We start from the raw sequence: 54880 nt of genomic DNA on the forward strand, positions 1-54880 counted from the left end.
GGCACGCGAACGTGGCGTAACCTTTTGAAATCAGATGCTTCTGTTGATCTTGTGCATTTTACAATCCTGCGCCCACCTGACAAGCAAGACGGGGTGCCGGTGAATGAACTCAGCCTGATCCCCTTTCCCACGCAGGACCTGTTCATCGAGAAAATCGACGAATTTGACCTGATCATCTTTGATCGTTACCGGCTGCGCGGCATCCTTCCGGGGATCTATCTGGAAAGCGTGCGTCACTATGTCGAAGACGGGGGCGCGGTGCTGGTGGCGGCGGGGCCAGAGTTTTCGGGGGCCGAAAGCCTGTCGCGTTCACCTTTGGGGGATGTGCTGCCCGCGCGCCCAACTGGCCGCGTGGTTGAGGGCGTGGTGCAGCCTGAACTGAGCGAAATTGGCCTGCGCCACCCGGTGACACAGGCACTTGATGGGGCCGGCAACTGGGGACCGTGGCTGCGCCATCAGGACCTGGATGTGACCGGTGGGCAGGTGGTGATGCAGTCGCCCGAAGGGGCCGCGCTTTTGGCGCTGGACCGTGTGGGCGACGGGCGTGTTGCGCTGTTGGGATCCGATCAGGTCTGGCTTTGGGCGCGCGGATATCAAGGCGGCGGGCCGCAATTGGAACTCCTGCGCCGTTTGGCCCATTGGATGATGGGCGAACCTGAGCTTGAGGAAGAGGCGCTGCGGGCGGTGGCGAAAAACGGGCAGGTTGTGATCACCCGCCAAACGCTTGCGCCAAGCGTTGGCGACCTCATGGTGATCGGCCCCGATGGGGGGAGGTTCCCGATTGAAATGCAGCCGGACGGCCCGGGCCGTTTCACCGCCACTTTGCCCAATGGTCCCGCTGGGGTGTACCGTTTTTCGCAAGACGATCAATCGGTTGTGGCCGTATTGGGCGAGGCGGCCCCGCTTGAATTTGCCGCCCCCTTGGCCGACCCCGTGCCCCTGACGCCGTTTGTCACGGAAACTGGTGGGCGGGTCTGGCGCATTGAGGATGGCATGCCACGATTGCGCCCGGTGCGGGTGGATCAGGTCGCGGCGGGGCGCGGTTGGATCGGTTATACCCCGCGCGGCGCCTATTTCAGCCGCGATCTACGCGTGGCCCCCGCCTTGCCGCGTTGGGTCTGGCTGTTGATTGCAGCAGGGGGCATGTTGGCGGCGTGGCTGTGGGAAGGGCGCGCGCGGACCGCTCAGCGTGCGGGCAGCGGCAGCACAAACATCTGATCAGACCATCCATCCCGGTTGCAGCGCGCGCGAATATGCAGCTCTGTCACACCGTCTGGCACGTTGATATTGCCAAGCGACCGGGTGAAAGGTTGTTCATTTACATGGGGATGCGCCAGAACACGCAGGCCGAGTGAGGTGCCGTCAGGCGTGAACACTTCCCACCCATCCGCATAGTGATCCCAGCCTGTGTCCGGGTGGCTAAGGGTGACCGACAGGCTGTTGCCGTTAAGCGTTGCCTCCTCAATCACGGGGAAATCCGCCCAAGCGGGCAGGGCAAACCCAAGACAGGCGATCAGCGGGAGACAGATCCTCATTCCAGGTCTCCTTGCAGCAAAATAGTGCGGGAGTGTGATGCAAATTCACGCCGCCACAACACCAAAATTGTGACCAATGTGGCCGCGATCAACGTGCCGGGGCCAATCATCCACGCCAGCGCCGCCATCGCAAAATAGACTGACCGCAGCCCGTGGTTATAGCTGCGCGCGGCGGTGATATTCAGCTCGCCTGCCTTTTGTGCGCGTGGCACGGCGGCGGGGTGATCGGGGTCATTGGGAACCGAGGCCATCATCACCGCTGAATAGCCAAACAAGCGATGCGACCACATGAATTTCAAAAACGCGTCGGTCAGAAACAACAATGCCAACAGGATCTTAACCTCCCACACCAAAGTGGGGGCATTGGTTTGGGTCAGGTTTTGCGCAACGCCCTGAAGCTCTTCTGTTTTGCCCAAAAGCGCCAGCCCGCCGCCGATGGCAATCATCGTGGCGGATGCGAAAAACGTGGTGCCTTGTCGCAATGTGCCCAAAATGGCGCTGTCAAAAATACGTGGCTGACGGGTGATCATCTGGATCATCCAATCGCGTCGATACTGCGCCATCAGGGACGACACCGATGGGGTGGTCGAGGATGAGTTTTCAATGCGCCAGCCGATCAAAACCCATGAGGTCAGGATCAGGGCGACGGCGAAACCATCCAGGGGTGAAAACAGGGCGATGCGATCAGCGAAAGTCATACCAATTGCATAGTCTGTTCTTCTATGCTTGCCAAATCAGTAAATTGGTTATAATTTATTACCAATCCAGATAGCGAGGCTTTCTCAATGCAAATGCCCAAGCCAAGTGAACAGATTTTGGCCCGTAAATCCCAGATTGTGGCGCGCCTTCAGGCGGTGCTGCCAAAAGGGGCGGTGATCCATGACCCAATCCAGACCCGCGTTTATGAATGTGATGCCCTCACGGCCTATAAATGCCCGCCGCTTTGCGCGGTTTTGCCGGCGAGTACGGCCGAGGTGTCGGCGGTGATGAAGGTCTGTTTTGAAGAGGGCGTGCCCGTTGTGCCACGCGGGGCGGGGACCTCGCTTGCGGGCGGGGCTTTGCCCACGGCAGATTCGGTCATACTTGGCGTGGCGCGGCTTACGGATGTGATTGATGCGGATTACGACAACCGATTTATCCAAGTGCAAACCGGGCGCACCAACCTGTCGGTGACTGGCGCTGTGGAAGAAGAGGGTTTTTTCTACGCGCCTGATCCCTCCAGCCAATTGGCCTGTGCGATTGCGGGGAATATCGCGATGAATTCCGGCGGCGCGCATTGCCTGAAATACGGCGTGACCACCAACAACCTGATGGGCGTGACCATGGTGATGGCCGACGGCGAAGTGGTTGAAATTGGCGGCGCGCATCTGGACGCGGGCGGGCTGGATCTGTTGGGGCTGATCTGCGGCTCTGAAGGGCAATTGGGCATCGTGACCGAGGCCACGTTGCGCATTCTGGCCAAACCCGAAGGCGCGCGGCCGGTGCTTGTAGGCTTTGACAGCAATGAGGTTGCAGGCGCCTGCGTGTCGGACATCATCAAGGCCGGTATCCTGCCGGTTGCGATCGAGTTTATGGACCGGCCGGTCATTCGCGCCACCGAAGATTTCGCCAAAGCGGGATACCCGGACTGTGAGGCGCTGTTGATCATCGAGGTTGAAGGATCGGACGCTGAGATCGACGATCAGCTTGCGCGCATCATCAAAATTGCCAAGACCCACAACCCGGTTGAACTGCGCGAAAGCACCTCGGCCGCCGAAAGCGCCGCGATCTGGTTGGGGCGTAAATCGGCCTTTGGTGCCATGGGGCAGATCAATGATTACATGTGCTTAGATGGGACAATCCCGGTCAGCGAGCTTCCTTTCGTGTTAAGGCGCATTGGAGAGATGAGCGCGGAATACGGCCTTGGTGTCGGCAATGTGTTTCATGCAGGGGACGGCAATATGCACCCGCTCATCCTGTTTGACGCCAACAAACCCGGCGATCTTGAGAAATGCGAAGCTTTGGGGGCGGATATCCTCACCCTTTGTGTCGAAGTTGGCGGGTGCCTGACCGGCGAACACGGTGTGGGCGTTGAAAAACGCGATTTGATGCGCAGGCAATACACGGATGAAGATTTGGAAATCCAACTTGCGGTCAAGGATGTGTTTGACCCGAAATGGATTCTGAACCCAGCCAAAGTGTTTCCTTTGTCGACCACTGAAACGCGGCGCGGATGAGGGGCTTTGCCCCTCGCGCTTTGCGCTCACCCCAAGGTATTTGAGGCAAGAAAATGATGACACCCACACGAGAAGCGGAACTGGCCGATCTGATTTCCGCCGCGGCAGAGCCTTTGCATATTCAGGGCGGGGGGACGCGTGATATTGGCAGCCCGGTTGAGGGGCTGACACTGTCCACCGCCGGCCTCTCAGGGGTGAGTTTGTATGAACCCGGCGCGCTGACGTTGGTCGCGGGCGCGGGTACACCGGTCGCCGAAATCAACGAGATGTTGGCCAATGAAGGTCAGCGTTTGGCGTTTGAACCGATGGATCACCGCGCGCTTTTGGGCAGTTCCGGCACGCCAACCATTGGCGGTATCATGGCCACCAACACCTCTGGTCCGCGCCGTATTCAGGTGGGGGCGGCGCGTGATTTCTGTCTTGGTGTGCGGTTTGTGGACGGCCAAGGCCAGATCCTGAAAAACGGCGGGCGCGTCATGAAAAACGTGACGGGCTATGACCTTGTAAAGCTGATGTGCGGCAGTTGGGGCACCTTGGGTGTGATGAGCGAGGTCAGCCTAAAGGTCCTGTCGATCCCAGAAACCGAGGCCACGTTGATTTGCCAAGGTCAGAGCGCCGGCCAAGCCGTTGCCAGCCTGTCCGCCGCTTTGGGATCGCCTTTTGACGTGACAGGGGCGGGGGTTGTGAACGGCGAAACACGCGTGCGCATTGAAGGGCTGGAAGGCTCGGTTGCGTACCGTGCGGGGGCGTTGCAAGACAGTGTTCTGCCGGGGTTTGAAGTGGTGACGGGCGCGGTCTCAGCCGCGAAATGGGCGGAACTGCGCGATGTCACCCCTTTTGCGGGGCGCGAAGGCGCGGTCTGGCGCATCTCACTTAAACCCTCAGACGGCCCGGAACTGGTGGCGGCTTTGGCACCGCTGGCACCTGAGGCGCTGTATGATTGGGGCGGCGGCTTGGTCTGGCTCATGTTGCCGGACACGGCATCCGAGGATGCGCACGCCGCTGTAATTCGCGCGGAAGTCAGCAAGTTGGGCGGTCACGCGACGCTTATTCGCGGCGCTGATCAGGCGCGCAAAATGGCACCCGCTTTCCCGCCAGAGCCCAAACCAATTGCCGCCCTCACCCAAGGGCTGCGCGCCAAATTTGATCCGCGCGGGGTGTTTAACCCCGGCTTGATGGGGGCCTGAATATGCAGACCAATTTCACCGACGAACAGATGAAAGACCCGGCGATCAAACGCGCCAATGAGATCCTAAGATCTTGTGTTCATTGTGGCTTTTGCACCGCCACTTGCCCCAGTTATCAGGTTTTGGGCGATGAGCTCGACAGCCCTCGTGGCCGGATTTATCTGATCAAAGATATGCTTGAGGCCGGGCGTGCCGCGGATAAAAAAACCGTAGAGCATGTGGACAAATGCCTGTCCTGTCTGGCCTGTATGTCGACCTGTCCGTCGGGGGTGCATTACATGCATCTTATCGACCACGCGCGCGCCCATATCGAGGCGACGTATAAGCGCCCGCTGTTTGATCGCCTGTTGCGCTGGGCGCTTGCCAATATCATCCCCTATCCAGGTCGTTTTCGCCTTGCGATGAACGCTGCGCGGCTGGGGCGGCCTTTGCGCAAATTCATGCCGGACCCGCGCCTGACCGCGATGCTGGAAATGGCGCCGCCGAAGCTGCCCAAACCCAGCAAGAACGACCAGCCACAAGTGTTCCCGGCCAAAGGCGCGCGCAAAAAACGCGTGGCGATGCTGACGGGCTGTGCGCAAAAGGCGCTGGACACCGACATTAATGATGCCACCATCCGCCTGCTCACCCGATTGGGGTGCGAGGTTGTGGTGGCCAAAGGCATGGGGTGCTGTGGTGCGCTGACCCATCACATGGGCAAAGTCGACGCAAGCCACGCGCAAGCGGCGGCGAACATCAACGCGTGGATGGGTGAGGCGCGCGGCGAGGGGTTGGATGCGATTGTGATCAACACCTCTGGCTGCGGCACCACGGTCAAGGATTACGGCCATATGTTTGCGCAGGACCCATTGGCCGAAGACGCCGCCAAAGTGGCCGAACTGGCGATGGATGTGAGCGAGCTGTTAATCACCCTTGAGATCCCGGAAACCAAGATGAACAAGCGCGTTGCCTATCACGCTGCGTGTTCCTTGCAACACGGGCAACAGATCAAAACACACCCCAAAACTCTTCTGAAACGGGCCGGGTTTGAGGTGGTGGAACCTGCTGCCGCCCATCTGTGTTGTGGGTCTGCGGGCACCTATAATCTGATGCAGCCTGAAATCTCGGCAGAGTTAAAACGGCGTAAAGTCAGAACCTTAGAGGCAAAAGCGCCAGAGATCATCGCCGCGGGCAACATCGGCTGTATGATGCAGATCGGGTCGGGCACCGGGGTGCCTGTGGTGCATACGGTAGAGCTTTTGGATTGGGCGACCGGTGGGCCGCAGCCGCGCAAGCTTTCTGAGACTTCGGGGAAATTAATCGCCAATTAACCACGCCTTAACAGTTTTTCGTTTTCCTGAACCCGATTTGCCCCTAATGTCGAAGGACAAGAGGGCAAAAAGCCCCGGTTTGAGGCAGAGATATGAAGAAACTGATCGCGTTGCTCGCGATGGTCCTGTGGTTTGCAGGCCCATTGGGGGCCTCCGACCCGTCCCCATTACGTAAAATGATGACCGCTGATGATAATCGCGGCTGGGAAGGCGTGGGCCGCCTAAATATGAGCGGTGAAAGCTTTTGCACCGGGGCGTTGATTGCCGAAAATCTGGTGCTGACGGCCGGGCATTGCCTGTTTGATAAGGCCACGGGCCGCGAATATGACCCCACCGAAATCGAATTTTTGGCCGGCTGGCGCAATGGTCGTGCCTCGGCTTATCGCGGGGTGCGGCGCGCCGTTGTGCACCCGAATTTTGAGTTCAAAGACCTCAACAAAGCCGCGCGCGTGGTGAATGATCTGGCGCTTTTAGAATTGGATCAGCCGATCCGAAAATCATCGGTCAAACCGTTTGAAACCTTCCACCGCCCCCGAAAAGGGGCCGAAGTGGGGGTGGTGTCTTATGCCCATGACCGCGCCGAAAGCCCGGCGCTTCAGGAAATGTGTCAGGTGCTAGCGCGCCAATCGGGCGTCTTGGTGATGTCCTGCGAAGTGGATTACGGATCCTCGGGTGCGCCTGTTTTTGTTGTGGAAAATGGCACCGCGCGGATTGTTTCGGTGATCTCCGCCAAGGCCACGGTGCGCGATATGCCGGTGTCTTTGGGCACCAATCTTGAGGCCCCCTTGGCCGAAATGCGCGCTATTTTAGCAAGTTCGGATGGGGTGTTTAACGCGATCCAGCCCACCGCGCGCCGCATTCAAATTGAACCCAACCCGGATGGCGGTGCGAAATTCGTTCGGCCCTAAAGGGACTGATGAAACACGTAAATATCTTGGCCGTGCTGTTGTCCGCCGTTTGTTCTTTGGTGGCACCGGCATCCGCTGAAGCAAACATCCCCTATTGCGACCCGACCGAGAAATACGCACCGCATGGCATCGTCCTGAAAATGGCTGATGCCTATTATCGCGCCTGCCGTCCGCGTGGGGGCGGAGGGGACCTTCCTTGGCATCAATTCCTCCTGGGATTAACCCCGCATCGGTCCCTGAGCTGCTCGCTCGATTTACCTCATCCGATATTCGGGTAATGGAAAGGGTGGACGGCAGCGATCGCCTAAAAAGCGCATTCCCGCTTAATCCCATAGAGGGAACAAGGATCTTTGGTGGTGTTCCTTATGAAAGCCATGAATATGTAACCAAAAAATCCGGTGATATGCCTGCGGGTGGTGTCTATATTTATCGTCCAAGTGAGAATGATGACATCCCGTTCCACTGGGTGAGTTGTAGCGGTTGGGAACGCGCCAAAGGAAGGGCCCTTTTCTGCACTGTCAATATTCGGAACGATGATATTGTGGCCTCTCTGACCTTCATAAGCGGCGAGGTGCACGGCACCGCTTTTGTCGATCACTTCGCGGCGTTCGCCAAAGATATTGAACGCGTGATTGAGGCCGCGGATGTGACCGACCGGCTTGATGAAATGAAGACATTCCTTGATATCGTGGAATAATGGGTGGGGGATCATCCTTTGATGGGCTTGAACCCGAAAATATCCTTCCTAAATCTATGAGACGGGCGCCGATTGTTGGGCCCGTAACATGCCTGTCCCAATGGGGAAGGCGCTTACATATGTCGCTTTTAGAAAGGACACCCAAATGCGTAATTTTGACCTGACACCACTGAACCGGGCCACCGTTGGCTTTGACCAAATCGCTGATCTGATGGATCGCGTTTTGACAAATGATGGCAGTCACGACAGCTATCCCCCTTACAACATTGAGAAAATTGACGATGATGCCTGGCGCATCTCGGTTGCTGTTGCGGGCTTTTCGGAAGATGAGTTGAATGTTGAGGTGAAGCAGAACGCCTTGCATATCACCGCGAAAAAGACGCCGGATGATGAAAAACGCACTTATCTGCACCGTGGCATTGCCACCCGTGCCTTTGAACGCCGGTTCCATTTGGCCGACCATGTGCGCGTCACAGGTGCCAGCCATGCCCACGGTATGTTGCATATTGATCTGACCCGCGAAGTGCCTGAGGCGCTGAAACCGCGCCGGATTGAGATCAATGGCACCAAAGCCGTTGAAAGCAACGCGGTTGAGGTGTGATCCCCCGCTAGCACTGTGAATGCCGAATAATGAATGGGCGTGGAGCGTGATCTCCGCGCCCATTTTGTTGTGCTGTTTGTTTACGCGGGCGTTCCAGCGGCTTTGGGCGTGCGCTCTTGATGCAACAAATAAAAGCTCGCCCCAAGAATGATCGCCGTGCCAAGCCACATGGATCCGGTCGGCAAAAAACCAAAGGCGACAAAGCCTAGGATCACGTTGAATGGTAGCTTTAAGTGATCAAACGGTTGCAAAAACGCAGTATCCGCCATGGAATAGGCCTGCACCAACACATGCTGCGCAAGCGCGGTCAAAAGACCCGCACCAATGACCAGCCATATCGCGTTTGTGGGCAGGGTAAACCCGGATCCAAGCGCCAGCCCCGCGTTGATGGGGGTGAGCAGAAGCAGCAGGTAAATGGTCACCGTTTCGGTGCGGTCGCGGTGGGTCAAAAACTTGGTCACAACCGAGCTTGCCGCCCACAGGGCCGCCGCCCCCACTGGCAAAAGTGCGGTGATCTGAAAGCGATCTGACCAGGGTTCCAGAATAATCGCGCCGCCCAGAATGCCCAATAGAACAGCCCCCCAGCGGTGCAACGACACCTCTTCGCGCAGGAAAACACCTGCCCCAAAGGTGACGAAAAATGGTGACAGCATGATCAGCGCAATCGCCTGCCAAATCGGCACATGGGCCAGCCCCATGGTCCAAAGCTGCACGCCGCCTGCGGCCAGTGCCACCCGCAACACATGCAGGCCGATCTGGTCGGTTTTCAACGCGCCGCGATGGCGCAAAATCCAGGGAAGGTAAAACCCTAAGGCAATGAAATATTGCCAAAACGTCACATTGGGGGCTGCGGCCCCGTTAAGCATCGTGGCACCCTGAAGCGCCGTGTTGACCAGTGCAAATGTGGCACCGGCCAAAACCATCAGCCCTGCGGCTTTGATGGGGGTTGGGATCGTCTGGATCATGGCGTTGTCCTTTCTCGTTCACGCTCGTGACCCAAGGCAGAAGGACAGGGGCAGGGGCCACGCCAAAGGCGGACCCGCAGACCCAATATCCATTCTCTTTCATCCGGACTTTCAGGCGCAAACACTCCATTACCGTCGGCTCTGGAATTGAACCAGATCTGCTGACCCAAGTGTTTTTCAAAAAACTCGAGGCGCTCGCGGGCTTGGGGATCTTGGTTTTATGGCCGCGTTTTCAACCTTATCCCGTTTGAAAACGAGACAGGTTGATCGGTGACCCAAAACCCCCTTACCGCCGGTGGGGAATTTCACCCCGCCCTGAGAATGTTGCCACCAAATGGCAGCGCGGCGACCCTAGGCGGGAAGGGGGGATGTGGTCAAGGCCATAAAAAAGGGGCGCCAAAGCCCCCCTTTTTCGCTGTTTATCTGTGCCGCTTAGACCGACATGCAGATGTATTTCATCTCAAGGTAATCTTCGATCCCGTGGCGCGACCCTTCGCGGCCCAGACCCGATTGCTTGACCCCACCAAAGGGGGCAACCTCGGTTGAAATGATGCCGGTGTTTACGCCAACGATGCCATATTCCAGCTCTTCTGCGACCTTGTAAACGCGGCTTAAGTCCTTGGCATAGAAGTAAGAAGCCAGCCCAAAGATGGTGTCATTGGCCTGTGCAATCACATCGTCCACGTCTTTGAATTTGAACAAAGGCGCCAGCGGCCCAAAGGTCTCATCCTCGGCAAAGGCCATCTCGCGGGTGGCGCCTTTTACGATGGTCGGTTCAAAGAAAAGCCCGCCCAATGCGTGTTCCTTGCCGCCCAAAATCACTTCGGCGCCCTTGGATGTGGCGTCCGCAATATGGTCGCGCACCTTTTGCACGGCGGCCTCTGAAATCAACGGGCCAAGGGCGATGCCCTCGTTCAACCCGTCCCCAACAGGAAGCGCCGCCACAGCGGTTTTCAGCTTCTCGGCGAAGGCATCATAGACGCCCTCTTGCACGTAAATCCGGTTGGCGCAGACGCAGGTTTGGCCATTGTTGCGGAATTTACAGGCGATCGCGCCGATCACGGCCTCATCCAGATCCGCGTCGTCAAACACGATGAACGGCGCGTTGCCGCCCAGCTCCATCGAGCATTTCATGACCTGATCCGCGGCTTGTTTCATCAAGATGCGACCCACGCCGGTTGACCCGGTAAAGGTCAGCTTGCGCACCGCGTGGTTTTCGCAGAACTCTTTGCCAATGTCCGACGCGCGCGAGGACGGCACCACGTTAAAGACACCCGCCGGGATGCCCGCACGTTCCGCCAGAACCGCCAAAGCGAGTGCCGACAGCGGGGTCAATTCCGCAGGGCGCGCCACAAACCCACAGCCTGCCGCAATCGCCGGGCCGCATTTGCGGGTGATCATCGCGTTGGGGAAATTCCATGGGGTAATGGACGCCGCCACACCGATCGGCTGCTTGATCACCATCAGGCGTTTGTCGGGCTGATGGCCGGGAATGGTCTCGCCGTAGATGCGCTTGGCTTCTTCTGCGAACCACTCGATGAACGAGGCGCCATAAGCGATCTCGCCCATCGCTTCGGCCAAAGGTTTGCCCATCTCAGCCGTCAGAATGGTGGCCAAATCGCCTTGGTTTTCCATCATCAATTCAAACCAGCGGCGCAGGATATTGGCGCGTTCCTTGGCGGTGCGCTTGGCCCATTTGCGGCCTTCACTGTCAGCGGCGGCAATGGCGCGGGCCACTTCCACACGGCTGAGGTCCGCGACGGTGGCAATCACGCTGCCTTGCGCGGGGTTGATCACGTCAAACGTGGCCCCATCATCGGCCGAAATCCATTCGCCGTTCACATAGGCGCGGGTTTCCACCAGCGACGGATCTTTCAACAGGCTTTTCAGCTCGCTTGCATTGGCGGTCATTTTGATCTCCCATAACACATGTGATCTGGATGGCGCATCCTGCGGTTCAAGTCCAGTCGCTCACACGTTACATAAAATAGGGCCTCTCCCATGGATCTCGACATAGCCTATGCAAATTCGGATTTCATCCCGAATGGTGCGGATTACCCAAAAAAATGGAAGAAACTGGCCGCCAACCACCGCGCCACGCACAAGATCCTTCGGTTGGATCAGGACTATGGCGAAGAATCTGCGAACAGGTATGATTTCTTTCTGCCAGAGGATGCGCCAAAGGGGGTGATGATCTTTGTGCACGGCGGCTATTGGATGGCGTTTGGGCGCAAGGATTTCTCCCATCTGGCCGCAGGGGCACTGGCGCAGGGCTGGGCCGTGGCGATGCCGTCTTACACTTTGGCCCCCAATGCGCGGATTTCGCAGATCACAACCGAGGTCGCCACCGCGATTGATGTGATTGCGCGCGAGGTGCCGGGGCCAATCCTGCTTGCGGGCCATTCAGCAGGCGGGCATTTGGTGGCCCGGATGAATTGCACCGATGTGCCGCTGGCCTGCGCGAACCGCGTGCAGCACATCTTGTCAATCTCGCCTGTGGGGGATTTGCGCCCGCTGATGCAAACCTCAATGAACGAGACATTGCAACTGGACGCGGCAGAGGCGGCGGCCGAAAGCCCGACCCTGAACCCAAAGACCCGTGGGGTGACCACCACCGTTTGGGTCGGGGCAAATGAACGCCCCGCCTTTCTCGATCAAGCGCAAGCTTTGGCGATGGCCTGGGACGAGGCCGATTTGGTCATTGCCCCAGACCGCCATCATTTTGATGTGATTGATGATCTTATCGCGCCTGACAGCTCGATGATCATCCGCCTTGTGTCACCTTAGCCACCAAATCCAGAAAGCCCCTTAACATCAATGCTTTCCAGCACTGGGATCATCACATCCGCGCTTGCCCCCTTGGCTTGGATCAGGATCCGATTGTCGACGATGCCCGACAGTTCACCGTCTTGATTAAGGTATTTCATCCGGCCCACACGCTCTAGTTTCATTCCCATCAATCCGGCACTGCCCAGCATTCCAGCCAGCGCACCAACCATCGGATTGTCCGCCATCAAGGTGATCGTAAACCGCTGATCGCCCATAGAATAACTCGCCTCGGCCCCCGCGCCGCCACCCATCATGGCCAGCCCTGCGGTCATCTCGGTCGAGACTTCGCGTGTCCACCCCTCAGGCGCGCCCGGCAGAAAGGTGGTCAAGGATGCGGTGTTCTGCGCCTTGATCAATTGCCGGGCAAAGTCCAGCTCCTCCATCGCGTATTTCAGATCCCCATCCTGATAGGCCTGCAACGCGCTTTCCAGCGTGTCTGTGACATCATCCGCCAGCACAGCCGATGGCAACCCCAAGGCCGCCACACAGATCAACATTCGGGTGGTTTCGGAAAATCTATTCATCTCAATCTTCATATTGGTCAATCTCCATATTGTTCAAAAAACGTTCTTAATCAGTCTCTTGGGCGAAGGAGTCAGCCCATGTGGGTAAGGTGTCCCCCTCAGCGGCACTCGCAGAATAGACCCCGCGCGCAATGGCCCGCGCAAGACAGGTTGCGGCGGCGTGCCCCAACCGAAGCGCGTCAAATCCGGGGTCGGGCAGGGGAATTGCCCCCGTGGCCGCCGCAAAAATCAGATCGCCATCAAAGGGCGTGTGGCTGGGGTGAATGGCCCGCGCCATGCCGTCATGGGCGGCGGTGGCCAAGCGTTTGGCCTGCGCCTGAGTGAGGTCCGCATCCGTTGCGATGATCGCGATGGTGGTGTTCTCGCCCAAAGCGGCCTCGGGGCGTGGCTCATGGCACGGGTCATGTTGCCCCATGCCGCGCGCGCCAAACTCGCCGCCCTCATCCAGACCCATCTCCCAAGGGGCGGCCCAAAACTCAGGCCCGTCACCCATTGTGACCGCGCCCAAGGCGTTCACGGCAACCAAGGCGCCAACCGTAATGCCACAGTCCAGAACCAAAGACGCGGACCCAAGCCCACCCTTTAATCTGTCCACCGTCGCCCCGGTGCCGGCCCCAAAACTGCCCAGCAAGAAATCCGCAGACGCGTTGCCCAACGCCGCGCGCCCCAAACCCTTATACGGGTTCTCGTCCCAGGCCTTATCGCCCCCATTCAGTAAATCAAACAGGATCGCACCGGGCACAATTGGCACGCGCTGATCGCCAACCTGAAATCCCCGGCCATCAGCCCGCAAGGCATCCGTCACACCGGACGCCGCATCCAAACCAAAAGCGGACCCCCCCGACAAGACCAACGCATCGACCTGCTGCACCAGCTTGTCCGGCGACAAAAGATCCGTTTCTCGCGTGCCGGGCGCCCCCCCCATCACATGAACCGCCGCCGTAAAAGGCGCATCCGAAACCAAGACCGTCGCCCCGGTTTTCACATGGTGATCCTCGGCATTGCCAACCCGCAATCCCGCCACATCGGTGATCAAATTCCGCGTGCCCGGTCTCATGCTGTTATCCTTTTCCTTGGCTCAAATATCCTGGGGTGAATGCCGCAGGCAGAGGGGCAACGCCCCTGGCCCCGCTAAATACAACGCCCGCCGTCCACTTCCATTGCCACACCCGTGACCATGCTGGCCTCATCCGAACACAGAAAACACGCCGCATCCCCCATGTCTTCCGGGGTGGAAAATCGACCAATCGGGATGGTTGCCAAAAACTTAGCGCGCATCTCGGGCGTGTCTTCGCCCATAAAGCTCGACAACAGCGGCGTGTCGCCCGCCACCGGGCAAATCGCATTTGTGCGCACCCCAAACGGGGCCAGCTCCACCGCCATGGTTTTGGTCGCCGTAATCATCCAACCCTTTGACGCATTGTACCAATTCAGGTTGGGGCGTGGGCTAAGCCCGGCGGTGGAGGCGACGTTTAAAATTGCACCAGTCCCCGCCGCTTTCATGCCCGGTACAAAATGGCGCGCGGTCAAATAGACCGATTTTGCATTCACGGCGAGCACCCGGTCGAACTCCTCCTCCGTGACCTCCTCCATCGGTTTGGGCAAATGGGTGATGCCGGCGTTGTTGACGAAAATATCAACCTTGCTCCACAAGTCCTGCGCCGCTTTGGCCATCGCCGCCACGCTGTCATTTGCCGCGACATCCACGCGGTGCGCGACCCCGCCGACCTCCTCCGCGACCTCTTTCGCCAGATCGATATTCAAATCCGCGACCATCACTTCGGCGCCCTCGCTTGCAAATTTGCGCACGATCCCCGCGCCAAATCCAGAGGCCCCGCCGGTGACAATTGCCGTTTTTCCTTCCAGTCTCATCGTAAGACCTCCGCAGATGTTTCATCCAGAGCTTGCGCCCCATTCTGTCTCGTTTCAAGTGCCGCTCGCACAGCCGTTGCCCTCACCTGCGTGGCACCTGCCATGTGATGTTGTTCAGCCCAACAAATCGACCAAACCGCACAAGTTCTGCGTCCAACTTGGCCCACCGCGCAGCCCCCCAGCGCACCCCGGGTTCTGCCCAAAATCCGGTGACATCCAGCTCTCCTTTGGTGCGATCCGCCTTCAGCTCTAAGCGCCCGACAAAGCGCGATCCTTCCAGCAACGGATAGACGTAATAGCCCCAGATTCGCTTGGCTTTAGGCACAAACATCTCGTTGCGATAAGCAAAGCCAAACAGTTTTTCCAATCGGATCCGGTCGCGGATTAAGGGGTCAAACGGGTTCAGAATGCGCAGCCGGCTGGTGGCGGCAGGGGCCGATTTCAGCCGCGTTTCAATGTCAGGATGGGCCACCCCGGCATAGGACGATCCATCGGCGCAGGTGACTTCGACCGGGACCAAATCCCCCGATTGCGCGATCCAATTCTTCGCCTCTTTTGCGCGCATCACATCCCAAAATCGCTGCACTTCCCCTTGGGTGCCAAAGCTGATCCGGTCCATCGCGGCCTTGCCCAGCCACGCCAATGCGCGTGCGTCATCGCTGCGGGAATGGGGCGGGAACACACGCTCTGCCAGATCGTAAAACTTCACAAAATTTTCGCGGTGACAAGTGGCCAAATCCCCCGCATACCACAGCTGATCCAACGCCTTTTTATGCGGTGGACGCGCCCACATCTCACGCGTTTTTGCTTTGGTATCAAAGGCGTGGGTGGACAATGCACCCTCTGCGCGGATGCGATCGACAATTTGCGCAATCTGCGCCTTGGCAAGGCCAGACTTGCTCCATTCGCTGCGCGCGTAATAGGCCCCCAGCCGGTCAAATTGTGGCCCCCAATGGGGCAGCACATCCGCCGCGATCAGGCTGGCGTCATGGGTGAAATGTTCAAACACATCACGCGCGCGCAAATGATCCCACACCGCCCCCTCGCGGTAATTCTGATTGCGCGACCAAAGGATGTGATTATGCGCGCGGGTCACATTACGGATCGTGTCGATTTGCACAAATCCAAGCCGGTCGATGATCCCCATCAGATCACAGGCCCCGGTGGGCGCATCCGCCAGCCCGTTGGTCCAGACCCACAGCCGCCGGGCATCCGCGTTGGACAGCTTTAAGGGGGCATTACCCATGTTTGGCCGCCACGGTTTTCAACACGGAAAATCCATAAAGCGCCTCAAACCCCTTTTCGCGCCCGTGGCCCGATTTTCCAACCCCGCCGAACGGCAGCTCAACCCCGCCGCCCGCACCGTAATTGTTGATGAACACTTGACCCGCGCGAAGACGTTTCGCCAGCCGCATTTGCCGCGCGCCATTTTCGGACCAGACACTTGCGACAAGACCAAAATCGGTGCCATTGGCAATCGCGACGGCCTCTTCTTCGGTGTCAAAGGGGATGATCACCTGCACCGGGCCAAAAATCTCATTCTGCGCCAAGGGATGCTCGGGCGGTACGTCGGAAAAAAGGGTCGGCGCCACGAAATGCCCACCCTCAGGGGCGTCATTTATGATCGTTCCATGCCCCGCCACAGTCAGGTCCTTACCCTGAGCGAGAAACCCGGTGACAATCTCTTTTTGTCGCGCGGAAATCAGCGGCCCGACATTCAAATCGGCATCCGCTGGCCCCACGCGCAAATCGCCGTAAGCCTTGCCCATGCGCGCCACAACCTGATCGTAAACGCCGCGCTGCACCAAGACGCGCGACGACGCCGAACAGGTCTGGCCCGCGTTCTGAATGCAGGCCCCGACAAGGAACGGCAGGGCCGCGTCCAGATCCGCGTCGTCAAACACCAATTGCGGGGATTTTCCGCCAAGCTCCAGCGTCACCGGCACCACATTCTGTGCCGCCGCCGCTTGCACCAAACCACCCACGGGCACCGATCCGGTGAAACTGATATGCTGCACGCCGGGGTGCGCTGATAGGGCCGCGCCAGCCTCGGCCCCAAGCCCGGGAACCACGTTTAACGCACCTGCGGGAAGGCCGGCGTCCTCGGCCAATCGCGCAAAGGCGAGCGCTGTCAAACAGGCCTCTTCGGCGGGTTTCAAAACACACGCATTGCCCATCGCCAACGCCGCCCCGACCGAGCGACCGATGATTTGCATCGGGTAATTCCACGGCACAATATGGCCCGTCACGCCGTGCGGTTCGCGCAGGGTGTAAACGGTGTAACCATCCAGATAAGGGATTGTTTCGCCGTGGATTTTATCCGCCGCCCCACCGTAAAACTCCAGATATCGCGCAAGCGCAATTGCGTCATTTCGCGCCTGCGAGAGCGGCTTGCCGACGTCTGCGGCCTCAAGGGCGGCCAACTCGTCCACGCGGGTTAAAACCAGCTGGCCAATGCGGGTCAGAATGCGCCCGCGTTCCAGCGCAGAGGTCCGCCCCCAGTCGCCCGCAAGGGCCCCGTCGGCGGCGTGAACCGCGGCGTCAATATCCGCCGCCGACCCCCGCGCAATCTCGCAGATCACGTCACCGGTTGAAGGGTTCTCAAGCGGCAATTTCCCCCCCTCGGCCTGTCGCCACACGCCGCCCACGAAAATCTCGGTTGGGTCAAACCATAAACTGTCCATCTTGGGCCTCCTGCCACGCTGAGGGGATGACCGGGGCCGCCCCGATCAGCGAGTTTGTGTAAGGGTGTTGAGGTGCCGAAAACACATCGCGCGTGTCGCCCTGTTCGACGATTTCACCCGCGCGCATCACCAGCACCCGATCGGTGATCCCGCGCACCACGCCAAGGTCATGGCTGATGAAAAGATAGGCCAGCCCGCGCCGCGCCTGAAGATCCGCCAAGAGATCAAGGATTTGCGCACGAACCGAGACATCAAGGGCGGAAACGGCCTCGTCCAGCACCAACAATTCCGGCTCAAGGATCAACGCGCGGGCAATGGCGATGCGCTGACGTTGCCCGCCGGAAAACTCATGCGGATAGCGGTGCATCGTATCGGCGTCCAAGCCCACATCGTCCAAAACGGCGCGCACACGGTTGCGCCAATCATCGGGCCGCCCGGTCAAGTGAAAGGGTTCCGCCACCAATCGCTCCACCGTCCAGCGGGGATTGAAACTGCCGTAAGGGTCTTGGAACACGACCTGCAATCCGGCGCGCCGTTTGGGCGCCATTTTCGGCGTGACAGGCTGGCCGTTCAACAGGATTTCCCCGCCTTGCAGCGGTTCTAATCCTAAAATCGCGCGGGTCAGTGTGGATTTTCCACAGCCACTTTCCCCAACCAAACCAAGGCTTTCGCCTTTCTTAAGGGTGAAACTCACCCCGCCCACGGCGCGAAACTTTGGCGCGGGTCCAAAGAGTGACGTGCGGGGCAAGGCATAATCGCGCACCGCTTCTGTAACCTGTAAAAGAGGCGCATCCGTCACCTTATCCGTGCGCTCAGGGTGGTGTTTTGACGCGTTGAAAAGTGCCCGCGTATAGGGGTGGGCCATGCCGCGAAACAGCGCCTCGGTTGGGCCTTGTTCGACAATTTCGCCCGATTTCATCACCGCCACATGGTCCGCCATGCCCGCGACCACGGCAAGATCATGGGTGATCAGCAAAAGCCCCATTTGCGCCTCAGCCACCAGCTCTTTCAACAGATCAAGGATCTGCGCTTGGGTGGTCACATCCAGCGCAGTTGTCGGTTCATCGGCGATCAAAAGATCCGGGTGCAGCGCGACGGCCAGCGCGATACAGACCCGTTGTCTCTGCCCGCCTGACAGCTCATGCGGGTAACGATCCAGCGGAAACTTGTCCTGCGGAAGGCCAACGCGGGTCAGCTTTTGTGCGGCGATTTCCATCGCCCCGGCGCGCGCGGCCTGACCATGAATGATCAGCGTTTCCGCGACCTGCTCGCCGATGGTTTTTACCGGGTTCAGGGCGCTCATCGGTTCTTGAAAAATCATCGACATGCGGTTGCCGCGCAGGGCGCACATCGCTTTGTCATCACCGTGGGGCAGGGGCGCGCCGTCGATGTCCATCTCGCCCGCGACCTTTGCGCCGCGGGGCAATAGATCCATCAAGGCAAGCGCCGTCATCGACTTGCCCGACCCGCTTTCGCCGACCAGACCAACCACCTGACCGGGGGCAATCTCAAGATCCACATCCCGCAGGATTTGGCTGCCATGGATCGACAAAGACAGGTTGCGAATGGAAATCATGCGCGCGTCCTTCTGATCCGGGGATCGAGCAAATCGCGCAGCCCGTCGCCCATCAGATTGAGCCCCAAAACCATCATCACAATCGCCAGCCCCGGCGTGATGGCAAGGCGCGGCGTGGTGTAAATCATGGTCTGTGCGTCCGCCAACATGCGCCCCCAGCTTGGGGTTGGGGGTTGGGCGCCCAGCCCCACATAACTTAGCCCCGCTTCGGCCAGAATGCCGAGTGAGAACTGAATAGTTCCCTGCACAATCAACAGGTTGGCGATGTTCGGCAAGATGTGTTCGGCGCTGATCCGGGTGATGGATTTGCCAGACACGCGGGCGGCCATGATAAAATCAAGGGTCCAGATGCTCATCGCACCGCCACGGGCAACACGGGCAAAAACGGGGATGTTAAAGATGCCAATCGCAAGGATCGCGTTGGTGGCCGACGGGCCGAATGTGGCGGTGATCAGGATCGCAATCACCAGCGAGGGGAAGGCGAAGATAAGGTCATTTCCGCGCATAATCAGCTCGTCCAGCCATGATCCACGTCGGGCGGCGGCGGCCAGCCCTAATGGGACGCCGATGCAAATCCCAATGCCCACCGCAATCACTGCCACCGCAATCGAAGTACGCGCACCGACCATCAGCATGGACAGCATATCGCGGCCAAAATGATCCGTGCCCAGCCAAAACTCCACACTCGGCGGACGCAGTTTGGACGCGATATTCAGGACCTCCACATCATACGGCGTCCAGAGAAAGGACAGAAGGGCAGCGGTAAGGAAAAGGGCGCTAAGGCCCGCTCCGACCCAAAGTTGCGGGGGCAAACGGCTCATGCGCGGCGCCTTAATCGCGGATCGACCAGCGCATAGGTGATGTCGACCAGAAAGGTCACGAGGATCACGGCAAAGACCAAAAGCATAACCACGCTTTCCACCACCACCAGATCGCGTTGGGTGATCGCTTGGAAAATCAGCCGCCCAAGACCGGGCAGGAAAAACACGTTTTCAATAATGATGGCGCCGGCCAACAGGAAGCTGAATTGCAGCCCGATGATCGTCAGCACCGGAATGAGCGCATTGCGCAGCGCATGGCGGCGGGTGGCTTGGCCCATGCTTAACCCCTTGGCGCGGGCGGTGCGGATGTAATCCTGATGCAGGGTTTCAAGCAAGGATGAACGCATGATGCGGGCCAGGATCGACGCCTGCGGCAGGGCAAGCGCGATGGCGGGCAGGGTCAGCGCCTTGAACCCGGCAAAAAGCCCGGCGTCCCAGCCCGGAAAACCACCTGCCGAAAACCAGCGCAGTTGGATCGCAAAGACCAAAACCAGCAGCATCGCGAACCAGAAATTGGGCACCGCGACGCCCAATTGCGTGGCCCCCATAATGCCAAAATCCGCCATGCCACCACGGCGGCTGGCGGCGATCATGCCAACGGGCACGGCGATCAACGTTGAGAGGATCAGGGCATAAAGCGCGAGGGGCAAGGACACCTGAACCCGCTCCAGCACCAGTTCCGACACCGCCACGCGGTAAGTGTAAGACGTGCCGAAATCCCCGCTGAGCATGCCGCCGATCCAGCCCAAATAACGGGTCAGAAAGCTGCCGTTCAGGCCCAATTCCGCGCGCAGGGCCGCCACCGTGTCGGGCTGGGCGTTCAGGCCCAACATGAAAGATGCGGGGTCCCCCGGCACCACCTCGATCATTGCGAAAATCACCCAAGAGGCCACCACAAGGCTGAGGCCCAAAGACAGGGCGCGGATGAGGATATAACGCAGCATGAGCCGAGGTTAGACGCGGGCTTGGCCTGAGAAAAGGCCTAATATCAGGGACGTAGAGAATAGGGCCTGCAAAGCCTGAAAATGCGCAAGAGACGGATCAGATCCGCACCTCTACACCCGGCAAGTTCAGCGCCTTCAAAAGCTCGCGCAATTCCTGACGGGCCGCAACGTTAGAGATGTTCATTTGCCCGACAACGCCAACGTCCTTGAGGTCCAACAGGGTCAGGCCACGCGGGAACAGCTCGCGGAAAATCACCCGCTCATTGAACCCCGGCGCGACGCGAAAGCCGATGCGTTTTGACAGGTCATCGACCGCTTTGCCCATCTTTTTCTTGTTGTGCATCATCTGCGCACCAAGGCGGTTGCGCACCACAATCCAGTCGATGGGTTTCAACCCGGCCTGGGCGCGCAATTGCCGCGCGTTCCAGACCATTTCGGAATAGACCGACGGCCCGGTGATCTTGCCGCTGTCCGGGTCCACATGGGCCAAAAGGTCAAAATCCACAAAGCTGTCATTCAACGGCGTGACCAGCGTGTCGGCCAGTGAATGCGCCACTTGGCTCAGGCGCGTGTGGGATCCGGGGCAATCAATCACGATGAAATCGCGGTCTGACTCCATGCCGGTGACCGCTTCTGACAAGCGCCGATCAAAAGGGTTTTCGCCGGGCTTCAGGGTGGATTGGTCAATTTCTGGCAGCTCTTGGTAATGCGGGGTCGGCAGTTCAATCCCCGCTTTTTCCATCGTCACGCGCCGGTTTTCCATATAGCGCCCAAAGGTTTTCTGGCGCAGATCCAAGTCCAACACGCCAACGCTTTTGCCCAGCCGCGCAAGGGCCGTGGCCACATGCATCGACACCGTGGACTTGCCCGCGCCGCCCTTTTCATTCCCCACAACAATAATATGTGCCACGCCTGTCATCCCCGGTTGTTATGTTTTTTTGCAGCTTAAGGTAAGGCGACTATAAAACCGTTATCTGTCAGGGGGAAGAGGGGGATTGCAGGCCAATTATCCCACATGTCCCCCCGATTTGGCCCTATGCTTGGGCGGGTATTTGCGTTCAATTTGCATGAAAAGGGGATCTTTATGGCGAAAAAACGAGTGTTGGTGGAGTTTGGCATGGGCACGTCGCTGCGCCGGATGGATTACACACAGGCCGCGGCGCGGGCGGTGCGTGATGCGCTTTGGCACAATTCGGTGAATATGGCCGAACTTTTCGGCTTTGAGAAAGAGGCCATGTTGGTGGATGTTGAGATCGCCGTGCAGCAACCAGATGCGGTGGATGTCGCTGAACTTGCTGCGATTTTCCCCTATGGTCAGGTTGCAATCACCGTGGCACACGGCGGGTTGGATGTGCCCAAACCCTCGGGCGGTCATACCGTGATCGCCAATGCCGCCATTGCCGTGTCCTTTGATCTGGAGGAGGTGGCATGAGCGAGAAACGCATGATCCTTGAGATGGGCATGGGCAATGATCTTTACGGTCAGGATTACACCAAAGCCGCCTGTCGCGCGGTGCAAGACGCGCTGCATCATTCCTCCATCACGCTGTTTTCCACCTTGGGGCTGGATCACCAAGACATGCGGGTGGCGGTGACGATTGGTGTGGCAGAGCCGGACAAGGTGGATGTGGGCGCTGTCCAAGCCACCCTGCCAAGGGGGCGTGCCGAAGTGCGCGCCGTAAAGGGTGGGATGAACACACAATCCGGCGATCAGATCCATGTGGTCGCAACGGCGGCGATTGAAGCTTACTTGCCTGATTTGGCGGGAAAATACACTTGCGCCACGCAGGACGCCACATAAGCGCGACCCGTTCACATGCCAATCTATCGTGCCCCCACGGGGGGCATCGCTGTGTCGCCTATGACCGTTCCTCGCAGCGGCGCGTTGATCGCACGGCCGCGGCCATCGGCTCAGTTGTCATCTGATAGGTGTTGATTTCTGCGGCAGACATCCAATGCATTCCCTCGGCTGGCGCAGCCTTTAGAGTGAACCAATAAAAGGCCTCGGGGATGCCCATAGCATTGTAGTAAATTAGGTATTTCTCATGCTCTTCATCATCATGCGGAAGGTCTGTGGCCAAAGGGAAATCTGGCCCGCCAGACCAACTGTGCACCCCCAAACAGGCCCCGGCCACCGCGGTGCGTGTCACACCCGCGAGAAAGAGATCAGTGCCGCCCGAGGCGACCAATCCGTCCTTTGGTACAAATGTCGCAAGCCCACTGTCACGGACTGCCCGCGCCAGTTTAAGATTGGCCTCATCATCCAATGATCCCGGAACGTATTGCAGGACAAGCATCTTAGTGTCTGGGGCCATTTGCAACGCTTTGGTAAACGCTTGTGGGCTGCGGCTGTCAATCTCACCCGTCGCAATCAATTGCGTTCCTTGGGTGACAAAGCGCAGGGGATCATAATCCTCTTCTCCATGGGCGTCACAGGCTGCAAGGGCGAGGGTGAGGCCGGAGAAAAGACCAAAAAGACCAGACTGTCGTGAAAGCATGAAACACTTCTTTTGTTGGTGGTGTTTTCCAACAAAAGCCTGCTGGCCGAAAAGGATCAAGGGGAAATGCCGCACAGGCGCGAGATGGTCACCCCAAACAAAAAACGCCGCCCCAAGGGACGGCGTTTCTTTTTCGAAAGAGGCGTGGTTTAGAAGCCAAAGCCTTCGTATTTCGATTTGAACTTCGACACACGGCCGCCAGTATCCATAAGACGCGAGCTGCCGCCGTTCCATGCAGGGTGCACAGAGGGGTCGATGTCCAGCGCCATTTGGTCGCCTTCTTTGCCCCAGGTCGATTTCATTTGAAAGATCGTACCGTCGGTCATTTTGACGTCGATGATGTGGTAATCGGGATGGATATCCTTTTTCATAACGACGCTCCTTAGGCTTTTTTGGATTTGTAGTTGGTATCTTCGGCGATACGTGCGGATTTACCGCGACGGGCACGCAGATAATACAGTTTGGCGCGGCGCACACGGCCACGGCGAACAACTTCGATGCTTTCGATGTTGGTCGAGAAGAGCGGGAATACACGTTCCACGCCTTCACCAAAAGAAATTTTGCGAACGGTGAACGAGCCAGCGATGCCTTTGCCGTTGTTACGGGCAATACAGACGCCTTCATAGTTTTGCACACGGGTCCGTGTACCTTCGGTCACCTTAAAGCCTACGCGAATGGTATCGCCGGCTTTAAAATCAGGGATGTCTTTCCCCAATGAAGCGATTTGTTCCGCTTCGAGTGTTTGGATCAGGTTCATCTGATCACTCCTATCTAGCTTGCGGTTGGTCCGCAAAGTTGGTGACGTATAAGAGCTCTGCGTCTTCATCGGGTCCGCATCTGCGCCCGCCAGAGGTCATTCATCGTTTCTTTGGTGTCTGAACCGGCGAGTTTGCCCCACGGAAAGAACGTGGCCCCATACCAGAACAGGCCCGCGCGACTCGGGTGAGTGGCGGACAGGCGGTGTATAGGCCAGATAAGGGGACGGATGCAAGCGTTTTACAGTCCCGGTTCTCGGCCTGTTTTCCCTGTAACGCAAGGGGGAATTGCATGGGGTCTGACGTGCACACCGGCGCAGGAAATGGGCGTCTGAACCGCGCGGCACCGATCCGAAAATCTGAACATTTAAGGGGGTGCAGGGCGGGCACAATCGTTTAACATTGCACTATAAAGTGAAAAGGCGCGCGCGATGACTGCTGAATTTATGTTGATCACTTTCACCCTGTTTCTGGCGGGTGTGATTGCGGTGCCGATTGCGGCCCGCTTTGGGTTGGGGTCGGTGCTGGGCTATCTGATTGCGGGCATTGCGATCAGCCCGGTTTTACGATGGGCGGGCGCGGATGTGGTGTCGCTTCAGCATTTTGCCGAATTTGGCGTGGTGATGATGCTTTTCATTGTCGGGCTTGAGATGAACCCAAAAGCTTTGTGGCAACTGCGCGGGCGCATCTTTGTGCTGGGCGGTCTGCAAGTGGGGGTGACCACAGCGTTGGTGATGGGGGTCGCAATGGCATTTGGCCAACCCTGGACCGTGTCTTTGGCGATTGGCTTGATCTTCGCGCTGTCTTCCACCGCGATTGTCAACCAAACCCTTAAGGAAAAAGGACTTTTGCGCAGTGATGGCGGCCAGACCAGCTTTGCGGTGCTGCTGTTTCAGGACATCGCCGTGATCCCGATGCTGGCGCTTTTACCGCTTTTGGCATTGCCCGAGCTGATGGACGTCATGTCCCATGGGGCGGATCACGACAGCCACGGGGGGGGGCTGACCCTTGATCTGGTGGCCGGGCTGAACGGCTGGCAACATGGCGCCGTGACCTTGGCCGCGATTGCGGGCGTGATCATCGCGGGCACCTATCTGACCGGGCCAATCTTTCGCTTTGTGGCGCGCGCCCGCCTGCGCGAGCTGTTTGTCACCACAGCCCTGATGATGGTGCTGGGCATCGCGCTGTTGATGACCATGGTCGGGCTGTCGCCCGCGCTGGGCACCTTTTTGGCGGGGGTGGTCATGGCCGGGAATGAGTTTCGTCACGAGTTGGAAAGCGACATTGACCCGTTTCGCGGCATCTTCCTTGGCATCTTTTTCATCACCGTGGGCGCCAGTATCGACTTTGTCCTCCTTTGGGAAAACCTTGGTCTGATCATTGGGCTGACCCTGGGGCTGATCGCGATGAAATCGGCTGTCTTGCTGATCCTGTCGCGCATTTTCCGGCTGTCCGGGGGCGACAAATGGTTGTTTGCGCTGGGCATGGCGCAGGCTGGTGAGTTCGGATTTGTGCTGATTTCCTATACGGTTGCCAATGCTGTGATCCCAAGCGACGTTGCAAGCCTGCTGTTGTTGGTGGTGGCGCTTTCGATGTTGCTCACCCCGGCGTTGTTCATCCTTTACGACCGCGTTCTCGCCCCGCGCTACCTGCGTCAGCAAGAACAAGAGGCGGATGAAATTGACAGTCATGCCAATATCATCATCGCCGGTCACGGGCGTTTTGGCGGCATCGTCAACCGGTCCCTGCGCGGGGCGGGGTATGACACCACGGTTCTGGATTACAGCGCCGATCATCTGCAAATGCTGCGCCAATTTGGGGTGAAGGTCTTCTTTGGCGACCCCACGCGCCCGGACCTGTTGCATGCCGCTGGCATTGACGAGGCCAAAGTGCTGGTGGTGGCGATTGACGACAAAGATGAGATCACAAATATGGTGCGCCATGTGGTGAAATTTCACCCGCATGTGCATGTGGTGGCGCGCGCGATCAACCGCGAACATGTCTATGATCTGTGGTCGGTGGGCTGTCGTGATATCATCCGTGAAACCTTTGACGGCTCGCTGCGCGCGTCGCGCTCGGTGCTCGAAGCCCTGGGCCGCTCGCGCCCTGCGGCGCAAAATATGGTTGATGCTTTTGCGGAAATGGACCGTAAAACCATGCTGGAACTGGCCGATCTTTACGACATCGACACGCCGGTCACCGAAAACAAACCCTATATGGAACGCGCCCGCGCGATGCGTGAGGAATGGGAGGAGGAGCTGCGGGGGAACATGTCCAAAGCCTCATCCAAAGCCTCAGCCTTTGACGCCTCAGACGGCTGAGGGCGCGCGTCGCCATGCGCCGCCATTCCCCCCTTAACTCAGTCTTTTTTGTCATCCATATGCGCGGCCCACAGGTCGGGGCGACGTGTCTTGGTGATGTCTTCGCTTTGCGCGCGGCGCCAGTCGGCGATCTTGCCATGATGACCCGACATCAGCACGTCCGGGATCACATGTCCGCGCCATTCTGCCGGGCGCGTGTACTGCGGATGTTCGAGTAACCCATTGGAAAAGCTCTCATCCTCAATACTGTCGGCATTGCCCAACACGTCAGGCAACAGGCGCACGGTGGCATCCAGCATCGCTTGGGCGGCAATCTCGCCGCCGGTCAGAACAAAATCCCCCAATGAGACTTCTTCGATGTCATAATGCTCAAGCACGCGCTCATCCACGCCCTCAAACCGGCCACACAGCACGGTCATGCCGCGCGCCTTGGAAAAGCGCTGCGCCATCGCCTGATCCAGCGGTTTGCCGCGCGGCGACATGTAGATGATTGGCCATTCATCCCGATTTTCCGGCACGCCGGACTGCGCCATATCAATCGCGCGGCCCAAGACGTCAGCGCGCAGCACCATCCCCGCGCCACCGCCCGCAGGCGTGTCATCCACATTGCGATGTTTGCCCTGCCCAAAGATGCGCAGATCAATCGTTTCCAACGCCCATAACCCGTCTTTCAACGCCTTGCCCGTCAGGCTTTCGCCCAGCACACCGGGGAAGGCCTCGGGAAACAGCGTGATCATCTTTGCCGTCCAAGCGCCCGCCAAACGGGGACGGTCGGTCATTAACGCGCGCGGCGTCACGCTGGCCGAAATTGACAGGCGCCCATGCGATTTCGGCACCGCCGTATCAGATACGGTTGCATTTGGGGCGGGGGTATTTTTGTTGACGTCAGACATGCGCGCTGTCTACGACAAACAGGGCAGATTGCAAACAATGCTTTCACCGCGCACATGCGTTTGAGGGGCAAGATATGACCGAACAAGAACTGATCACGCGGGCAATGGCGCGCCTGCCGCATTTGGGCGCATCGGCGAAAAAGCTGTCAGATGCCACCCCCCGCGTTCTGTCTTGCCGGCTTCAGCCAGGCAGCACGCGAATTGTGTTGCGCCTTCTGGCGGGCACGCAGGATCTGGTCCTGAAATATGATCCCGATGCGACCGAAGAGGCGTTTTCTGAACGCGCGACAGCGCAGCAATTTGCCTATGACAGGCTGGGCGCAGGGATGGTGCCCGCCCTTCTGTCGGTGGATGTAAAAGGACGCAGCGCTTTGCAGCACCATGTAAACGCCCGCCCCGCCCACGAGCTTTTGGACCTTGCCGAAGTGGGCTTGGACGCGGCACCCGACATCCTGCGCCGCTGTGGCCGATGGCTTGGGGCATATCACAATGCCACCTTGCAACCTGCGCGCAAGATCAACCCGGATCGGATGCTCAACTGGGCGAAATCTCTGCAAAATAAGGTCGAAACCCGGGCGCCAGATGTACCACGTCGCGACCTTTTCCTGACCTGTGCGGCGCAAATTCCGGCGATGGGGGATCGCGCACGCGGTCAGCCGACCCGGATCGCCGCCTCACATGGCGACATGCATTTGCGCAATCTTTTGCTTGGGCCTGATGGCTGTTTCGGCATTGATTTCGAACCGCTTGCCAAGGTGCCCCCAGCCCATGATCTCGCGCGGTTTTTGCTGCGCTACGGAACGTGGTTTGATTTCGGACCAGAGCCTTTGGCGGCCTTCTGGGACGGGTACGGCACGCCGCGCGACACCGACGCGGCGCTTGGCTATCTGCTCCCGATTTTGCTGTTGGAAGATTGGCTTTCAATCCCGAAACGCAAAGAGGATCGCTCGCCCAAACAACAACGCCGATTGCGAGGCATTTTGCGCATGGCAGCAGAGGTGTTTGTCGTTCGCGATTAAAGGTTCTGCATAAGGTAAATCGCATCGGATTTCACCTCTTTCAACGCCTTGTCAGACACCCCGGAACGGTTCATGCCCAAAAGCAGCTCCAGCGCCTCTTCGGGCAAGCTTTGCTTCATCGGGCGATGCGGAACAAGCGGGAGGGGGGGCAACACAGATCCCAACGGACGCAGCGCCGCCGTGGCGGGCCCCATTGGTAAAAGTGACGTATTTTCAAGAGGTTCAACAGTAAGTGTGCCGGGGGAAATGGCGCATGAGATGGCTTTGATCAGCGGGCTAAATTGCGCCAGATCTGCAAATTGTTCCGCGAATTCCTCTTGGCTTCTGACCTCTCGATGCACCTTGAGGTTCTGTGCCCAAAGCGATCGCAACCATGCCGCAGGCCCGCGTGTTGTCATCACAAACCGCAGCTGTGCTTGCGCGCCAAATCGGGACAGAAGCTGACCTTGGATCTCGTTTAACCGTGCGGGTAAACCGTCGTAATTTGTCACCTCTGGATGGCCGGGCAGCTGGCCGGACAGATCCACATTGCTGATCAGAAGCGCCTGATCCGCACCCAACACAACATCGGCCAGCCGCGCGGCGAAAACCTCGCCAAACCGCGTTAAGGTTGACGGATCTGTGCTGTGGATCTTGGCGGCCTTGGTCACGTCAGGCCAAGTCTTGCGGGTCACGATCTGGGCGACCGGGGCCAATAGATCGCGGTTGGCCTCAAGCGTGGCTTCGGCGGTGGTTGTGCCGGTTTTGTGTACCCCGAAGTGGACGATGATTTTGGGTGGGCTGTCTGGGGGCATATCAGTCGGCAAATACGCCTTCGGGCGGGTCGGCGATGATGCGTCCGGACGCCAAATCAACCGTTGGCACCGCGTCGCGAGTGAAAGGCAACAGCGCACCGGTGCGCATGCCTGTTCCCATCACTTCAAGCACATCGCCCGCGCCGTGGTTGTGCACGGCCTTGACCCGGCCCAATTCTTTTCCACCCGTGTCCAACACCAAAAGCCCAATTAAATCAGCATGATAAAACTCATCATCCGGTAGGGACGGCATCGCATCCCGATCGGCAAACAGCTTGACCCCTTGGGTCGCATCCGCCTGTTCCTTGGTGGAAATACCGGTGATCCGCGCGGCATATCCGCTTTTGATCTGTTGCGAGATGATCAGATCATAGCTGTCATTGCCGTCCTCTGACCACAGTGTGCCATAGTCGGCGATCGCACCGGGATCCGCACAAAAGCTTTTCACACGCACCTCGCCTTTCACGCCAAAAGAGCCCGATAGGGCGCCCACGCAAATCCGATCTTCGCTCATTTCACACCTTCGCAAAAGCCACTGTCTGCCACGCGTCCGCCCGCATCAAGGCAGCGGTCTGTGGCCGAATTTCGTTCATAAAGGACGCCCGCGACAAAGGCGGCGACCAGGATTAGGATCGTCCGAACTGGCTTGAAAATCAAACCCATTTCCTCACCTCACGCCTTCATCTTACGTCGATGGGCAATTGGCCGCGGCGGGCTTCCCATCCGGTGTCTTCCAGCTCTGGCGTGTCGGCGACCTCTTCGGGCCAGCCAAGGCAGAAATAGCCCACCAAGGCCCAGCTGTCTGGCACATCCAAATCGCGGCACAGCGCGACGGGATCCAGAATGGACACCCAGCCCAGCCCCAAGCCGCGCGCGCGGGCGGCAAGCCAAAAGAGCATGATCGCCGTGACCACGGAATAGCGGCGCATTTCCGGCATGGTGCCAGCACCTAGCCCCGCGCCTTTGTCAGTGCCCTCATCGCAAAACACCGCAAGTTGCACGGGGGCATCCGCCATCCCGGACAGTTTCAGGTTTGCGTAAATCTTTGCTTTGTCACCGGAATATCCGGCAAGCGCGGCCTTATTCGCCGCTGAATAATTGGCAAGGGCGGCGGCACGCGCGCGTGCGCTTTCCACCCGGATCACCCGCCACGGCTCGCTCAACCCCACCGAAGGGGCCAGCAAAAATGCGTCGAGGCACTCCGTCAGAAGTGCCTCGTCCACAGGGTCGGTGCGAAAGCGGCGCACGTCACGCCGCCAACGCATTAAGGTTTCGAGATCGGACTGAAAGTCACTTGAAAAGGCCTGCATCTCTGATCTCGTCCCCACCTTTTTGTCGCCGGAGGATTTATTCCTCAGCAGCAGCCTCTGCAGGTGCAGCCGCAGCTTCAGCCGCCGCAGCAACTTTCGCTGCTTTTTCTTCTGCACGGTCAGTTGCTTTTTTGCCTGGCAGACCTTTTTTCAGGTTTGCACGGTCTTTCTTAGGCAGAACGCCAGCGGCTTCCAAGAAGCGCGAAACACGGTCCGAAGGCTGTGCGCCTTTATCCAACCAGTACTGAACGCGTTCCATGTCCAGTTTCACACGCTCTTCGCTGTCTTTGGCGAGCAGTGGGTTATAGGTGCCCAGTTTTTCGATGAAACGACCATCGCGTGGCATACGGCTGTCAGCAGCGACCACACGGTAAAAAGGGCGTTTTTTCGAGCCACCACGGGCGAGACGGATTTTCATAGCCATGAGAGTTTTCCTTTTTTCTAGCTATTTGTGGGGCCGTTTCTGTGCGGTCCCCGCATTTCAGTGTTTCGTTTGATCAGGTTTATTCCTGATGCTGTTTGTGATGCCTGATGACCTCATCAATGATGAAGTTCAGGAATTTCTTGGCAAATTCCGGGTCAAGTTCCGCGCGGCGCGCCAGATCCTCTAGCCGGTCAATTTGCTTGGCTTCGCGGGACGGGTCCGAAGGCGGAAGGGCGTGTTCGGCCTTCAGCTTGCCCACGGCTTGCGTGTGTTTAAAGCGTTCGCCCAAAGTATAGACCAGGATCGCGTCCAGACGGTCAATCGAGGCGCGGTGGTCTTTCAAAACCTCGGCGGCGCGCGTGGCGGCATCGGTCATACCTGAAGCTCCTGTTTTGAGGGGTGGCGATACACCATTTCTGTGCCGTGGGTCGGGCTGTCCCAGTTGCTTTCCAGCGTGGCACCCATGCGTTCGGCAAGGGCAACCGAGCGGTCGTTGCCGGGGAAAATGTTGGAACACAAAGCGCCCCAACCCAATGTGTCATAGGCATATTCGCGCACGGCAATCGCGGCCTCGCGCGCGTATCCTTTGCCTTCGGAACCTTCGAACATCACCCAGCCCAGCTCGGTTTCATTCCAGCCCTCAGGCCCCCAAAGGCCGACCATGCCAACCGTGTCGCCAGCGGCGGTTTCAAGGAACCAAAACCCGTGCCCTTTCAGGGCGAAATGGCCCAGATTGCTGGCAAACCAGCGCCATGCGCCGGTGCGATCGAGCGGGCCACCAAAGCCCCAGCTGCGCTCTTTTGAGGCAAAGAAATCCGCCACAAGGTCAAAATCCGCCTCAGTGGGCAGGCGCAGGGTCAGACGATCCGTGGTGAGGGTTGGGATATTGGTCAAACGGGTCATGCATAAGCCCCCGGATTGCCATCGGCATCAGCGGCGGGGTGGCGCCAGACATGATAGGCGCCTTGGTGCGCGTCCTCTTCGCCCCCGTCAATCAGCGGAGCATTTGGGTCAATCACACAGCCCAAGCGTTTTGCCAGCGCGGCTGATCGTGTGTTATCCGCGTCAATATAACTGACAAGCGTGCCTAGCCCCAATTCGGTATAGGCCCAGTCGCGGGTGGCGATGGCGGCCTCGGCGGCAAGGCCTTTGCCTTCGGCGCTTGCGTCCCAGACAGACCACGCAAGCTCATGCTCGGGCCAGCCTTCGGGAAACCACGGACCGGCGGATAAAACCGGCGCGCCGCTGTCTTTTTCAAGCCCTACAAACAGACCAAATCCACGCAGCGTCCAATGGCCAACCATGTGCCCAAACCCACGCCACGCTTTGGCGCGCGTGTACGGCCCACCGATAAAACCGGCACGATCCGACCCCAAGAAGGCCGCGATGACCTCCCAGTCGCCCAATTCGGGCGGGCGCAACATAAGGCGCGGGGTTTCGATCGTGATGGTCATGTTTATTTCTTTTTCCCAAAACCAGACAGGCCACCAGGCAGACCCATACCGCCGCCAAGACCAGGCAAGCCGCCCTTGACGCCAAGCTGTTTTGCCGCCGCTTCCAGCGCTTTTGGGTCCATCTGGCTTGGGTCCATTCCGCCCATGCCGTCCGCCCCCATGCCGGGCGCAGCGCCACCTTTGCCAAACATGCCCGCCATGGCCTGCTTCATCATCTTGCCTTTGCCCATCTTGCCCATTTTCTTCATCATGTCGGACATTTGACGCTGCATTTTCAAAAGCTTATTCAGATCAGAGACATCCATGCCGGCGCCTTTGGCGATGCGCTTTTTGCGGCTGGCTTGCAACAGCTGCGGGTTGGCGCGCTCGCGTTTTGTCATGGATTGAATGAGCGCGATTTGCTGTTTCAACACCTTGTCATCCATGCCCGCGGCTTCGGCCTGTTTGGCCATCTTGCCCATGCCCGGCATCATCCCCATGATCCCCTGCATGCCGCCCATCTTGATCATCTGTTCCAGCTGCATCTTCAGGTCGTTCATATTGAACTGACCCTTGGTGAAGCGCTTCATCATGCGTTCGGCTTGTTCAGCCTCGATGGTTTCTTGCGCCTTCTCAACCAAGGCCACAATGTCGCCCATGCCCAGAATGCGCCCGGCAATCCGGTCCGGCTCAAACGTCTCCAGCGCGTCCATCTTTTCGCCAAGACCAACGTATTTGATCGGCTTGCCGGTGACCGCGCGCATGGACAACGCCGCCCCACCGCGACCGTCGCCATCCATCCGGGTCAGAACCACGCCGGAAATGCCGATTTTCGCGTCAAATTCCTGGGCCACTTCCACCGCAACTTGGCCGGTCAGACCGTCGACAACCAACAATGTCTCGCGCGGGTCAACGATTTTCGAGACCTCTTCAACCTCGCCCATCAACACGTCGTCGATGTGCAAACGGCCCGCGGTGTCGAGCATATAGACGTCATAGCCGCCCATCGTCGCCTGTTGCTTGGCGCGCTTGGCAATGGCTGCGGGCTTTTCACCCTTTACGATCGGCAGGGTGTCGACGCCGATTTGCGTGCCCAAAACCGCCAGCTGATCCATCGCCGCCGGGCGGTACACGTCCAAAGACGCCATCAAAACGCGCTTGCCGTCTTTTTCTTTCAGCCGTTTCGCGAGCTTTGCCGTGGTTGTGGTTTTACCACCGCCCTGCAAACCCACCATCAGGATCGGGGCGGGCGGGCTGTCGATCTTCAAAGCCCCCGGTTCGCCTTCGCCGGTCAAAATCTCAACCAGCGCATCATGCACAATCTTCACAACCTGCTGGCCGGGCGTGACCGATTTGGTCACCGACTGGCCGGTGGCCGCATCCTGTACTTTCTTGATGAAATCACGCGCAACCGGCAGCGAGACATCCGCCTCTAGCAAAGCCACACGTACCTCGCGCAGCGCGGTCTTCACATCCTCCTCAGACAATGCGCCCTGTTTTGTCAGGCGGTCAAAGACACCAGATAGGCGATCTGACAGGCTCTCAAACATTTGCGGCTCCTTTCGCCGTTGCTCCCCACCTAAATGGGGGCGGGCTGCGCAGTTCCAAGTGTGTTCCCCTGATGCAGGCCAGTCTCAAGACCAAGCTCAAACGAGTATCACCCCTGTGGGCACGCTATGTGTGTTGGTCAGATGAACTTCCCAACGCAGCGCGCCCCTGTGGGCGCGACGCGCTGACAGGGGGCGATCCCGGCATGTGCCAAGGGACCGGAAGTGACAATACTCCCGGAAGTTGGAATTTCTCTACTGAGTCTCTGTCGCAGAGTCAAGCAATCTCGGCGCGTGAAACGGGGCAAATCATTAAGGAAACATAGGCTTGTGAACACGCCATTGCCCTTCGTATCGTCCCCCTTGTGGCGCCCGAACCGCATTTGGATATTTATAGAAAGAGGAAAAGGCGCGCGCTCCCTTCCTCTTTCTATAAATATCCTGGGGTGAGCGCAGAGCGCGAGGGGCAACGCCCCTTACGTTCGCCCCTAATCAACTCAGGCTTTGCTCAATCTTATCAAGTGTTTGCATCGCGCCTAGCACATCCGACACACATCCATTGGGCGCGCGGCCCTCGCGGATGGCGGCAATGAACTCGCGATCAATCAGCTCAATCCCATTGCTGGATACGGCGACATCCGACAGATCAATCTGGTTTTCATAACCGTCATAAAGATCGTCATAGCGCGCCAAATAGGTGCCATTGTCGCAGATATAGCGGAAATACGTGCCCAGCGGCCCATCGTTGTTAAATGAAAGTGAAAGCGTGCAAATTGCACCTGATGGAGTTTTCATCCCAATCGACATGTCCATCGCAATGCCCAAATCTGGATGGATTGGCCCCTGTAACCCATGCGCCTGCGAGCAGACCTCGCCAGTTTGGTATTGAAACAGATCCACCGTGTGGCAGGCGTGATGCCACAGCAGATGATCGGTCCAACTGCGTGCCTCGCCTTTGGCGTTGGTATTGCTGCGGCGGAAGAAATAGGTTTGCACATCAAGCTGTTGCAGGGTCAATTCACCGGCCGCGATCTTATTGTGGATCCATTGGTGGCTGGGGTTAAAGCGGCGCACTTGGCCCGCCATGGCGACCAATCCGGTTTCGCGCTGCTTGTTCACAACGGCTTGGCTGTCGGCCAGATTATCCGCCATCGGGATTTCAACCAGCACATGTTTGCCGGCATTCATACAGGCGATGCTTTGTTCCGCATGAAGCCCGGTTGGCGTCGACAGGATCACCGCATCCACATCGTCGCGGGCAAGGCAGTCGGCCAAATCGGTCGCCGCGTGGCCGATGCCACGTTCCGCCGCACAGGCGTCGATTTTTGCGCGCGTTGGCCCCATCACCGATGTGACGGTGACCCCATCAATCTGCGCCAAAGCGTCCAGATGTTTCTGCCCAAACGCGCCATAAGCGCCCGCCACACAAATCCGCATAAATTATCCCTTCTTCCGGCTGACGTGACCATATCATGGTGAACCGAGCGTGGAAATTGATTGACGCGGTGTCCTATTGGTTTTTGCTATAGCGCGCTGTTTTTGATGCAACCGCGCTGGCCTCGCGCAGCGCTGTGATGAACCGCGCTTGGGTCGCCGTCGGTTGCCAATCCTTGCGCAGCGTCAGCCCAATGGGGCGGTGGCTGCCGGGCAGGCGAATGTCCAGTGCGGCAAGCTCGCCGCGCGCCAATTCGTGGGCAACCTGACTTTTCGACAAGATCGCCAAATACGGCCCACGCAACAATAGCGTGCGGGTCAAAACCATCGAACTTGTGACCACGCGCACCGCCGGGTGACCTTCTTCAAGCCCCAACCACCGCGCGAGATATCCCCCCGACGGGGTCGACAGTGGCGGGGCAATCCACGGCTGCGCCAGCAGGGCGGCTGTGTCCGGGCGCGCGCCGGTTAAAAGCGGATGATCCGGCGACGCAATCACCGCCAACGGATCCTCAAACAGCACCTCTTGCACCACGTCCTCTGCCGGGATTGGATCGCGCAACGCACCGATGATCAGGTCCAATTCACCATGACGCAGCGCGCGCAACAGCTCGTCATAGGGTGCATCCACATTGCGTACCGAAACCGAGGGGGCGGCGTGTAAAAACCGGTCAATGGCGCGCGGCAGGATGGCACTGCGCGGCAGGGGCAGGGCGCCAATGCGAATGCGGGTTGTATCGCGGCCGGCCAAATGCGCCACCTCATCCAACCCCTGCTGCAGGTTGGCGTGCGCCAATTGCACCGCACGCGCAAAGATGTCCCCCGCCTCGCTTAACTCCACCCCGCGCCGCGACTGCGTAAAAAACGCCACCCCCGCGCGACTTTCCAAATCCCGCCCGGCCCGGTGAACCGAGGGTTGCGAAATGCCAAGGCTTTGGGCAGCAAGGGAAAAACTGCCGGATGCGCCAATGGCAATCAACGCGCGCAGCTGCGCGGACGTGCTGTGCAGGTAAAACCCAGGCGAGGGTGTGGGCCCTTCATGTGCCGACCTGCGCCGGGTGGCCGCCTGTGCCCCGGCCGCCAATTGCGCAAACATCGCCTGAACCCGTGGGTGCAACAACGCGCCCGCTTCGGTCAGAAACATCCCGCCTGCGCGACGATCAAACAGGGTCACACCCAATTGCCGCTCGAGCCCCGCAATCGCCTGTGTCACGGCGGGTTGCGACAGATGCACCCGTTTGGCAGCGGCAGAGATGCCGCGCCGGGTGGCAACCTCATCAAAAGCACGTAGGTGACGGATGTTTAGGAACGTAATGGCCATGGTTCAGACTAACGACAAGACCACCGCATGGTCTAGCACATATAGCAAAAACTTATCAGCATCGTGGCCCTTTGAAATAGGGATTTGTGCCGTCGTTAGGCTAGGATGACCCCATGATTTCGTAGGAGCCGCCATGTCTATACCCGCTGATGAAAAGAAAACCGCCTTGGTGATTTCCGCCCATGCCGCCGACTTTGTCTGGCGCGCAGGCGGTGCAATCGCGCTGCATCAACAATTGGGGTATGAGGTCACAGTGGCCTGTCTTTCTTACGGTGAACGCGGGGAAAGTGCCAAACTGTGGAAGCAAGACGGCATGACACTTGAGCGTGTGAAAGCCGCCCGAAGGAAGGAGGCTGAGGAAGCCGCAAGTGCCCTTGGCGTGCGTGATATTCGCTTTCTCGATCTGGGTGATTATCCCCTGCGCCTTGACCGCGATGCGCAAGATCAGATGGTGGACATTATCCGCGAGGTCCAGCCAAAATGGATGATGTCCCACTCGCGCTGGGACCCTTACAATACCGACCATATGAACACGACGCAATTTGCGCTGGAATGCCGGATGATCGCGCAGGCCTGGGGGCATAAACCCGGTGAAAAAGTGTTGGGCGCGCCGCAACTTTACCTGTTTGAACCGCATCAGACCGAACAGATGGGATGGAAACCGGATGTGTTCCTCGACATCACGCCTGTGTGGGACAAAAAACGCGCTGCGATCGAATGCATGCAAGGGCAAGAGCATTTGTGGGACTTCTATACCAATGTTGCCCAAAATCGCGGCAATCATTTCCGACGCAATTCCGGCGGCATGGCCGGTGGGCGCAAGGCGGAGTACGCGGAAGGGTTTGAAACCGTGTTCCCGCAAACCGTGGATGAGTTGGCATGACATATCAACCCGGCGACACCGGCCTTGTGGTGCAAAATATCCCGCGCGCCGATCAAAATGTGATCGACGGATTGGCGGAATTGGGCGTGGCGACCGTACACGAAGCACAGGGGCGCAAAGGGCTTTTGGCCAGTTACATGCGGCCCATTTATACCGGCGCGCGGGTGGCGGGGTCGGCGGTCACCATCCTCGCGCCGCCCGCGGACAATTGGATGTTGCACGTCGCGATGGAACAGGTGAGGCCCGGGGATATTCTGGTGCTCGGCACCACAAGCCCTTCAAATGCCGGGTATTTTGGCGATCTTCTGGCAAGCTCTGCCAAGGCGCGGGGCTGTCGTGGGTTGATCATTGATGGCGGGGTGCGCGACATTCGTGACCTCACTGAAATGCAGTTCCCGGTCTGGTCCAAAGCGATTTGCGCGCAAGGCACGATCAAGGAAACGCTGGGATCGGTCAACGTGCCGGTGGTCTGCGCCGAGGCTTTGGTAAACGCGGGTGACGTGATCGTGGCCGATGACGATGGCGTCTGTGTTGTGCGCCGGGATGAGGCGGCGGAGGTCTTGGAAAAAGGCCGTGCGCGCGAAGCAAATGAGGTTGCAAAACGGGCGCGATTTGAGGCCGGAGAACTGGGGCTTGATCTTTACGACATGCGCGGGCGTTTGGCGCAGAAGGGTCTGAAATATGTGTAAGAGTGTGCTCACATCAAAGCGGGGGCTCTGCCCCCCGCCTTCGGCGTCCCCCGAGATATTTATGACAAGAAAAAGTGCACAGAACACCGGGGCGGCCGATGTCTGAGGGTGTGCGGTGCATGTGGATGCGGGGGGGCACGTCGAAAGGCGGATATTTTCTGGCGGAAGATGTGCCCGGTGGTTCCGCCGGTGATTCTGCTCTGCGTGATGCGTTTTTGTTGCGCGCCTTTGGCAGCCCCGACCCCCGGCAAATCGACGGCATGGGGGGGGGCGATCCGCTGACGTCAAAGGTGGCGATGGTGAGCGGCTCTGACCGGCCTGACGTCGATGTGGAGTATTTGTTTTTGCAGGTGTTTGTGGACCGCGCCGTGGTGTCGGATGCGCAAAACTGTGGCAATATCCTTGCAGGGGTTGGCCCGTTTGCGATTGAACGGGGGCTGGTTGCGGCGCGCGATGGCGTCACTCCGGTCAGTGTTTTGATGGTGAATTCGGGGCAGATTGCGGATGTTATGGTGGACACCCCTGGCGGGGTGGTGCGTTATGATGGGGAGGCGCAAATTGACGGTGTGCCGGGTACTGCCGCGCCGATTTCTGTGGCGTTTCGGGACACGGCCGGGGCCAGCTGTGGTGCGCTTTTTCCCAGCGGGAATACATGCGATGTGGTGGATGGTGTACCCGTCACGATGATTGATGCGGGCATGCCTTGCGTGTTGATTGGGGCTGTGGGTTTAGGGCTTTCTGGGTCAGAGGATCCAGAGGTGTTGGAGGCCGATACTGCCTTGAAAACACGTCTTGAATCGTTGCGACTGGCGTGCGGAGAGATGATGAATTTGGGGGATGTGACCAACAGTTCTGTGCCCAAAATGACCTTGATCAGCCCCGCCATATCCGGTGCCATTTCCACGCGCAGTTTTATCCCGCATCGGGTGCATAAAGGCATCGGTGTTTTGGCGGCGGTCAGTGTCGCGACCGCCTGTGTGACCCCCGGAACAGTGGCCCATGAGATCGCGAAATGTGACACAAAGGACAGTCCGACTTTGGGCATTGAGCATCCAACGGGCATCACGGCGGTTAAGATCACGCACGAGGGTGGTAAGCTGCAACACGCCGCGATTTTACGCACTGCACGAAAGCTGATGGATGGGGAGATTTTTGCATGAGCCAAATGGATCCTGATTGGTTAGAATTTCACCCAAACCCCAAAAAACCTGGCTTTAAACTCCCGACTGGGGCCGTGGATGCCCATTGCCATGTGTTTGGGCCGGCGGCGAAATTTCCCTTTGCGCCGGAGCGGAAATACACCCCTTGTGACGCGGGCAAGGACCAGCTTTTTGCCCTGCGCGATCACCTGGGATTTTCACGAAACGTGATTGTTCAGGCGACCTGCCACGGGCGGGACAATCGCGCGATGGTGGATGCCTGCCGGGCGTCAAACGGGCGGGCGCGGGGCGTGGCGAGCGTTGGGCCAGACGTTACGGACGCGGAGCTTGCCGAGATGCATGACGCCGGCGTGCGCGGGGTGCGGTTCAACTTTGTGCGCCGTTTGGTGGAGGCCACGCCGCGTGAGGTATTTTTGAAAATCGCCGCGCGAATTGCCCCCTTGGGTTGGCATATCGTGGTCTATTTTGAGGCCGCTGACCTTGCGGATTTGGAGCCCTTTCTGGCGCAGCTCCCCACCACGATCGTAGTGGATCACATGGGCCGGCCGGATGTGGCCAAAGGTGCGGATCATCCTGATTTCAAACGGTTTCTTGACCTGATGACGCGCCATGACACCATCTGGACCAAGGTCACATGCCCCGAGCGGTTGACCGTAGAAGGCCCGCCCTATGATGACGTTGTACCCTTCGCTGCTGAGGTGGTGAAACGCTTTCCCACCCGCGTCTTATGGGGCACCGATTGGCCGCATCCCAACATGAAAACACATATGCCAGATGACGGGGTTTTGGTGGATTATATTCCCCGAATTGCCCCCACAGATGAGCTGCAGAAGAGGCTGCTTATCGCCAATCCAATGCGCCTTTATTGGCCCGAAGAACAGGAGGGTTCTTAATGGATATCAATGACTTCGACCATCACACCCATATTGAAGGCACCACTATTTTTGACGGACGCATGGCGATGAAAGGCTATGGGCTGAATAAGATGTGCTTTGCCTTTAACCGCGCCGATATGCGCGATGCTTTTGTGGCCGATCCCGAGGAATTCATGGACCGCTACGGGTTGAGCGAGGCGCAGAAAATCGCGGTACGCGCCAAGGATGTTCTGGGCATGATCGCCGAGGGCGGCAATATCTATTACCTCGCGAAACTCGCTGGGATCTGGAAGCTGTCGGTACAGGATGTGGGCGCCCAGCAAACCGGCGTCACCACCGAAGAGTTCAAGCAAAAACTGCTTGACCAGGCAAAGCCGGAGGGCAAATAAATGGCGAAAATCATTGGGGGCATCACCACCTCGCACATCCCCGCCGTTGGCAATGCGATCGCAAATAACCTGCAGGATGATCCATATTGGAAGCCGTTTTTTGACGGCTATCCCAAGATCCACGACTGGCTGGCCGAAAAGAAACCCGACGTTGTGATCAACATCTACAACGATCACGGGCTTGGGTTTTTCCTTGATCAAATGCCGACTTTTGCCATTGGCGCCGCGCATGAATACAAGAACGAAGACGAAGGTTGGGGCATCCCACAGCTTGACCCGTTTCCCGGCGCGCCGGAGCTGTCGTGGCATATTATTGAAGGCATGGTTGAGGATGAATTCGACATCACATCCTGCCAGGAATTGCCGGTGGACCACGGCTTTGTCGTGCCGATGCAGCTCTTCTGGCCGGGTGCGCCGCACAACAAAGATTTGCCCCGCGCGATCCCGGTGTCGGCCAACACGGTGATCCACCCGATCCCAACCCTGAACCGCGCGCTGAACTTTGGCAAATCCATGCGAAAAGCGGTGCAAAGCTGGCCCGAGGATATCACCGTTGTGGTGCTTGGCACCGGTGGGCTCAGCCACCAGTTGGACGGCGAACGTGCAGGGTTCATCAACCATGATTTTGATCGCATGTGCATGGAAAAAATCGTCGACACCCCCGAAGAGCTGACCAAAATCACCCGGATGGAGCTGGTTGAAAAAGCAGGCGCGCAAGGCACCGAGTTTCTGATGTGGATGATGATGCGTGGCGCCCTTGGCAAAAAGGTCAAACTGCTGACTGAGAATTATCACATCCCAATTTCAAACACCGGGGCGGGGACCATGCTTTTGGAATGCATGGACGACTAAAGCGGTTCCAGTTTTCATTTTGCGTTTGAGCGCAGCGAAAGGCAGCGAGCAAGCGACACAACGTGGACTGGAAATGCTCTGAAATCGGGTAAAATGGGGGCGTTAAAGAGTTTACAGTTTTGGTGCGAGACCCGCGAAAACTTTAAAGTTTCCCGTTTTACCCCCTTTAAACTGTTTAAAGTTTTGGCTTTGAAATCTTTAAACAGTTTACAGTTTTTCCCGGTCGGGAGTGTCGAGACCACGGCGAAAATCACGCGGGCTCATCCCGGTGGCGCGGGTGAAAACCCGGCTGAAATAGCTGGGATCCGCAAAGCCAAGCGCGTATCCCACCTGTGAAATCGGAAGGTTCGAAAACGCCAAGTTACGACGCGCCTCACGGATCAAACGATCCTCAATGGCGGCGCGCGCGGACTTGCCTGTGGCCGCACGCATGACACGGGACAAATGGGTTGGCGACACCCCAAGCCGTTTGGCGTATTTCGCCACACCCCAATGATCCGTGATGTGTCTGTCGATCAACTGTTCAAAGCGATGTTGAAGGGGGCTGTCGGTGCGAAATGGCATTGGGTGATCGTTGGAAATCACTCGGGCCACCAAACCCAGCAAAAGACTGGCGCGGGCGCGCAGGATATGGGCGCGGGCAAAGTTACGGTGTGTGTAATCCTCCGCGATTGCGCGGAAAATCTGTCGAAACTCAGAAGAACTCTCAAGTATCAAAGGGGATTGCAAGTAGCTGCGTAAGCCCTCGCTCGACTGAAGTTGTTCATCCAACAGTTCAGCCGACAGGGTTAAAACCCAGCCGCGCGTGCCGGGATTAAACCGAAACCCATGAATGGCCCCGATGGGAACAGAGACCAGGCAGGCGGCAGGCAGCGCATGTGTCCTGTCTTCAAATTGCACAAATCCGCCACCACTTTTGAGCAAAAGGATCTGGTGCAACCGGCCATGACGATGGGGTTTTAGCTCCCAATCATGCAGCGCACTGCGGGCCTCAATCGGTTCGCAATGCACCACGTCCGGCAGGTCGTTTTGTTCGCCGAAAAGGGTGTAGGTTTCGATCTGTGTCATGTTCGATAAGTACCAGTAATGGGCGCGCCAGTCCATTCCAGATTACCGCATCTTGCCGCAAGCTGAACCGACGGACGCGAAGGAGCGCATTATGAACAGCATCACCACCAAAGTTGGCATCATCGGCGGTGGGCCTTCGGGTCTGTTGCTTAGCCAACTGCTTGATAAAAAAGGAATTTCCAGTGTCGTGTTGGAACGCCACACCCGTGACTATGTGCTGGGGCGCATTCGGGCTGGGGTGCTGGAGCATGGTTTTGCCGAACTGATGCGCGAAGCGGGCTGTGGCACGCGCATGGACGCTGAGGGTGAGGTGCATGAGGGGTTTTTCATCGCGGATGGAAATGCTCGCTATCATATTGATTTAGCTAAATATACTGGCGGTGACAGCGTGGTTGTTTATGGCCAAACCGAGCTGACGCGTGACCTTTATGAGGCGCGATCCGAGAGGGGCGGGCAGGTGATCCACGAGGCTTTGGATGTGCGCCCGCATGATGTGAAAACTGCCAATCCCTATCTGACCTACCGGCAAGGGGATGAGACATTTCGGGTGAATTGTGACTTTATCATTGGCGCTGATGGGTTTCACGGGGTCAGCCGAAAGGCCATTCCACGGGATGTTCTGAAGGAATACGAAAAGCTCTATCCCTTTGGTTGGCTTGGTGTTTTGTCCCGAACCAAGCCTGTTTCGCCCGAATTGATTTATGCCAAATCGGCACGGGGTTTTGCGCTGTGTTCGCTGCGTTCCCAGGTGCTCAGCCGGTATTACATTCAGGTGCCGCTGAGTGATCGGCCCGAGGATTGGTCGGATGAGGCGTTTTGGGATGAGCTGAAGCGGCGTTTGCCGGACGATGTTGCAAGGGACTTGGAAACGGGGCCTTCGATTGAAAAATCCATCGCGCCGCTACGATCTTATGTCGCAGAACCAATGCGTTACGGGAATTTATTCTTGGCAGGGGACGCCGCGCACATCGTGCCGCCAACGGGCGCAAAGGGGCTGAACACCGCGGCAAGTGACATCCATTATCTTTATCGCGGGATGGTTGATCATTATGTAAACGGCGACAGCACCGGGCTTGAACAATACAGTGAAAAGGCCTTGGCGCGGGTGTGGAAAGCGCAACGGTTCAGCTGGTGGATGACCATGCTCTTGCATCACTTTCCAGACAGCGACGCCTATGATCAGAGATTGCAAGATACTGATTTAGAATACCTTTTGTCATCGGACGCGGCGCTTCAGACCTTGGCTGAAAACTATGTGGGCTTGCCGTTTTGACCCCTGCGGATGGTTTGACCTGCATCATGGTGAGCAACATGCAGGCCACGTAAAATCGGGCCAAAGACGGAAGTGAGCGCAAAAAAAAGGAGCTCTGTCATGTATAAAAATATTCTTGTTCCCATCGCCCTCGATCATGGGCGCGACAGCAACCAATCCCTTAAAATCGCTAAGGTTTTGGCGGATGAAGGTGCGAAAATTACGGCCCTGCATGTGATGGAAGAGGTGCCTTCGTATGTGGCGCAATATCTTCCGGTGGGCCAGATTGAAGACAATGCACAACAGTTGGAAGAGCGCCTGAAAGGCGAGCTGGATGGGATCGAGGGTGTGACCGCCAAGGTCGTGTCGGGCCATGCCGGCCACGCGATTGTCGAATATGCGACACATCACGATGTGGACTGTATTGTGGTGGCATCCCACCGCCCTGGCTTGACGGATTTCTTCCTTGGGTCAACGGCCGCACGCGTCGTGCGTCATGCGCCGTGCTGTGTACATGTTTCGCGGTAACACGCTGGAATTAAACTAAAAATCATTAAGGCGAGCTTCCGTGGCTCGCCTTTTTCGTCACATGTCTAGCCGCAAGGTGACCAATCCGTTCAGGGACCTGAGCGATCGGCGACATCACAGTATGCTGTCCAAATCGAATATGGCCCCAGTTTCCGCAGGCGCGTGACTGGTCATCGCGACCTGCGACGAATAACCTATTCAAAACTACGCATCTTCGCGCTAGGCTGATCTAAAGTGCCCTGCCTTTCCCCTGTCTCGGGTCAAAGGCGCGTCGCCTAAATAAACAGGAGGAAGCCATGCCAAAAATTAGCAAAGCCCCCGATTATCAAACGGTTATCACCACATTCGAAATGACCCCCGGCACCTGTCAGGATCTATTGGATGCGCTGCGGGATGCCTATGACAGTTTCATTTCAAAACAACCTGGATTTGTGGGCGCAGGGCTGCATGTGAATGATGCGCAAACCCGCATCGCGAACTACTCGCAATGGCAAAAGCGAGAGGATTTTCAGGCCATGTTGCGCACGCCGGAAATGCGCGAACGCAACCGCAAAATCGCCGGGCTGTGTAAGGGATTTGAACCGGTCATGTATGACGTCATTGAAACATTTAATTAATAATTACAGGTGGATAGCATGAGGTTCTTATTACTTGCGGCGGCCTGTGTGATGGCTGCACCCGCGTTTGCGGATGGTGTGAATATTCGTCGCGATGTGACCACGGTTTTGGTGCCAACCGCCGGGGGCGATGTGGTGATCGAACGCATCCAAGACCCCGCGCATGAACTTCGCGGCGAATGGGCCCGCACGTCACGCCCTTGCCCGAATTTCTGCGTTCAGCCGATGGTGCCGGCCCCCGGTGTGACCCCGATTGGCGAACTGGAAATGCTCGGATTTTTACAGGACCCAGAGGTGATTGTGGTCGACAGCCGTGTGGCCAAAGATCACGCGGGCGGCAGCATCCCCGGTGCGATTTCGATCCCGTATAACGAGGCCGCCGACAGGATGGACGAATTGGGGTGCGAAGTGGATTTCGACGGATTTGATTGCTCCGACGCCAAGACCGTTGCGCTCTTTTGCAATGGCAATTGGTGTGGACAGTCCCCAACCGCCATTCGCCGCATGATCGAGGCGGGCTATCCCGCTGATAAGATTAACTATTATCGTGGCGGAATGCACGCTTGGCGCATGCTGGGTCTGACCGTCACGGACGGTTCCTGATCCTTGGTCTGCGGAAAAACAGCCAAAACCCCACTGATTTTGCGGCAAATCATTGACGTTACATCCGTGGGGTTTCAGGTTGGAACACAAGAGGGAGCATGACGATGCAATTTTTAAAAAACAATTTGAAATCAATTACTTTGTCAGCCATCGCCGCGATTGGCCTGTTGTCCTTGCCGGTGGCGGCACAGGCGGATGAGTTGATCGGCGCCTATGTGGCCTATATCGGCAAGCAGGACCTTCACAATTCCAAGGGCGCGCGCTTGCGTGAACCATGGCAGGTTTTGCGTCAGGACCGCGCCAATTTTCATCGCTATGGCATCAGTCAGCCCGGGGATGAATGGGACCCGTTTTTCGGATCAATTGATAATCGTGCGGCGATGGAGCAGATGGTGATGAATGGCACGATCAATGCGCGGGCGGCCCAAAACCTTGTGGATGGCGGGGCCACGGTCTTTGTGCGTATTTACGGGCGCGGCAGCTTGGGAACTTCGGTCCAAGTCACTGTTTCAAAATAAGATCTAACGATTGCGTAGAAGGCAATGCAGGGTGTGCAAACAAAAGGCCGCCCCTTCGCGCAGGATGTTTTTGACCAGAATATGGGGCCGCATCGTTTTGGCCGATGGGCTGCTAGAGCGCGCCACAAGCCCAAGGCGGCGCGCCATCAGTCGCGCGCGCGGCGCGTGAAACGCATCTGTGACCAAAACCACCTCGGCCCCTTTGGGCAGAAGCGGGCAGGATAGCGAGATATTTTCCCATGTGGTGCGCGACATCTCTTCGAGCAGGATGCGGTTTTGCGGCACGCCGGCATCTTTAAGAATGCCGGCCAGCACCTCGGCCTCGCTGCGTCCGGACGGGGACATGCCGCCGGTGGTGATGATCAGATCAACACGCCCCTCTTTCCACAGCTGTGCCGCGTGCTGGCCGCGCCGTAAAAGCGTGGGCGAGGGGGATCCATCGGCCAGGACCATCGCCCCCAACACCATGCCCACCTGTTGGGTCATTCCGGGAATTCAGCCACACAGGCGGCAGCGGCTTTTTGCACGCTGGGCTGTTCTTTTCGGATCAGGGTTTTCAGCGCAGAAAGCTTGCGCTTTTCCTCGGCGACGTCAATCGCCACAGGGGTTTCAACGGTGCGGTGATCGTGGTCGATGCAGGAATAGGTCGACCCGTCCGGTTTGGTGCAGATTTCGACCGTGGGCACCAGAATGGTCTGGCGATGAATGGCATAGCCGCGCGCCAGGTTTCCCTCGATCCGGGTGACATCCCGCTGGGCCTGGCGCAGGGCTTTTGACGCTTTGGCGATGCATTGTTTTTGCGGCGTGGCGCAGGCTGCGAGGGTCAAGAGGAGCGTGACTAAGGTGATGTGTCGAAACATGGGGCCTCCGAAAGAATATCCGCATCATAGCAGCAAGTTGGGGGGCAGACACCCCAAAACAACCGTCGGAAATGTCAAAGCGCGCGACCTGATGTGAAACGGCGGGTGCGGGTTTAAAGAAAAGATTTCAATGTATTCAGGGATGTCTTCTGTCTCTCGCGGCCTCGAATACCCTAGGTGAAAATGCCAAAGGCACCTGAGGTGGCCCCAGGTGCCTTTCGTGGTTTGTCGGGTTTCGCAACCCTATCCGATGTTTGACAAGCCGCGCGGGTCAAGAAGACCCGCAATCGCCTGCGCGCGGCTGACGTCGCCAATCAACACGCCATCATGCATGACCGACACACGGTTTTCCGTATCGGTCATCAGCTCAAGGATCTCGCGGACCGGGGTGAATTTCCCCACCTGCAACGGCAGCACTTCGGTCGGGGCATCCATGACATCGCGGGCGGTCAACACCCCAAGTGGGTTCATATGGGCGACAAATTCGGCCACATAATCGTCCACAGGATTGGTGAAAATATCGCGCGGGGTGCCACATTGGACAATGCGCCCGCCTTCCATAATCGCGATGCGGTCGCCCAGTTTGAAGGCCTCGTCGAGATCGTGAGAGACAAAGATAATGGTGCGTTTCAGCTTGTCCTGAAGCTCAATCAGCTCGTCTTGCAAACGCGCGCGGATCAAGGGGTCAAGGGCCGAAAATGGTTCGTCCATCAAGAGGATCGGTGCATCGGTGGCAAAGGCGCGGGCAAGCCCCACACGTTGTTGCATCCCACCCGACAATTCGCCCACTTTGCGGTCCGCCCAGTCGGATAGGTTCACAAGCTGAAGCTGTTCATCAACCTTGCCGTCGCGTTCGGCTTTGGCCATGCCCGCAAGCTCCAACCCAAGGCCGACATTCTCGCGGACAGACCGCCACGGGAGCAAGCCGAACTGTTGGAACACCATGGCGACGTGGTTTTGGCGAATGCGGCGCAAGGTGGCGGCATCTGAATTGGTGACGTCGACCAAGCCATTGCCATCATTGACCTTTACTGCGCCACGCACCACGGGGTTCAACCCGTTCACCGCGCGCAAAAGCGTGGATTTGCCAGACCCGGACAGGCCCATCAGCACCAGAATTTCACCCTCTTCCACGGTCAAAGAGCAATTGTGAACGCCCAGCACCTGGCCGGTTTCGGTTTGCACTTGGGCGCGATCTTTGCCCGCATCCATGGCCGGAAGGGCGCTTTCAGGACGTTCGCCAAAGACGATGGACACATTGTCGAATTCTACAGCAGTCATGATGAACGCTCCACTCGCAGCATGCGGTCAAGGGCGATGGCAACCGCAACGATCACCAGCCCGCTTTCAAATCCAAGGGCCGCATTCACGGTATTCAAGGCGCGCACGACCGGAACCCCAAGGCCGTCAGCGCCCACCAAAGCGGCGATGACAACCATCGACAGCGACAGCATGATGGTTTGGTTCAGGCCCGCCATGATTTGTGGGAAGGCAGAGGGCAGTTCGATTTTAACCAGCGTTTGCATGCGGGTGGCACCAAATGCTTCGCCCGCTTCGGTCAGCGCGGTGGACACCTGACTGACCCCCAATTGGGTCAGGCGGATGGGGGCCGGGATGACGAAGATGAAGGTCGCCACAAGGCCGGGCACCATGCCAATGCCAAACAGCACAATCATCGGGATCAGATAAACGAATGTCGGGATCGTTTGCATCATATCAAGGACCGGTAAGATCGTTTTGAAGAACCGCGGATTGTGGGCCGAATAGATACCGATCGGCACGCCCACGCCCATGCAGAAAATCACTGCAAAGACAATCAGCGTCAGGCTTTCGGTGGTTTCTTCCCAATAGCCTTGGTTCAAAACGTAAAGAAAGCACAGCACAACAACCGCCACACGAGGCCAGCTGCGTTGCAGACCCCATGTTAACGCGCCAAAGAGCGCGATAATGACCAACGCGGGCGGCAGCTGTAACAGCCACAGTAACCCGTCGATCCCATTTCCGAGAAAGTCGTCGATTGCATCAAAGAGGGGGCCGAAATTATCGGTCAGCCAATCAAAACCGGCGGCAATTGTTTTGCCAATCGGAAGCTTTGTGTCGGTCAGCCAGTCCAAGGGTTAGTGCCTTTCGCTGAGGGCCATGGTCAGCCCTGAGAAAATGAGAAACCCGCCGACGCCCCGGTTGAGCCGGTGCAATCGTATGGGGGTGAGAAAGCCTTTCATCCCGGTTCCCAGACCCGCGTAAAGCGCCACAGCAAGCAGCTCTAGCACCAGAAACAACACACCCAGAACCGCGTATTGCGGGGCCAGCGGTTGGGTCAGGTCGGTGAATTGGGGAAAAAAGGCGGTAAAGATCGCAATCGCTTTGGGATTGCCGATCGCAATCAGAAAATCACGGCGCATCAAGTCGCGCACTCGCAAATCCACGTTTGAGCGTGCAGCATCTGGTTTCGGCGCACGCCACATGCGCCAGCCAACATACACCAGATACGCGGCCCCTGCGTATTTCACGGCGGCAAAGGCCGTGGCCGAGGCGGCCAAGATGGCACCAAGCCCAAGTCCCACCAGCACGATCATAAGCGCAAAGGGCAACATCCGCCCCATCCCCCCCGCAACCGCGCGCCAAAACCCCAAACGAGAGGCATTTGCAAAGGCCAGCACATTGTTTGGCCCGGGGGCCGCATTCAGCGCAAAGCAGGCTGGGATAAACAAGGCAAAAGCGGTGAGGGGCATGGAAGATCCGGTGAAAGCCATGTGAAACGGGGAGATGCAAAAAACCCCTCCCCACGCACAATCATGCACATGGGAAAGGGTTGCGTTATGTGGGGGAATTACAGACCCAGCGCGCCTTTGACAGCGGCCACCGCATCGCCACCGTCTTTGGTGGTTACGCCGTCCAGCCATGCCATGAACGCATCCGGGTTGGCTTTCAACCAAGCCGACGCGGCATCTGTTGCCTCTTGGCCATCGTCCAGAATGGCGGCCATAATTTCATTTTCCATCGCCAGTGAAAACTCGAGGTTTTGCAAAAGCTTACCGGTGTTGGCACATTCAGTCACATAGCCCGCACGGGTGTTGGTATCGACCACAGCGCCGCCGAAGTTCGGGCCAAAGTAATCGTCACCACCGGTCAGATAGGTCATTTCAAAGTTGGCGTTCATTGGGTGGGGTTCCCAACCAAGGAAAACAACAGGATCGCCTTTTTTGTCGGCGCGGGCCACTTGGGCCAGCATGCCCTGCTCAGAGCTTTCGGCTACTTCGATGTCTTTCATGCCAAAGGCGTCGGCGTCGATCATGGATTGAATCAGGCGGTTGCCGTCATTGCCCGGCTCGATGCCGTAGATCTTGCCCTTAAGCGCGTCTGCGTGCTTGGCGATGTCGCCAAAGTCCGCGATGCCCAGATCGGCGGCGGCTTTGTTCACAGCCAGCGTGTATTTCGCGCCTTCAAGGTTGGTGCGCACGGTGTCGACGGTTTTCGCCTCACGGTAGGGCGCAAGGTCGGCTTCCATCGTCGGCATCCAGTTGCCAAGGAACACATCAACGTCGCCTTTGGCCAGCGAAGTATAGGTCACGGGCACGGACAGAACCTTGATGTCGGTGTCATAGCCAAGCGCCTCAAGCACAACACTTGTTGCGGCGGTTGTTGCGGTGATGTCGGTCCAGCCCACGTCTGAGAAGACGATTTTGTCGCAATGGCCGTCCGCCATAGCGGTGCCAGCAGAGGCCACAAGGGCCAGGGTGGAGAGTGTGGATTTAAATGTCATAGGTCGCTCCCTGTTATTTGGTGCGGTTTCAAAGTCGCGGGGCAAGGGAAATGGACAAAACCGTCCATTTCGCGCTTGGCTGCGACACTACCCCAGCCCGTGCCAAGGTGAAACCGCCTTTCATTGTTGCCCTTCGCATCACGCCTCCTCTGGGTGTCACGAACGGCATTGGTGTTGATTGATGTTTTTTATTGATTGACGAGTCAATTAAAAAAACGCAAGCCTGTGTAAGAAATATGATCAGGAACCTCAGAATGCCAAAGATTGGAATGGAACCCATTCGGCGCAAAGCCCTTGTTAACGCAACGATTTTTGAGATCGGGCGGGCCGGAACATTGGATGTGACAGTCAGCCAGATCGCAAAGCGCGCTGGGATGTCTTCGGCCTTGGCTCACCACTACTTTGGCGGGAAAGATCAGATATTCCTTGCGGCGATGCGCCATATTCTGTCCGTTTACGGGGCGCAGGTGCGCGCGGCGTTGCTGGTTGCAAAAACGCCCCGTGACCGGGTCGAAGCGATCATTCATGCCAATTTCGAAGCCGGAAACTTTCGCCCCGAAGTGATCAGCGCGTGGCTGAATTTCTATGTGTTGAGCCAGTCGATGGACGGGGCGCGGCGGCTGTTGCGGGTGTATCAGCACCGGTTGCATTCCAACCTTGTGCATCCGCTGCGTGATCTTGTGGGGGACGATGCACATGAGGTGGCCGACATGATCGCGGCGATGATTGACGGCCATTACATCCGCCACGCCCTGCGCGAGGACACGCCCTCGGGCAAGCGGGCGACGAAACAAGTTCTGGAGTTTCTGGAACTCATGCTGGAGGCACGTAAATGACCAACCCGAACATCCTCATCATCATGGTGGATCAGTTAAATGGCACGCTGTTTCCTGATGGGCCGGCAGAGTGGTTGCATGCCCCCAACCTCAAGAAACTCGCCGCGAAATCCGTGCGGTTTCAAAACGCCTATACCGCGTCGCCCTTATGTGCGCCGGGGCGGGCGTCGTTTATGTCCGGTCAGCTTCCGCGCCGCACCGGTGTTTATGACAATGCCGCGGAATTCAAATCCGACATCCCGACCTATGCCCATCACCTGCGCCGGGCGGGGTATCAAACCGCGCTGTCCGGCAAGATGCATTTTGTTGGGCCAGACCAGATGCACGGCTTTGAAGAACGCCTGACCACCGATATCTACCCCGCTGATTTCGGCTGGACCCCGGATTATCGCAAACCCGGCGAACGCATTGATTGGTGGTATCACAACATGGGCTCGGTCACCGGTGCTGGCGTCGCTGAGATCTCCAACCAGATGGAGTATGACGACGAGGTGGCCTATAACGCCACGCGCAAGCTTTATGATCTGGCGCGCGGCAAAGACGACCGCCCGTGGTGCCTGACCGTCAGCTTTACCCATCCCCATGATCCTTACGTGACCCGTCGCAAATACTGGGATCTGTATGAGGACTGCGCGCATTTGCAGCCCGAGATCCCCGCGATGGATTATGAGGATCACGACCCACACGCACAGCGCATTTTTGACGCCAATGATTGGCGCAGCTTTGACATCAAAGCGGAAGACATCCAAAAATCGCGCCGGGCCTATTTCGCCAATATCTCGTACCTTGATGACAAGGTCGGCGAGATGCTGGATGTGCTGAAAGCCACGCGCCAAGACCCGATCATTTTCTTTGTCTCGGACCACGGCGACATGCTGGGCGAACGCGGTCTTTGGTTCAAAATGAACTTCTTCGAAGGCTCCGCCCGTGTGCCCTTGATGGTGTCTGCCCCCGGTCTGGAACCCGGCTTGGTGGAGGCTCCGGTTTCAACGCTGGACGTGACGCCTACACTTGCCGACTTGGCGGGTGTGTCGATGGAAGAGGTCATGCCGTGGGTCGATGGCGAAAGCCTTGTGGGCTTGGCCAAAGGCGATGAACGCACCAGCCCGGTGGCGATGGAATATGCGGCCGAGGCGTCTTATGCGCCGCTGGTGTCGCTGCGGTATGGCAAGTGGAAATACAACCGTTGTGCGCTCGACCCGGATCAGCTGTTTGATCTGGAAGCTGATCCGCATGAGCTTGTGAACCTTGCCGGTGATCCCGCCCACGATGGCACGCTTATGACCCTACGCGCGAAATCCGAAGCGCGTTGGGATCTGGCGGCTTACGACAACGAAGTGCGTGAAAGTCAGGCGCGGCGTTGGGTGGTTTATGAGGCGCTCAGAAACGGGGCCTATTTCCCGTGGGATTATCAGCCGCTTCAGCAAGCCTCTGAACGCTATATGCGCAACCACATGAATTTGGACAATCTCGAAGAAAATCAACGCTTTCCACGCGGAGAGTGACAGGAATTGCCCACCAGGGGCGAACGGACAGGGGCGATGGCGCCCAAGATGAAAGAACGAACATGACCTATGAGACCCAACCCAAAGCCAGCCACTTTATCGGCGGCGAATATGTCGAAGACACCAATGGTGCGCCGATTGACGTGATCTATCCGGCCACGGGCGAAGTGGTGGCGCGGGTGCATTCCGCGACCCCTGCGATCATTGAACGGGCTGTCAAAGCCGCGCGCGGCGCACAGGCTGAATGGGAAGCAATGTCCGGCACGGAACGTGGCCGTATTTTGCGCCGCGCCTCAGACATTATCCGCGAGCGGAACCACGAGTTGTCTGTGCTGGAAACCTATGACACCGGCAAACCGTATCAGGAAACCTCGGTGGCGGATGCCACGTCAGGCGCGGATGCGCTGGAGTATTTTGGCGGGCTTGCGGGCGCGTTGACCGGCGAGCATATCCAGCTGCCCGGTGGCGATTTTGTCTATACCCGCCGCGAGGCGCTGGGTGTGTGTGTGGGCATTGGGGCATGGAACTACCCCACCCAGATCGCCTGTTGGAAAGGCGCGCCAGCAATGGCCTGCGGCAACACGATGATCTTTAAACCGTCGGAAACCACACCGCTTTGCGCGTTGAAAGTTGCCGAGATCCTGGTCGAAGCGGGCGCCCCTGCGGGTGTTTACAACGTGGTGCAAGGCTACGGTGATGTGGGGGCGGCCCTTGTGACCCATGATGATGTGGACAAGGTGTCCTTGACCGGATCCGTGCCCACCGGGCGAAAGGTCTATGCCGCCGCCGCAGAAGGCATGAAGCACGTCACGATGGAATTGGGTGGCAAGTCGCCGATGATCGTCTTTGATGATGCGGATGTGGACGCCGCCGTATCAGGCGCCATCTTGGGCAACTTCTATTCCACCGGTCAGGTCTGTTCCAACGGCACGCGGGTGTTTGTGCAAAAGGGCATCAAAGAGGCGTTCCTTGCGCGCCTGTCCGAGCGGTTGGAAAATGCGGTGATCGGCGACCCGATGGATCCCGAAACCAGCTTTGGCCCGATGGTGTCTGAAAATCAGCTGAACATCGTGATGGGTTATATTGCCAAAGGTCAGGAAGAGGGGGCCACGCTGTCTTATGGCGGCGCGCGCATTGAGGGCGACGGCTATTACCTGCAACCCACTGTCTTCTCGGATGTGACCGACGATATGACCATCGCCCGAGAAGAGATTTTTGGCCCCGTCATGGCGGTGCTTGATTTCGAGGGTGAGGCCGAAGTGTTGGCGCGTGCCAATGACACCGAATTTGGTCTGGCGGCAGGGGTCTTTACCCAAGATATCACCCGCGCGCACCGCGTTGTCGCCGGGTTTGAGGCCGGCACCTGCTTTATCAATTCCTACAATGACGCGCCCGTCGAGGCGCCCTTTGGCGGGTCAAAAGCGTCTGGCGTGGGGCGTGAAAACTCCAAGGCCGCGATTGAACATTATTCCGAGCTCAAAACCGTTTACGTGCGGATGAGTCCGATCGAAGCGCCGTTCTAAGGATCTGATAATGCAAGCAGAATATGTGATTGTTGGGGCCGGAAGCGCGGGTTGCGCCATGGCGTACCGGCTGGCTGAGGCGGGCAAGAAAGTGATTGTGATTGAACATGGCGGCACCGATGCTGGCCCGTTCATTCAGATGCCTGCCGCCCTGTCCTATCCGATGAACATGAAAACCTATGACTGGGGGTTCATGACCGAACCTGAACCGCATTTGGATGGGCGCAGCTTGGTTACACCGCGTGGCAAAGTCATCGGTGGATCAAGCTCGATCAACGGGATGGTTTATGTGCGCGGTCATGCACGCGACTTTGATCATTGGGCCGAACAGGGCGCAGATGGTTGGTCCTATGCCGACGTTCTTCCTTATTTCAAACGTCAGGAACATTGGCACGATGGCGGGCATGGCGGTGACGCGGATTGGCGCGGCAAAGATGGGCCGTTGCATGTGACCCGCGGCCCCCGCGAAAATCCGCTGTTTCACGCCTTTGTAGAGGCCGGGGCGCAGGCCGGATACCCGGTGACGGGCGATTATAACGGCG

At 58.0% G+C, this 54880-nt stretch carries 62 protein-coding genes and 1 riboswitch (2 of these 63 only partly in view); of the genes, 27 read left to right on the top strand and 35 right to left on the bottom strand.

Translation table 11 applies throughout. The annotated features are described in order from the left end of the window. Positions 1-1218: the 3' portion of a hypothetical protein gene (locus KKW20_RS01695; protein ID WP_214566038.1), read on the top strand. Its footprint begins 870 nt before the window's first position; only the last 1218 of its 2088 coding nucleotides appear in the window; its start codon lies off the left edge, out of view; the stop codon is at positions 1216-1218. Here KKW20_RS01695 and KKW20_RS01700 read toward each other — a convergent pair. Continuing rightward, on the bottom strand, positions 1185-1535 hold the full coding sequence (locus tag KKW20_RS01700) for a hypothetical protein (RefSeq protein WP_214565520.1): 351 nt from the start codon (positions 1533-1535) through the stop codon (positions 1185-1187). The genes KKW20_RS01695 and KKW20_RS01700 overlap by 34 nt on opposite strands. Then, positions 1532-2233, bottom strand: coding sequence for a DUF599 domain-containing protein (locus KKW20_RS01705; protein WP_214565522.1), 702 nt, complete (start codon positions 2231-2233; stop codon positions 1532-1534). Before KKW20_RS01705 ends, KKW20_RS01700 begins: the two co-directional genes overlap by 4 nt. A gap of 87 nt (positions 2234-2320) precedes the next feature. Between KKW20_RS01705 and KKW20_RS01710 the strand changes: the two genes are divergently transcribed. The 6 genes from KKW20_RS01710 to KKW20_RS01735 all read left to right on the top strand — a co-directional run bounded on the left by KKW20_RS01710 (position 2321) and on the right by KKW20_RS01735 (position 8454). Next, positions 2321-3751, top strand: a complete 1431-nt coding sequence (locus KKW20_RS01710) for an FAD-linked oxidase C-terminal domain-containing protein (protein WP_214565524.1) — start codon at positions 2321-2323, stop codon at positions 3749-3751. Positions 3752-3807: 56 nt separating this feature from the next. Then, a complete protein-coding gene (gene glcE, locus KKW20_RS01715) occupies positions 3808-4938 on the top strand; it encodes a glycolate oxidase subunit GlcE (protein ID WP_214565526.1) in 1131 nt (376 codons plus the stop codon). A 2-nt stretch (positions 4939-4940) separates the two neighbouring features. Further along, entirely contained in the window at positions 4941-6248 is a 1308-nt protein-coding gene (gene glcF, locus KKW20_RS01720; RefSeq protein WP_214565528.1) for a glycolate oxidase subunit GlcF, read from the top strand. A gap of 92 nt (positions 6249-6340) precedes the next feature. Then, entirely contained in the window at positions 6341-7156 is an 816-nt protein-coding gene (locus tag KKW20_RS01725) for a trypsin-like serine peptidase (protein ID WP_214565530.1), read from the top strand. Positions 7157-7352: 196 nt separating this feature from the next. After that, positions 7353-7853, top strand: a complete 501-nt coding sequence (locus tag KKW20_RS01730) for a hypothetical protein (RefSeq protein ID WP_214565532.1) — start codon at positions 7353-7355, stop codon at positions 7851-7853. Between the two features lie 145 nt (positions 7854-7998). Continuing rightward, positions 7999-8454 (top strand): Hsp20 family protein, encoded by a 456-nt coding sequence (locus KKW20_RS01735; protein WP_214565534.1) that lies wholly within the window; start codon positions 7999-8001, stop codon positions 8452-8454. Positions 8455-8534: 80 nt separating this feature from the next. On the opposite strand, the gene KKW20_RS01740 is transcribed toward KKW20_RS01735, so the two are convergent. Beyond that, positions 8535-9419: a DMT family transporter gene (locus KKW20_RS01740; protein WP_214565536.1), complete on the bottom strand. Its 885-nt coding sequence runs from the start codon at positions 9417-9419 to the stop codon at positions 8535-8537. Between the two features lie 87 nt (positions 9420-9506). Next, positions 9507-9746, bottom strand: a riboswitch (FMN riboswitch). 105 nt (positions 9747-9851) lie between these two features. Then, complete coding sequence (locus KKW20_RS01745; protein ID WP_214565538.1) at positions 9852-11330, bottom strand: NAD-dependent succinate-semialdehyde dehydrogenase; 1479 nt, start codon at positions 11328-11330, stop codon at positions 9852-9854. 90 nt (positions 11331-11420) lie between these two features. Here KKW20_RS01745 and KKW20_RS01750 point away from each other — a divergent pair, with 90 nt between their 5' ends. Continuing rightward, entirely contained in the window at positions 11421-12206 is a 786-nt protein-coding gene (locus KKW20_RS01750) for an alpha/beta hydrolase (RefSeq protein ID WP_214565540.1), read from the top strand. Here KKW20_RS01750 and KKW20_RS01755 read toward each other — a convergent pair. From KKW20_RS01755 to KKW20_RS01795, 9 genes are all read right to left on the bottom strand, one after another. Then, positions 12203-12772, bottom strand: a complete 570-nt coding sequence (locus tag KKW20_RS01755) for a hypothetical protein (protein ID WP_246534389.1) — start codon at positions 12770-12772, stop codon at positions 12203-12205. The genes KKW20_RS01750 and KKW20_RS01755 overlap by 4 nt on opposite strands. Positions 12773-12818: 46 nt before the next feature. After that, on the bottom strand, positions 12819-13829 hold the full coding sequence (locus KKW20_RS01760; RefSeq protein ID WP_214565541.1) for a P1 family peptidase: 1011 nt from the start codon (positions 13827-13829) through the stop codon (positions 12819-12821). Between the two features lie 74 nt (positions 13830-13903). Next, entirely contained in the window at positions 13904-14644 is a 741-nt protein-coding gene (locus KKW20_RS01765) for an SDR family oxidoreductase (protein WP_214565542.1), read from the bottom strand. Positions 14645-14726: 82 nt separating this feature from the next. Beyond that, positions 14727-15890, bottom strand: coding sequence for a winged helix-turn-helix domain-containing protein (locus KKW20_RS01770; RefSeq protein ID WP_214565543.1), 1164 nt, complete (start codon positions 15888-15890; stop codon positions 14727-14729). Then, positions 15883-17328, bottom strand: coding sequence for an aldehyde dehydrogenase family protein (locus KKW20_RS01775; protein WP_214565544.1), 1446 nt, complete (start codon positions 17326-17328; stop codon positions 15883-15885). Before KKW20_RS01775 ends, KKW20_RS01770 begins: the two co-directional genes overlap by 8 nt. Further along, entirely contained in the window at positions 17309-18904 is a 1596-nt protein-coding gene (locus KKW20_RS01780; RefSeq protein ID WP_214565545.1) for an ABC transporter ATP-binding protein, read from the bottom strand. The genes KKW20_RS01775 and KKW20_RS01780 overlap by 20 nt, the downstream gene beginning before the upstream one ends. Then, complete coding sequence (locus tag KKW20_RS01785) at positions 18901-19725, bottom strand: ABC transporter permease (RefSeq protein ID WP_214565546.1); 825 nt, start codon at positions 19723-19725, stop codon at positions 18901-18903. Before KKW20_RS01785 ends, KKW20_RS01780 begins: the two co-directional genes overlap by 4 nt. Further along, positions 19722-20669: an ABC transporter permease gene (locus tag KKW20_RS01790; protein WP_214565547.1), complete on the bottom strand. Its 948-nt coding sequence runs from the start codon at positions 20667-20669 to the stop codon at positions 19722-19724. The genes KKW20_RS01785 and KKW20_RS01790 overlap by 4 nt, the downstream gene beginning before the upstream one ends. 97 nt (positions 20670-20766) lie before the next feature. After that, positions 20767-21579: a division plane positioning ATPase MipZ gene (locus tag KKW20_RS01795; RefSeq protein ID WP_343207543.1), complete on the bottom strand. Its 813-nt coding sequence runs from the start codon at positions 21577-21579 to the stop codon at positions 20767-20769. A 174-nt stretch (positions 21580-21753) separates the two neighbouring features. Here KKW20_RS01795 and KKW20_RS01800 point away from each other — a divergent pair, with 174 nt between their 5' ends. Next, on the top strand, positions 21754-22101 hold the full coding sequence (locus KKW20_RS01800) for a Lin0512 family protein (protein WP_214565551.1): 348 nt from the start codon (positions 21754-21756) through the stop codon (positions 22099-22101). Beyond that, the gene (locus KKW20_RS01805) at positions 22098-22469 is read left to right on the top strand and encodes a Lin0512 family protein (protein WP_214565553.1); all 372 of its coding nucleotides are present in this window, start codon (positions 22098-22100) and stop codon (positions 22467-22469) included. Before KKW20_RS01800 ends, KKW20_RS01805 begins: the two co-directional genes overlap by 4 nt. 58 nt (positions 22470-22527) lie before the next feature. On the opposite strand, the gene KKW20_RS01810 is transcribed toward KKW20_RS01805, so the two are convergent. The 3 genes from KKW20_RS01810 to rplS form a co-directional block, all read right to left on the bottom strand. Further along, positions 22528-23166, bottom strand: a complete 639-nt coding sequence (locus KKW20_RS01810; RefSeq protein ID WP_214565555.1) for a COG3904 family protein — start codon at positions 23164-23166, stop codon at positions 22528-22530. A 149-nt stretch (positions 23167-23315) separates the two neighbouring features. After that, positions 23316-23537 carry a 50S ribosomal protein L31 gene (rpmE, locus tag KKW20_RS01815; RefSeq protein ID WP_214565557.1) on the bottom strand — a complete coding sequence of 74 codons (222 nt, stop codon included), beginning with the start codon at positions 23535-23537 and terminating at the stop codon, positions 23316-23318. Between the two features lie 11 nt (positions 23538-23548). Next, positions 23549-23923: a 50S ribosomal protein L19 gene (rplS, locus tag KKW20_RS01820; RefSeq protein WP_214565559.1), complete on the bottom strand. Its 375-nt coding sequence runs from the start codon at positions 23921-23923 to the stop codon at positions 23549-23551. Between the two features lie 429 nt (positions 23924-24352). On the opposite strand from rplS, the gene KKW20_RS01825 reads away from it, so the two are divergent. Next, on the top strand, positions 24353-26242 hold the full coding sequence (locus KKW20_RS01825) for a cation:proton antiporter domain-containing protein (RefSeq protein WP_214565561.1): 1890 nt from the start codon (positions 24353-24355) through the stop codon (positions 26240-26242). A 38-nt stretch (positions 26243-26280) separates the two neighbouring features. Here KKW20_RS01825 and trmD read toward each other — a convergent pair whose 3' ends face one another. Continuing rightward, on the bottom strand, positions 26281-27135 hold the full coding sequence (gene trmD / locus KKW20_RS01830; protein WP_214565563.1) for a tRNA (guanosine(37)-N1)-methyltransferase TrmD: 855 nt from the start codon (positions 27133-27135) through the stop codon (positions 26281-26283). A 74-nt stretch (positions 27136-27209) separates the two neighbouring features. Here trmD and KKW20_RS01835 point away from each other — a divergent pair, with 74 nt between their 5' ends. Next, complete coding sequence (locus KKW20_RS01835) at positions 27210-28154, top strand: aminoglycoside phosphotransferase family protein (protein WP_214565565.1); 945 nt, start codon at positions 27210-27212, stop codon at positions 28152-28154. Here KKW20_RS01835 and KKW20_RS01840 read toward each other — a convergent pair. The 11 genes from KKW20_RS01840 to KKW20_RS01890 form a co-directional block, all read right to left on the bottom strand. Further along, a complete protein-coding gene (locus tag KKW20_RS01840; RefSeq protein ID WP_214565567.1) occupies positions 28151-28948 on the bottom strand; it encodes a hypothetical protein in 798 nt (265 codons plus the stop codon). The two genes, KKW20_RS01835 and KKW20_RS01840, sit on opposite strands and share 4 nt — an antisense overlap. Position 28949: 1 nt before the next feature. Beyond that, positions 28950-29462, bottom strand: a complete 513-nt coding sequence (rimM, locus tag KKW20_RS01845) for a ribosome maturation factor RimM (RefSeq protein WP_214565569.1) — start codon at positions 29460-29462, stop codon at positions 28950-28952. Then, the gene (locus tag KKW20_RS01850; RefSeq protein ID WP_214565570.1) at positions 29459-29611 is read right to left on the bottom strand and encodes a hypothetical protein; all 153 of its coding nucleotides are present in this window, start codon (positions 29609-29611) and stop codon (positions 29459-29461) included. Before KKW20_RS01850 ends, rimM begins: the two co-directional genes overlap by 4 nt. A 17-nt stretch (positions 29612-29628) precedes the next feature. Beyond that, the gene (gene bluB, locus KKW20_RS01855) at positions 29629-30258 is read right to left on the bottom strand and encodes a 5,6-dimethylbenzimidazole synthase (RefSeq protein WP_214565571.1); all 630 of its coding nucleotides are present in this window, start codon (positions 30256-30258) and stop codon (positions 29629-29631) included. A gap of 37 nt (positions 30259-30295) precedes the next feature. Then, the gene (gene rpsP, locus KKW20_RS01860) at positions 30296-30682 is read right to left on the bottom strand and encodes a 30S ribosomal protein S16 (protein ID WP_214565572.1); all 387 of its coding nucleotides are present in this window, start codon (positions 30680-30682) and stop codon (positions 30296-30298) included. Positions 30683-30761: 79 nt separating this feature from the next. Further along, a complete protein-coding gene (locus KKW20_RS01865) occupies positions 30762-31058 on the bottom strand; it encodes a chorismate mutase (RefSeq protein WP_214565573.1) in 297 nt (98 codons plus the stop codon). Continuing rightward, positions 31055-31585: a GNAT family N-acetyltransferase gene (locus tag KKW20_RS01870; protein ID WP_214565574.1), complete on the bottom strand. Its 531-nt coding sequence runs from the start codon at positions 31583-31585 to the stop codon at positions 31055-31057. Before KKW20_RS01870 ends, KKW20_RS01865 begins: the two co-directional genes overlap by 4 nt. After that, positions 31582-32136: a GNAT family N-acetyltransferase gene (locus KKW20_RS01875; RefSeq protein WP_214565576.1), complete on the bottom strand. Its 555-nt coding sequence runs from the start codon at positions 32134-32136 to the stop codon at positions 31582-31584. Before KKW20_RS01875 ends, KKW20_RS01870 begins: the two co-directional genes overlap by 4 nt. Before the next feature lie 2 nt (positions 32137-32138). Next, the gene (ffh, locus tag KKW20_RS01880; protein WP_214565578.1) at positions 32139-33665 is read right to left on the bottom strand and encodes a signal recognition particle protein; all 1527 of its coding nucleotides are present in this window, start codon (positions 33663-33665) and stop codon (positions 32139-32141) included. Positions 33666-34154: 489 nt separating this feature from the next. Continuing rightward, positions 34155-35099: a Gfo/Idh/MocA family oxidoreductase gene (locus KKW20_RS01885; protein WP_214565580.1), complete on the bottom strand. Its 945-nt coding sequence runs from the start codon at positions 35097-35099 to the stop codon at positions 34155-34157. Between the two features lie 73 nt (positions 35100-35172). Beyond that, entirely contained in the window at positions 35173-36417 is a 1245-nt protein-coding gene (locus tag KKW20_RS01890) for a LysR substrate-binding domain-containing protein (protein ID WP_214565582.1), read from the bottom strand. Between the two features lie 133 nt (positions 36418-36550). Between KKW20_RS01890 and KKW20_RS01895 the strand changes: the two genes are divergently transcribed. The 6 genes from KKW20_RS01895 (at position 36551) to KKW20_RS01920 (ending at position 41265) form a co-directional block, all read left to right on the top strand. Further along, the gene (locus tag KKW20_RS01895) at positions 36551-37300 is read left to right on the top strand and encodes a PIG-L deacetylase family protein (protein WP_214565584.1); all 750 of its coding nucleotides are present in this window, start codon (positions 36551-36553) and stop codon (positions 37298-37300) included. Next, positions 37297-37989 carry a 4-carboxy-4-hydroxy-2-oxoadipate aldolase/oxaloacetate decarboxylase gene (locus KKW20_RS01900; protein ID WP_214565586.1) on the top strand — a complete coding sequence of 231 codons (693 nt, stop codon included), beginning with the start codon at positions 37297-37299 and terminating at the stop codon, positions 37987-37989. Before KKW20_RS01895 ends, KKW20_RS01900 begins: the two co-directional genes overlap by 4 nt. Positions 37990-38087: 98 nt before the next feature. Continuing rightward, positions 38088-39149 (top strand): 4-oxalomesaconate tautomerase, encoded by a 1062-nt coding sequence (locus KKW20_RS01905; RefSeq protein WP_214565588.1) that lies wholly within the window; start codon positions 38088-38090, stop codon positions 39147-39149. After that, positions 39146-40042 carry an amidohydrolase family protein gene (locus KKW20_RS01910; protein ID WP_281422095.1) on the top strand — a complete coding sequence of 299 codons (897 nt, stop codon included), beginning with the start codon at positions 39146-39148 and terminating at the stop codon, positions 40040-40042. Before KKW20_RS01905 ends, KKW20_RS01910 begins: the two co-directional genes overlap by 4 nt. Next, positions 40042-40413 (top strand): protocatechuate 4,5-dioxygenase subunit alpha, encoded by a 372-nt coding sequence (locus KKW20_RS01915; RefSeq protein ID WP_214565590.1) that lies wholly within the window; start codon positions 40042-40044, stop codon positions 40411-40413. The genes KKW20_RS01910 and KKW20_RS01915 overlap by 1 nt, the downstream gene beginning before the upstream one ends. After that, positions 40414-41265: a class III extradiol dioxygenase family protein gene (locus tag KKW20_RS01920; protein ID WP_214565592.1), complete on the top strand. Its 852-nt coding sequence runs from the start codon at positions 40414-40416 to the stop codon at positions 41263-41265. A gap of 207 nt (positions 41266-41472) precedes the next feature. Here KKW20_RS01920 and KKW20_RS01925 read toward each other — a convergent pair whose 3' ends face one another. Then, a complete protein-coding gene (locus KKW20_RS01925) occupies positions 41473-42333 on the bottom strand; it encodes a helix-turn-helix domain-containing protein (RefSeq protein ID WP_214565593.1) in 861 nt (286 codons plus the stop codon). A gap of 91 nt (positions 42334-42424) precedes the next feature. Here KKW20_RS01925 and pobA point away from each other — a divergent pair, with 91 nt between their 5' ends. The 5 genes from pobA (at position 42425) to KKW20_RS01950 (ending at position 45851) form a co-directional block, all read left to right on the top strand. Then, positions 42425-43606, top strand: coding sequence for a 4-hydroxybenzoate 3-monooxygenase (gene pobA, locus KKW20_RS01930; protein WP_214565595.1), 1182 nt, complete (start codon positions 42425-42427; stop codon positions 43604-43606). A 99-nt stretch (positions 43607-43705) separates the two neighbouring features. Beyond that, the gene (locus KKW20_RS01935) at positions 43706-44113 is read left to right on the top strand and encodes a universal stress protein (protein ID WP_214565597.1); all 408 of its coding nucleotides are present in this window, start codon (positions 43706-43708) and stop codon (positions 44111-44113) included. Positions 44114-44409: 296 nt separating this feature from the next. After that, positions 44410-44730: an antibiotic biosynthesis monooxygenase family protein gene (locus KKW20_RS01940; protein ID WP_214565600.1), complete on the top strand. Its 321-nt coding sequence runs from the start codon at positions 44410-44412 to the stop codon at positions 44728-44730. Positions 44731-44748: 18 nt separating this feature from the next. Next, a complete protein-coding gene (locus tag KKW20_RS01945) occupies positions 44749-45333 on the top strand; it encodes a rhodanese-like domain-containing protein (protein ID WP_214565602.1) in 585 nt (194 codons plus the stop codon). Positions 45334-45437: 104 nt separating this feature from the next. Further along, a complete protein-coding gene (locus KKW20_RS01950; protein ID WP_246534390.1) occupies positions 45438-45851 on the top strand; it encodes a hypothetical protein in 414 nt (137 codons plus the stop codon). A 3-nt stretch (positions 45852-45854) separates the two neighbouring features. Here the strand turns inward: KKW20_RS01950 and KKW20_RS01955 are convergent, their stop codons facing one another. From KKW20_RS01955 to choX, 6 genes are all read right to left on the bottom strand, one after another. Next, a complete protein-coding gene (locus tag KKW20_RS01955; protein ID WP_214565604.1) occupies positions 45855-46337 on the bottom strand; it encodes a YdcF family protein in 483 nt (160 codons plus the stop codon). After that, complete coding sequence (locus KKW20_RS01960; protein WP_214565606.1) at positions 46334-46711, bottom strand: hypothetical protein; 378 nt, start codon at positions 46709-46711, stop codon at positions 46334-46336. The genes KKW20_RS01955 and KKW20_RS01960 overlap by 4 nt, the downstream gene beginning before the upstream one ends. Positions 46712-46954: 243 nt before the next feature. Then, positions 46955-47992 carry a choline ABC transporter ATP-binding protein gene (gene choV, locus KKW20_RS01965; protein ID WP_214565607.1) on the bottom strand — a complete coding sequence of 346 codons (1038 nt, stop codon included), beginning with the start codon at positions 47990-47992 and terminating at the stop codon, positions 46955-46957. Beyond that, complete coding sequence (choW, locus tag KKW20_RS01970; protein ID WP_214565610.1) at positions 47989-48825, bottom strand: choline ABC transporter permease subunit; 837 nt, start codon at positions 48823-48825, stop codon at positions 47989-47991. The genes choV and choW overlap by 4 nt, the downstream gene beginning before the upstream one ends. Before the next feature lie 3 nt (positions 48826-48828). Then, a complete protein-coding gene (locus KKW20_RS01975; protein ID WP_214565612.1) occupies positions 48829-49443 on the bottom strand; it encodes a LysE family translocator in 615 nt (204 codons plus the stop codon). Positions 49444-49541: 98 nt separating this feature from the next. Then, positions 49542-50474: a choline ABC transporter substrate-binding protein gene (gene choX / locus KKW20_RS01980; protein WP_214565614.1), complete on the bottom strand. Its 933-nt coding sequence runs from the start codon at positions 50472-50474 to the stop codon at positions 49542-49544. A 254-nt stretch (positions 50475-50728) separates the two neighbouring features. On the opposite strand from choX, the gene betI reads away from it, so the two are divergent. The 4 genes from betI to betA form a co-directional block, all read left to right on the top strand. Continuing rightward, entirely contained in the window at positions 50729-51310 is a 582-nt protein-coding gene (gene betI / locus KKW20_RS01985; protein WP_214565616.1) for a choline-binding transcriptional repressor BetI, read from the top strand. Continuing rightward, on the top strand, positions 51307-52815 hold the full coding sequence (gene betC / locus KKW20_RS01990) for a choline-sulfatase (protein ID WP_214565618.1): 1509 nt from the start codon (positions 51307-51309) through the stop codon (positions 52813-52815). The genes betI and betC overlap by 4 nt, the downstream gene beginning before the upstream one ends. 62 nt (positions 52816-52877) lie before the next feature. Next, complete coding sequence (betB, locus tag KKW20_RS01995; protein WP_214565620.1) at positions 52878-54338, top strand: betaine-aldehyde dehydrogenase; 1461 nt, start codon at positions 52878-52880, stop codon at positions 54336-54338. Between the two features lie 10 nt (positions 54339-54348). After that, positions 54349-54880: the 5' portion of a choline dehydrogenase gene (gene betA / locus KKW20_RS02000; RefSeq protein ID WP_214565622.1), read on the top strand. The gene runs 1124 nt beyond the window's last position; 532 of the gene's 1656 nt are visible here — the first part of the coding sequence; the start codon lies at positions 54349-54351; its stop codon lies beyond the right edge, outside the window.

Origin of the sequence: Aliiroseovarius lamellibrachiae, assembly GCF_018599245.1 — a bacterium.
Classification (GTDB): Bacteria; Pseudomonadota; Alphaproteobacteria; order Rhodobacterales; family Rhodobacteraceae; genus Aliiroseovarius; species Aliiroseovarius lamellibrachiae.

Excerpts from the sequence above, each read along its gene's own strand:
- KKW20_RS01700 (WP_214565520.1), bottom strand. The coding sequence starts at position 1,535 with ATGAGGATCTGTCTCCCGCTGATCGCCTGTCTTGGGTTTGCCCTGCCC.
- KKW20_RS01705 (WP_214565522.1), bottom strand. The coding sequence starts at position 2,233 with ATGACTTTCGCTGATCGCATCGCCCTGTTTTCACCCCTGGATGGTTTC.
- KKW20_RS01710 (WP_214565524.1), top strand. The coding sequence starts at position 2,321 with ATGCAAATGCCCAAGCCAAGTGAACAGATTTTGGCCCGTAAATCCCAG.
- glcE (WP_214565526.1), top strand. The coding sequence starts at position 3,808 with ATGACACCCACACGAGAAGCGGAACTGGCCGATCTGATTTCCGCCGCG.
- glcF (WP_214565528.1), top strand. The coding sequence starts at position 4,941 with ATGCAGACCAATTTCACCGACGAACAGATGAAAGACCCGGCGATCAAA.
- KKW20_RS01725 (WP_214565530.1), top strand. The coding sequence starts at position 6,341 with ATGAAGAAACTGATCGCGTTGCTCGCGATGGTCCTGTGGTTTGCAGGC.
- KKW20_RS01735 (WP_214565534.1), top strand. The coding sequence starts at position 7,999 with ATGCGTAATTTTGACCTGACACCACTGAACCGGGCCACCGTTGGCTTT.
- KKW20_RS01740 (WP_214565536.1), bottom strand. The coding sequence starts at position 9,419 with ATGATCCAGACGATCCCAACCCCCATCAAAGCCGCAGGGCTGATGGTT.
- KKW20_RS01745 (WP_214565538.1), bottom strand. The coding sequence starts at position 11,330 with ATGACCGCCAATGCAAGCGAGCTGAAAAGCCTGTTGAAAGATCCGTCG.
- KKW20_RS01750 (WP_214565540.1), top strand. The coding sequence starts at position 11,421 with ATGGATCTCGACATAGCCTATGCAAATTCGGATTTCATCCCGAATGGT.
- KKW20_RS01755 (WP_246534389.1), bottom strand. The coding sequence starts at position 12,772 with ATGAATAGATTTTCCGAAACCACCCGAATGTTGATCTGTGTGGCGGCC.
- KKW20_RS01760 (WP_214565541.1), bottom strand. The coding sequence starts at position 13,829 with ATGAGACCGGGCACGCGGAATTTGATCACCGATGTGGCGGGATTGCGG.
- KKW20_RS01765 (WP_214565542.1), bottom strand. The coding sequence starts at position 14,644 with ATGAGACTGGAAGGAAAAACGGCAATTGTCACCGGCGGGGCCTCTGGA.
- KKW20_RS01770 (WP_214565543.1), bottom strand. The coding sequence starts at position 15,890 with ATGGGTAATGCCCCCTTAAAGCTGTCCAACGCGGATGCCCGGCGGCTG.
- KKW20_RS01775 (WP_214565544.1), bottom strand. The coding sequence starts at position 17,328 with ATGGACAGTTTATGGTTTGACCCAACCGAGATTTTCGTGGGCGGCGTG.
- KKW20_RS01780 (WP_214565545.1), bottom strand. The coding sequence starts at position 18,904 with ATGATTTCCATTCGCAACCTGTCTTTGTCGATCCATGGCAGCCAAATC.
- KKW20_RS01785 (WP_214565546.1), bottom strand. The coding sequence starts at position 19,725 with ATGAGCCGTTTGCCCCCGCAACTTTGGGTCGGAGCGGGCCTTAGCGCC.
- KKW20_RS01790 (WP_214565547.1), bottom strand. The coding sequence starts at position 20,669 with ATGCTGCGTTATATCCTCATCCGCGCCCTGTCTTTGGGCCTCAGCCTT.
- KKW20_RS01800 (WP_214565551.1), top strand. The coding sequence starts at position 21,754 with ATGGCGAAAAAACGAGTGTTGGTGGAGTTTGGCATGGGCACGTCGCTG.
- KKW20_RS01805 (WP_214565553.1), top strand. The coding sequence starts at position 22,098 with ATGAGCGAGAAACGCATGATCCTTGAGATGGGCATGGGCAATGATCTT.
- KKW20_RS01810 (WP_214565555.1), bottom strand. The coding sequence starts at position 23,166 with ATGCTTTCACGACAGTCTGGTCTTTTTGGTCTTTTCTCCGGCCTCACC.
- rpmE (WP_214565557.1), bottom strand. The coding sequence starts at position 23,537 with ATGAAAAAGGATATCCATCCCGATTACCACATCATCGACGTCAAAATG.
- rplS (WP_214565559.1), bottom strand. The coding sequence starts at position 23,923 with ATGAACCTGATCCAAACACTCGAAGCGGAACAAATCGCTTCATTGGGG.
- KKW20_RS01825 (WP_214565561.1), top strand. The coding sequence starts at position 24,353 with ATGACTGCTGAATTTATGTTGATCACTTTCACCCTGTTTCTGGCGGGT.
- trmD (WP_214565563.1), bottom strand. The coding sequence starts at position 27,135 with ATGTCTGACGTCAACAAAAATACCCCCGCCCCAAATGCAACCGTATCT.
- KKW20_RS01835 (WP_214565565.1), top strand. The coding sequence starts at position 27,210 with ATGACCGAACAAGAACTGATCACGCGGGCAATGGCGCGCCTGCCGCAT.
- KKW20_RS01840 (WP_214565567.1), bottom strand. The coding sequence starts at position 28,948 with ATGCCCCCAGACAGCCCACCCAAAATCATCGTCCACTTCGGGGTACAC.
- rimM (WP_214565569.1), bottom strand. The coding sequence starts at position 29,462 with ATGAGCGAAGATCGGATTTGCGTGGGCGCCCTATCGGGCTCTTTTGGC.
- KKW20_RS01850 (WP_214565570.1), bottom strand. The coding sequence starts at position 29,611 with ATGGGTTTGATTTTCAAGCCAGTTCGGACGATCCTAATCCTGGTCGCC.
- bluB (WP_214565571.1), bottom strand. The coding sequence starts at position 30,258 with ATGCAGGCCTTTTCAAGTGACTTTCAGTCCGATCTCGAAACCTTAATG.
- rpsP (WP_214565572.1), bottom strand. The coding sequence starts at position 30,682 with ATGGCTATGAAAATCCGTCTCGCCCGTGGTGGCTCGAAAAAACGCCCT.
- KKW20_RS01865 (WP_214565573.1), bottom strand. The coding sequence starts at position 31,058 with ATGACCGATGCCGCCACGCGCGCCGCCGAGGTTTTGAAAGACCACCGC.
- KKW20_RS01870 (WP_214565574.1), bottom strand. The coding sequence starts at position 31,585 with ATGACCCGTTTGACCAATATCCCAACCCTCACCACGGATCGTCTGACC.
- KKW20_RS01875 (WP_214565576.1), bottom strand. The coding sequence starts at position 32,136 with ATGACCATCACGATCGAAACCCCGCGCCTTATGTTGCGCCCGCCCGAA.
- ffh (WP_214565578.1), bottom strand. The coding sequence starts at position 33,665 with ATGTTTGAGAGCCTGTCAGATCGCCTATCTGGTGTCTTTGACCGCCTG.
- KKW20_RS01885 (WP_214565580.1), bottom strand. The coding sequence starts at position 35,099 with ATGCGGATTTGTGTGGCGGGCGCTTATGGCGCGTTTGGGCAGAAACAT.
- KKW20_RS01890 (WP_214565582.1), bottom strand. The coding sequence starts at position 36,417 with ATGGCCATTACGTTCCTAAACATCCGTCACCTACGTGCTTTTGATGAG.
- KKW20_RS01895 (WP_214565584.1), top strand. The coding sequence starts at position 36,551 with ATGTCTATACCCGCTGATGAAAAGAAAACCGCCTTGGTGATTTCCGCC.
- KKW20_RS01900 (WP_214565586.1), top strand. The coding sequence starts at position 37,297 with ATGACATATCAACCCGGCGACACCGGCCTTGTGGTGCAAAATATCCCG.
- KKW20_RS01905 (WP_214565588.1), top strand. The coding sequence starts at position 38,088 with ATGTCTGAGGGTGTGCGGTGCATGTGGATGCGGGGGGGCACGTCGAAA.
- KKW20_RS01910 (WP_281422095.1), top strand. The coding sequence starts at position 39,146 with ATGAGCCAAATGGATCCTGATTGGTTAGAATTTCACCCAAACCCCAAA.
- KKW20_RS01915 (WP_214565590.1), top strand. The coding sequence starts at position 40,042 with ATGGATATCAATGACTTCGACCATCACACCCATATTGAAGGCACCACT.
- KKW20_RS01920 (WP_214565592.1), top strand. The coding sequence starts at position 40,414 with ATGGCGAAAATCATTGGGGGCATCACCACCTCGCACATCCCCGCCGTT.
- KKW20_RS01925 (WP_214565593.1), bottom strand. The coding sequence starts at position 42,333 with ATGACACAGATCGAAACCTACACCCTTTTCGGCGAACAAAACGACCTG.
- pobA (WP_214565595.1), top strand. The coding sequence starts at position 42,425 with ATGAACAGCATCACCACCAAAGTTGGCATCATCGGCGGTGGGCCTTCG.
- KKW20_RS01935 (WP_214565597.1), top strand. The coding sequence starts at position 43,706 with ATGTATAAAAATATTCTTGTTCCCATCGCCCTCGATCATGGGCGCGAC.
- KKW20_RS01940 (WP_214565600.1), top strand. The coding sequence starts at position 44,410 with ATGCCAAAAATTAGCAAAGCCCCCGATTATCAAACGGTTATCACCACA.
- KKW20_RS01945 (WP_214565602.1), top strand. The coding sequence starts at position 44,749 with ATGAGGTTCTTATTACTTGCGGCGGCCTGTGTGATGGCTGCACCCGCG.
- KKW20_RS01950 (WP_246534390.1), top strand. The coding sequence starts at position 45,438 with ATGCAATTTTTAAAAAACAATTTGAAATCAATTACTTTGTCAGCCATC.
- KKW20_RS01955 (WP_214565604.1), bottom strand. The coding sequence starts at position 46,337 with ATGACCCAACAGGTGGGCATGGTGTTGGGGGCGATGGTCCTGGCCGAT.
- KKW20_RS01960 (WP_214565606.1), bottom strand. The coding sequence starts at position 46,711 with ATGTTTCGACACATCACCTTAGTCACGCTCCTCTTGACCCTCGCAGCC.
- choV (WP_214565607.1), bottom strand. The coding sequence starts at position 47,992 with ATGACTGCTGTAGAATTCGACAATGTGTCCATCGTCTTTGGCGAACGT.
- KKW20_RS01975 (WP_214565612.1), bottom strand. The coding sequence starts at position 49,443 with ATGCCCCTCACCGCTTTTGCCTTGTTTATCCCAGCCTGCTTTGCGCTG.
- choX (WP_214565614.1), bottom strand. The coding sequence starts at position 50,474 with ATGACATTTAAATCCACACTCTCCACCCTGGCCCTTGTGGCCTCTGCT.
- betI (WP_214565616.1), top strand. The coding sequence starts at position 50,729 with ATGCCAAAGATTGGAATGGAACCCATTCGGCGCAAAGCCCTTGTTAAC.
- betC (WP_214565618.1), top strand. The coding sequence starts at position 51,307 with ATGACCAACCCGAACATCCTCATCATCATGGTGGATCAGTTAAATGGC.
- betB (WP_214565620.1), top strand. The coding sequence starts at position 52,878 with ATGACCTATGAGACCCAACCCAAAGCCAGCCACTTTATCGGCGGCGAA.